Origin of the sequence: Caulobacter sp. BP25 (genome assembly GCF_002737755.1) — a bacterium.
GTDB lineage: Bacteria > Pseudomonadota > Alphaproteobacteria > Caulobacterales > Caulobacteraceae > Caulobacter.
In genome coordinates, this window is sequence record NZ_PEGH01000020.1 from 284415 (window position 1) to 334486 (window position 50072).

The 50072-nt window shown below is 67.2% G+C and carries 50 protein-coding genes and 7 pseudogenes (1 of these 57 only partly in view); 31 read left to right on the plus strand and 26 right to left on the minus strand.

What is annotated here, in order from left to right:
• Positions 1-1039, plus strand: the 3' portion of a protein-coding gene (locus tag CSW59_RS20210) for an acyl-CoA dehydrogenase family protein (protein ID WP_099445751.1). Its footprint begins 656 nt before the window's first position; only the last 1039 of its 1695 coding nucleotides appear in the window; the start codon falls outside the window, past its left edge; the stop codon is at positions 1037-1039.
• Positions 1040-1110: 71 nt separating this feature from the next.
• Positions 1111-2718, plus strand: a complete 1608-nt coding sequence (locus tag CSW59_RS20215) for a serine hydrolase (RefSeq protein WP_099445752.1) — start codon at positions 1111-1113, stop codon at positions 2716-2718.
• Positions 2719-2725: 7 nt separating this feature from the next.
• Here CSW59_RS20215 and CSW59_RS20220 read toward each other — a convergent pair whose 3' ends face one another.
• The 3 genes from CSW59_RS20220 to CSW59_RS20230 all read right to left on the minus strand — a co-directional run bounded on the left by CSW59_RS20220 (position 2726) and on the right by CSW59_RS20230 (position 4365).
• Complete coding sequence (locus tag CSW59_RS20220; RefSeq protein WP_099445753.1) at positions 2726-3334, minus strand: TetR/AcrR family transcriptional regulator; 609 nt, start codon at positions 3332-3334, stop codon at positions 2726-2728.
• Between the two features lie 165 nt (positions 3335-3499).
• Positions 3500-4147, minus strand: a complete 648-nt coding sequence (locus CSW59_RS20225) for a TetR/AcrR family transcriptional regulator (RefSeq protein WP_099445754.1) — start codon at positions 4145-4147, stop codon at positions 3500-3502.
• Complete coding sequence (locus tag CSW59_RS20230) at positions 4144-4365, minus strand: hypothetical protein (protein WP_099445755.1); 222 nt, start codon at positions 4363-4365, stop codon at positions 4144-4146. The genes CSW59_RS20225 and CSW59_RS20230 overlap by 4 nt, the downstream gene beginning before the upstream one ends.
• Positions 4366-4682: 317 nt before the next feature.
• Between CSW59_RS20230 and CSW59_RS20235 the strand changes: the two genes are divergently transcribed.
• Both CSW59_RS20235 and CSW59_RS20240 read left to right on the plus strand, forming a co-directional pair.
• Entirely contained in the window at positions 4683-4886 is a 204-nt protein-coding gene (locus CSW59_RS20235) for a twin transmembrane helix small protein (protein ID WP_082769664.1), read from the plus strand.
• A gap of 48 nt (positions 4887-4934) precedes the next feature.
• On the plus strand, positions 4935-5513 hold the full coding sequence (locus CSW59_RS20240; protein ID WP_099445756.1) for a cob(I)yrinic acid a,c-diamide adenosyltransferase: 579 nt from the start codon (positions 4935-4937) through the stop codon (positions 5511-5513).
• Positions 5514-5521: 8 nt separating this feature from the next.
• Here the strand turns inward: CSW59_RS20240 and CSW59_RS20245 are convergent, their stop codons facing one another.
• Complete coding sequence (locus CSW59_RS20245; protein ID WP_099445757.1) at positions 5522-5791, minus strand: hypothetical protein; 270 nt, start codon at positions 5789-5791, stop codon at positions 5522-5524.
• Positions 5792-6001: 210 nt separating this feature from the next.
• Between CSW59_RS20245 and CSW59_RS20250 the strand changes: the two genes are divergently transcribed.
• From CSW59_RS20250 to CSW59_RS21565, 6 genes and pseudogenes are all read left to right on the plus strand, one after another.
• Positions 6002-6748 carry an electron transfer flavoprotein subunit beta/FixA family protein gene (locus CSW59_RS20250; protein WP_099445758.1) on the plus strand — a complete coding sequence of 249 codons (747 nt, stop codon included), beginning with the start codon at positions 6002-6004 and terminating at the stop codon, positions 6746-6748.
• Complete coding sequence (locus CSW59_RS20255; protein WP_099445759.1) at positions 6748-7689, plus strand: electron transfer flavoprotein subunit alpha/FixB family protein; 942 nt, start codon at positions 6748-6750, stop codon at positions 7687-7689. Before CSW59_RS20250 ends, CSW59_RS20255 begins: the two co-directional genes overlap by 1 nt.
• A 124-nt stretch (positions 7690-7813) precedes the next feature.
• On the plus strand, positions 7814-8866 hold the full coding sequence (locus tag CSW59_RS20260) for a lysine-2,3-aminomutase-like protein (RefSeq protein WP_099445760.1): 1053 nt from the start codon (positions 7814-7816) through the stop codon (positions 8864-8866).
• Between the two features lie 125 nt (positions 8867-8991).
• Positions 8992-9870 carry a 3-hydroxybutyryl-CoA dehydrogenase gene (locus CSW59_RS20265; protein ID WP_099445761.1) on the plus strand — a complete coding sequence of 293 codons (879 nt, stop codon included), beginning with the start codon at positions 8992-8994 and terminating at the stop codon, positions 9868-9870.
• A gap of 278 nt (positions 9871-10148) precedes the next feature.
• Positions 10149-11174, plus strand: a complete 1026-nt coding sequence (locus CSW59_RS20270) for a helix-turn-helix domain-containing protein (RefSeq protein WP_099445762.1) — start codon at positions 10149-10151, stop codon at positions 11172-11174.
• Positions 11175-11224: 50 nt separating this feature from the next.
• Positions 11225-11321: pseudogene (locus CSW59_RS21565) on the plus strand (hypothetical protein); the annotation flags it as partial.
• Positions 11322-11407: 86 nt separating this feature from the next.
• Here the strand turns inward: CSW59_RS21565 and feoB are convergent.
• Positions 11408-13327, minus strand: coding sequence for a ferrous iron transport protein B (gene feoB, locus CSW59_RS20280; protein WP_369825801.1), 1920 nt, complete (start codon positions 13325-13327; stop codon positions 11408-11410).
• 4 nt (positions 13328-13331) lie between these two features.
• Positions 13332-13655 carry a FeoA family protein gene (locus CSW59_RS20285; protein WP_099445763.1) on the minus strand — a complete coding sequence of 108 codons (324 nt, stop codon included), beginning with the start codon at positions 13653-13655 and terminating at the stop codon, positions 13332-13334.
• A 189-nt stretch (positions 13656-13844) separates the two neighbouring features.
• Here CSW59_RS20285 and CSW59_RS20290 point away from each other — a divergent pair, with 189 nt between their 5' ends.
• The 3 genes from CSW59_RS20290 to CSW59_RS20300 all read left to right on the plus strand — a co-directional run bounded on the left by CSW59_RS20290 (position 13845) and on the right by CSW59_RS20300 (position 16107).
• Positions 13845-15119, plus strand: a complete 1275-nt coding sequence (locus CSW59_RS20290; protein ID WP_099445810.1) for an EAL domain-containing protein — start codon at positions 13845-13847, stop codon at positions 15117-15119.
• Positions 15120-15196: 77 nt separating this feature from the next.
• A complete protein-coding gene (locus tag CSW59_RS20295) occupies positions 15197-15424 on the plus strand; it encodes an Ada metal-binding domain-containing protein (RefSeq protein WP_099445764.1) in 228 nt (75 codons plus the stop codon).
• On the plus strand, positions 15421-16107 hold the full coding sequence (locus CSW59_RS20300; protein ID WP_099445765.1) for a 2OG-Fe(II) oxygenase: 687 nt from the start codon (positions 15421-15423) through the stop codon (positions 16105-16107). The genes CSW59_RS20295 and CSW59_RS20300 overlap by 4 nt, the downstream gene beginning before the upstream one ends.
• Positions 16108-16158: 51 nt before the next feature.
• Here the strand turns inward: CSW59_RS20300 and CSW59_RS20305 are convergent, their stop codons facing one another.
• Positions 16159-16725 (minus strand): NnrU family protein, encoded by a 567-nt coding sequence (locus tag CSW59_RS20305; RefSeq protein ID WP_099445766.1) that lies wholly within the window; start codon positions 16723-16725, stop codon positions 16159-16161.
• A gap of 146 nt (positions 16726-16871) precedes the next feature.
• Here CSW59_RS20305 and CSW59_RS20310 point away from each other — a divergent pair, with 146 nt between their 5' ends.
• From CSW59_RS20310 to CSW59_RS20320, 3 genes are read left to right on the plus strand one after another with little or no spacing between them, the layout of a single operon-like run.
• Positions 16872-17732: a TIGR01459 family HAD-type hydrolase gene (locus CSW59_RS20310; RefSeq protein WP_099445767.1), complete on the plus strand. Its 861-nt coding sequence runs from the start codon at positions 16872-16874 to the stop codon at positions 17730-17732.
• A 36-nt stretch (positions 17733-17768) separates the two neighbouring features.
• Positions 17769-18215 (plus strand): MaoC family dehydratase, encoded by a 447-nt coding sequence (locus CSW59_RS20315; RefSeq protein WP_201722878.1) that lies wholly within the window; start codon positions 17769-17771, stop codon positions 18213-18215.
• A complete protein-coding gene (locus CSW59_RS20320) occupies positions 18215-19168 on the plus strand; it encodes a bifunctional riboflavin kinase/FAD synthetase (protein ID WP_099445769.1) in 954 nt (317 codons plus the stop codon). Before CSW59_RS20315 ends, CSW59_RS20320 begins: the two co-directional genes overlap by 1 nt.
• A gap of 4 nt (positions 19169-19172) precedes the next feature.
• Here the strand turns inward: CSW59_RS20320 and CSW59_RS21570 are convergent.
• Positions 19173-19274 (minus strand): annotated as a pseudogene (locus tag CSW59_RS21570) (hypothetical protein); the annotation flags it as partial.
• A gap of 55 nt (positions 19275-19329) precedes the next feature.
• On the opposite strand from CSW59_RS21570, the gene CSW59_RS21040 reads away from it, so the two are divergent.
• From CSW59_RS21040 to CSW59_RS20335, 4 genes are all read left to right on the plus strand, one after another.
• Positions 19330-19374: a hypothetical protein gene (locus CSW59_RS21040; protein ID WP_181242883.1), complete on the plus strand. Its 45-nt coding sequence runs from the start codon at positions 19330-19332 to the stop codon at positions 19372-19374.
• Positions 19375-19452: 78 nt separating this feature from the next.
• On the plus strand, positions 19453-22398 hold the full coding sequence (gene ileS, locus CSW59_RS20325) for an isoleucine--tRNA ligase (RefSeq protein WP_099445770.1): 2946 nt from the start codon (positions 19453-19455) through the stop codon (positions 22396-22398).
• A gap of 116 nt (positions 22399-22514) precedes the next feature.
• Positions 22515-23036, plus strand: coding sequence for a signal peptidase II (gene lspA, locus CSW59_RS20330; protein ID WP_201722879.1), 522 nt, complete (start codon positions 22515-22517; stop codon positions 23034-23036).
• Positions 23037-23148: 112 nt separating this feature from the next.
• Complete coding sequence (locus CSW59_RS20335; RefSeq protein WP_099445772.1) at positions 23149-23718, plus strand: DUF3035 domain-containing protein; 570 nt, start codon at positions 23149-23151, stop codon at positions 23716-23718.
• 62 nt (positions 23719-23780) lie between these two features.
• On the opposite strand, the gene CSW59_RS20340 is transcribed toward CSW59_RS20335, so the two are convergent.
• Genes CSW59_RS20340 through CSW59_RS20350 form a run of 3 tightly spaced genes read right to left on the minus strand, consistent with a single transcriptional unit; the run spans position 23781 to position 26752 of the window.
• Positions 23781-24683: a TraB/GumN family protein gene (locus CSW59_RS20340; RefSeq protein ID WP_099445773.1), complete on the minus strand. Its 903-nt coding sequence runs from the start codon at positions 24681-24683 to the stop codon at positions 23781-23783.
• A 56-nt stretch (positions 24684-24739) separates the two neighbouring features.
• On the minus strand, positions 24740-25681 hold the full coding sequence (locus CSW59_RS20345; protein ID WP_099445774.1) for a TraB/GumN family protein: 942 nt from the start codon (positions 25679-25681) through the stop codon (positions 24740-24742).
• A 57-nt stretch (positions 25682-25738) separates the two neighbouring features.
• Positions 25739-26752, minus strand: coding sequence for a TraB/GumN family protein (locus tag CSW59_RS20350; RefSeq protein WP_369825805.1), 1014 nt, complete (start codon positions 26750-26752; stop codon positions 25739-25741).
• A gap of 137 nt (positions 26753-26889) precedes the next feature.
• Here CSW59_RS20350 and mutL point away from each other — a divergent pair, with 137 nt between their 5' ends.
• Positions 26890-28803 (plus strand): DNA mismatch repair endonuclease MutL, encoded by a 1914-nt coding sequence (gene mutL / locus CSW59_RS20355; RefSeq protein ID WP_099445811.1) that lies wholly within the window; start codon positions 26890-26892, stop codon positions 28801-28803.
• A gap of 9 nt (positions 28804-28812) precedes the next feature.
• Here mutL and CSW59_RS20360 read toward each other — a convergent pair whose 3' ends face one another.
• The 3 genes from CSW59_RS20360 to CSW59_RS20370 all read right to left on the minus strand — a co-directional run bounded on the left by CSW59_RS20360 (position 28813) and on the right by CSW59_RS20370 (position 31923).
• Positions 28813-30021 (minus strand): hypothetical protein, encoded by a 1209-nt coding sequence (locus CSW59_RS20360; protein WP_099445776.1) that lies wholly within the window; start codon positions 30019-30021, stop codon positions 28813-28815.
• Between the two features lie 71 nt (positions 30022-30092).
• Positions 30093-31190, minus strand: a complete 1098-nt coding sequence (locus tag CSW59_RS20365; RefSeq protein WP_236632284.1) for a hypothetical protein — start codon at positions 31188-31190, stop codon at positions 30093-30095.
• 139 nt (positions 31191-31329) lie between these two features.
• Entirely contained in the window at positions 31330-31923 is a 594-nt protein-coding gene (locus CSW59_RS20370; protein WP_099445777.1) for a GNAT family N-acetyltransferase, read from the minus strand.
• Positions 31924-32079: 156 nt separating this feature from the next.
• Here CSW59_RS20370 and CSW59_RS20375 point away from each other — a divergent pair, with 156 nt between their 5' ends.
• Positions 32080-33384: an acyl-CoA dehydrogenase family protein gene (locus CSW59_RS20375; RefSeq protein WP_099445778.1), complete on the plus strand. Its 1305-nt coding sequence runs from the start codon at positions 32080-32082 to the stop codon at positions 33382-33384.
• 7 nt (positions 33385-33391) lie between these two features.
• On the opposite strand, the gene dgcA is transcribed toward CSW59_RS20375, so the two are convergent.
• Both dgcA and didA read right to left on the minus strand, forming a co-directional pair.
• A complete protein-coding gene (dgcA, locus tag CSW59_RS20380) occupies positions 33392-34393 on the minus strand; it encodes an N-acetyl-D-Glu racemase DgcA (protein WP_099445779.1) in 1002 nt (333 codons plus the stop codon).
• A gap of 30 nt (positions 34394-34423) precedes the next feature.
• Positions 34424-34645, minus strand: coding sequence for a DNA damage-induced SOS-independent cell division inhibitor A (gene didA / locus CSW59_RS20385; RefSeq protein ID WP_099445813.1), 222 nt, complete (start codon positions 34643-34645; stop codon positions 34424-34426).
• A 129-nt stretch (positions 34646-34774) separates the two neighbouring features.
• Between didA and CSW59_RS20390 the strand changes: the two genes are divergently transcribed.
• Positions 34775-35083 carry a polyhydroxyalkanoic acid system family protein gene (locus tag CSW59_RS20390; protein ID WP_099445780.1) on the plus strand — a complete coding sequence of 103 codons (309 nt, stop codon included), beginning with the start codon at positions 34775-34777 and terminating at the stop codon, positions 35081-35083.
• A 3-nt stretch (positions 35084-35086) separates the two neighbouring features.
• On the opposite strand, the gene CSW59_RS20395 is transcribed toward CSW59_RS20390, so the two are convergent.
• On the minus strand, positions 35087-35941 hold the full coding sequence (locus CSW59_RS20395; protein ID WP_099445781.1) for a sigma-70 family RNA polymerase sigma factor: 855 nt from the start codon (positions 35939-35941) through the stop codon (positions 35087-35089).
• Positions 35942-36035: 94 nt separating this feature from the next.
• Between CSW59_RS20395 and CSW59_RS20400 the strand changes: the two genes are divergently transcribed.
• Positions 36036-36509 (plus strand): carboxymuconolactone decarboxylase family protein, encoded by a 474-nt coding sequence (locus CSW59_RS20400; RefSeq protein ID WP_201722872.1) that lies wholly within the window; start codon positions 36036-36038, stop codon positions 36507-36509.
• 114 nt (positions 36510-36623) lie between these two features.
• On the opposite strand, the gene CSW59_RS20405 is transcribed toward CSW59_RS20400, so the two are convergent.
• On the minus strand, positions 36624-37034 hold the full coding sequence (locus CSW59_RS20405; RefSeq protein ID WP_099445783.1) for a DUF983 domain-containing protein: 411 nt from the start codon (positions 37032-37034) through the stop codon (positions 36624-36626).
• A 50-nt stretch (positions 37035-37084) separates the two neighbouring features.
• On the opposite strand from CSW59_RS20405, the gene CSW59_RS20410 reads away from it, so the two are divergent.
• Complete coding sequence (locus tag CSW59_RS20410; protein ID WP_201722873.1) at positions 37085-38449, plus strand: PLP-dependent aminotransferase family protein; 1365 nt, start codon at positions 37085-37087, stop codon at positions 38447-38449.
• Positions 38450-38737: 288 nt separating this feature from the next.
• On the opposite strand, the gene CSW59_RS20415 is transcribed toward CSW59_RS20410, so the two are convergent.
• From CSW59_RS20415 to CSW59_RS20420, 3 genes and pseudogenes are all read right to left on the minus strand, one after another.
• Positions 38738-39913, minus strand: coding sequence for an IS481 family transposase (locus CSW59_RS20415; RefSeq protein WP_099442224.1), 1176 nt, complete (start codon positions 39911-39913; stop codon positions 38738-38740).
• An 89-nt stretch (positions 39914-40002) separates the two neighbouring features.
• Positions 40003-40141, minus strand: a pseudogene (locus CSW59_RS21575) (hypothetical protein); the annotation flags it as partial.
• The gene (locus tag CSW59_RS20420) at positions 40138-40338 is read right to left on the minus strand and encodes a hypothetical protein (RefSeq protein WP_099445785.1); all 201 of its coding nucleotides are present in this window, start codon (positions 40336-40338) and stop codon (positions 40138-40140) included. The pseudogene CSW59_RS21575 and the gene CSW59_RS20420, both read right to left, overlap by 4 nt.
• Before the next feature lie 157 nt (positions 40339-40495).
• Here CSW59_RS20420 and CSW59_RS20425 point away from each other — a divergent pair, with 157 nt between their 5' ends.
• Entirely contained in the window at positions 40496-42127 is a 1632-nt protein-coding gene (locus tag CSW59_RS20425; protein WP_099445786.1) for an NAD(P)/FAD-dependent oxidoreductase, read from the plus strand.
• 139 nt (positions 42128-42266) lie between these two features.
• Positions 42267-43406 (plus strand): aromatic ring-hydroxylating dioxygenase subunit alpha, encoded by a 1140-nt coding sequence (locus CSW59_RS20430; RefSeq protein ID WP_099445787.1) that lies wholly within the window; start codon positions 42267-42269, stop codon positions 43404-43406.
• Here the strand turns inward: CSW59_RS20430 and CSW59_RS21580 are convergent.
• Positions 43389-43467: pseudogene (locus CSW59_RS21580) on the minus strand (hypothetical protein); the annotation flags it as partial. The gene CSW59_RS20430 and the pseudogene CSW59_RS21580 sit on opposite strands and share 18 nt — an antisense overlap.
• Before the next feature lie 57 nt (positions 43468-43524).
• Between CSW59_RS21580 and CSW59_RS20435 the strand changes: the two are divergent.
• Positions 43525-44136: a TetR/AcrR family transcriptional regulator gene (locus CSW59_RS20435; RefSeq protein ID WP_369825802.1), complete on the plus strand. Its 612-nt coding sequence runs from the start codon at positions 43525-43527 to the stop codon at positions 44134-44136.
• A gap of 290 nt (positions 44137-44426) precedes the next feature.
• Here the strand turns inward: CSW59_RS20435 and CSW59_RS20440 are convergent, their stop codons facing one another.
• Positions 44427-44663, minus strand: a complete 237-nt coding sequence (locus tag CSW59_RS20440; RefSeq protein ID WP_099442266.1) for a hypothetical protein — start codon at positions 44661-44663, stop codon at positions 44427-44429.
• 311 nt (positions 44664-44974) lie between these two features.
• Entirely contained in the window at positions 44975-46435 is a 1461-nt protein-coding gene (locus CSW59_RS20445; RefSeq protein ID WP_099445788.1) for a TonB-dependent receptor domain-containing protein, read from the minus strand.
• A gap of 73 nt (positions 46436-46508) precedes the next feature.
• On the opposite strand from CSW59_RS20445, the gene CSW59_RS20450 reads away from it, so the two are divergent.
• Positions 46509-47978 (plus strand): TonB-dependent receptor domain-containing protein, encoded by a 1470-nt coding sequence (locus CSW59_RS20450; protein WP_236632285.1) that lies wholly within the window; start codon positions 46509-46511, stop codon positions 47976-47978.
• A gap of 311 nt (positions 47979-48289) precedes the next feature.
• The gene (locus tag CSW59_RS20455) at positions 48290-48526 is read left to right on the plus strand and encodes a hypothetical protein (RefSeq protein WP_099442266.1); all 237 of its coding nucleotides are present in this window, start codon (positions 48290-48292) and stop codon (positions 48524-48526) included.
• Between the two features lie 290 nt (positions 48527-48816).
• On the opposite strand, the pseudogene CSW59_RS20460 reads toward CSW59_RS20455, so the two are convergent.
• Positions 48817-49427 (minus strand): annotated as a pseudogene (locus CSW59_RS20460) (TetR/AcrR family transcriptional regulator).
• Positions 49428-49485: 58 nt separating this feature from the next.
• Here CSW59_RS20460 and CSW59_RS21975 point away from each other — a divergent pair.
• Positions 49486-49564: pseudogene (locus CSW59_RS21975) on the plus strand (hypothetical protein); the annotation flags it as partial.
• On the opposite strand, the pseudogene CSW59_RS20465 reads toward CSW59_RS21975, so the two are convergent.
• Positions 49547-50072 (minus strand): annotated as a pseudogene (locus CSW59_RS20465) (RHO alpha subunit C-terminal catalytic domain-containing protein); the annotation flags it as partial. The pseudogenes CSW59_RS21975 and CSW59_RS20465 sit on opposite strands and share 18 nt — an antisense overlap.

Consider the following 50072-nt stretch of genomic DNA (forward strand, 5'->3'; position numbering starts at 1 on the left):
CGAACTGGGCGTCTTTGGCCTGACCATCCCCGAGGAATATGGTGGCAGCGGCATGGGCAAGCTGGCCATGTGCGTGGTCTCCGAAGAGCTGTCGCGCGCCTGGATCGGTGTCGGCTCGCTGGCCACCCGCTCGGAGATCGCCGGCGAGCTGATCCTGACCGGCGGCACGGAAGACCAGAAGCAATACTGGCTGCCCAGGATCGCCAGCGCCGAGATCCTGCCGACCGCCGTCTTCACCGAGCCGAACACGGGCTCGGACCTCGGCGCCTTACGCACCCGCGCCGAGCTGAAGGGCGACAGCTACGTCGTGACCGGGAACAAGACCTGGATCACCCACGCCGCCCGCGCCGACGTGATGACACTGCTGGTCCGCACCGAGCCGGGCACCACCGACTATCGCGGCCTTTCGATGCTGCTGGCGCCCAAGCCGCGTGGGACGAACGAGGCCCCCTTCCCGGCGGAAGGCATGAGCGGCGGCGAGATCGAGGTGATCGGCTATCGCGGCATGAAGGAATACGAGCTGGCCTTCGACGGCTTTACCGTGCCGACCGAGAACCTCTTGGGCGGCGTTCCGGGCCAGGGCTTCAAGCAGCTGATGGCCACCTTCGAGAGCGCCCGCATCCAGACCGCCGCCCGCGCGGTCGGCGTGGCCCAGGCCGCGCTGGAGACTGGCCTTGGCTATGCGCTGGACCGCAAGCAGTTCGGCCAGGCGATCTTCGAGTTCCCGCGCGTTGCCAACAAGCTGGCCATGATGGCCGCCGAGATCATGGGCGTGCGCCAACTGACCTATTTCGCCGCCCGCCAGAAGGACGAGGGCAAGCGCTGCGATCTTGAAGCCGGCATGGCCAAGCTGATCGCCGCCCGCGTCGCCTGGGCCGCCGCCGACAACGCCCTGCAGATCCACGGCGGCAACGGCTTTGCGATGGAGTACGCCGCTAGTCGCCTGCTGGCCGACGCGCGGATCTTGAACATCTTCGAGGGGGCGGGCGAGATTCAGGCGCAGGTTATCGCGCGGCGCCTGCTGGACGGCGGGAACTAGCAGCGCCCCCCTTGTCCGCCGCCGGAGCATCGGCATAGCCTCGCGCCCTTTCCCCTTCCAAGGACGCGTCCATGCTGACCACGACCCGCCGCTCCGCCCTCGTCTCGGCCCTGGCGACCACGGGCCTGGCGGCGTTCGGGAGCCGGGCGTTCGCGCAGGAAACCGGGGCCGTCGCCGCCGCCGTCGACCAGTTCGCCCAGCAGGTGATGGCCGCCTTCCCCGACCAGCCGGGCCTGGGGATCACCGTGGTCGAGCGCGGCAAGACCACCCTGGCCAAGGGCTACGGCGTCAAGACGCTGGGAACCCAGGACCGCTGCGACGAGAACACGATCTTTGGCATCGCCTCGAACACCAAGGCCATGACCGCCGCCCTACTGGGCATGCTGATCGAGGAAGGTCGCCTGGCCTGGGACGATCCGGTCACCAAGCACCTGCCCGATTTCGTGATGAGCGATCCGACCGTCACCAAGCTGATGACGGTCCGCGACCTGCTGGTCCATCGCAGCGGCCTGACGCTGGGGGCAGGCGACCTGATGCTCTGGCCCGCGCCCACCCACACCCGGGCCGAGATCGTGGCGGGGCTTAAATACCTGCCGATCGGCGGCCAGTTCAGGGGCGGGTACGCCTATGACAACGTCCTCTATGTCGTCGCCGGCGCGGTGATCGAAGCGGTCACCGGCCAGACCTGGGAAGCGGTGATCAAGAGCCGGATCTTCGATCCCTTGGGCATGACCAGCACGGTCGCCAGCCCCGCCCTGGTCGACAGGTCCCGCCGCGCCTCGCCGCACGCGCGCCTGGGTCCGCCAACGCGGGGGCTGGGGCCCCAGACGGCGCTGCCCTTCGACGCCAGCTTCGACGCCGCAGCGCCGGCGGGCGGAACCAATTCGACGCCCAAGGACATCGCCCGCTGGATGCAGGTGCAGCTGGGCCTGGGAATGCTGCCAAACGGCAAGCGCTTATGGAGCGAGCCCACCGCCCGCGAGATGTGGCGGCCGCACACGATCACCAGCTGGTCGGAAGGACCGACGGACGACAATCCCGCTCGCCCCTCGATGCAGGCCTATGGCCTAGGCTGGTTCGTCCAGGATCATCGCGGCGAGCGGATTGTTTGGCACACCGGAGGCCTGGCCGGCTTCATCTCCTATACGGCCCTGCTCCCCGGCCGGAAGTCGGGGATCATGATCATGACCAACGCCGAGGAGACGCCGGTGCTGCGGTCGCTGCGCTATGGCGGCGCCGACCGCCTGCAGGGCCGCGCCGATTACGACTGGATCGCTTCCAGCAAGCGGCTCCAGGCCGAGAGCGACGCCCAGGCGCTGAAGGATCTGGCCAGGGCCACCGCCCCCTCGTCCGGCGCCAAGCCCAGCCTGCCTCTGGAGGCCTATGCGGGCGTCTATCGCGACCCCTGGTACGGCACGGTGACGATCACGCTCGTCGGCAAGGGAAAGGCCAAGGCTCTGCGGGTCTCGTTCGACAAGACACCCGCCCTGCGCGGCAAGCTGGAACCGTTCGACGGCGAGACCTTCAAGACCACCTTCGACGACCGCACACAGGAGGACGCCTTCTTTACCTTCGACCTCAAGGACGGACACGCGGTCTCGGCCTTGGTCAAGGCGGTCTCGCCGCTGGCGGACTTCAGCTACGACTATCAGGACCTGCGGCTGAGCCGGGTGTCCTGACACCCCCTCAGCGAGGCTTCCAGCCCTCCGCGATCATCGCGATCTGCTTGTCCATCACCGCCGACATCTGGGCGGCGGGAAGCACCCCGCCCGCCGTGGCCGCCATCCGGTAGTTCCAGGCATAGGCGGCCTTCAGGGTGTCGGCGATCAGCGGCAGGTCGAGATCCTCGCGCACCTCGCCCTTGCTGACCCCATCCCGCAGAACGTCGAGCAGCATCTGCGTCAGGCGCGGATTGCGGCCATAGGGCTTCACCCCTGGGTCGTTGCTGGGATTGTACGAGGCGGCGATGTGGGCCAGGAACAGCTTCACCCGCCGCGTCTCGAACGCATAGTGGATGGCGAAGATCGAGCAAAGCTTGTCAGCCGTGCTCCCCCGCAGGAACGGAACCACCCGATCGAACTCGGCGTAGAGTTCGCTCAGTCGATGGTCCATCACATGGCTCAGCACCTCCGCCTTGGAGGCGAAGGTCGTGAACACGCTGCCGACCGAGACCCCCGCCCGCTCCGCGATGGCGCGGATGGTGGTCTCGTCGTATCCGATCTCATTGAACAGGTCGCGCGCGGCTTCGAGAACCTTCTCGCGCGTCGCGGCCTTCTGTTCGTTCCTTACGCCCACGCACGTCCCCCTCGAACACGCCAGCGTCACGATTGACTTCAAAGACGCACCATCCCCCCCCCGGGGAATGGTCGCGCCGATCGTTAGAGGCTGCCTGTTTGTGATAGAAAGATCAAAAACAGATAAACGGGATCTATCTCAAACACTTAGAGCACCTGCCACGCTCTAGGCGGCGGCGCCCGCGAGAATGATCTTCAGTTGATTCGAGAGATGCTCGAGCAGAGCCTCCACCGACCAGCCGTCGTAAACGACCCGACGATAGTTGGCGAGATACACATCCCAGATGATCTCCGCCAACAGCTTGGCGTCGACATCGCTCTTCAGCTGCTTTTGCTCGACGCCGCGCTGTAGCGCCTCGTCGATCAACTGGAAGACACGCTTGAGCTCCGTGCGAGCGCGGCGCTCGGCCGCTTCCGACCGGGTCCAGGAGACCGCGATGTTGGCGCGTAGCAGCGGCAGCTGCTCGACGTGGAAGCTGTAGGCGACGCCGAACAGACCCAGCAGCGCCTCGTCCACCGTCTTGGCGTTGCGGGCGGCCTGGATCATCTGAGCGTAGATGACCTCGTAGTCGGCGGTCAGGATTTCCTCGAACAACTCCGACTTGTCGGCGAAGCTGGCGAAGACCGCGCCAGTCGACATGCCGGCAGCCTGGGCGATATCACGGATGGTCGCGCCCTCGTAGCCGCGCTCGCTGAACAGGCGGCGGGCGGCGGCCAGCACGCGCTCACGCGTGCGCTGCTTGGCCAGCGCCCGGCGGGTCAGCTTCACCGGGGTTTCGTCACCCTGGTCGATATTGACGGAAACGAAGCTCATGCGGCGGCCTCCAGGCGGGCGAGAGCGGCTTCAGCGCGCTTCTCGAACTCGGTGCAATATTCATCGACGACATTCTGAAGAACGTCGGCGTAACGACGGGCCAACTGGCGGCCGTCCTGCGCGGCGTCGCGCAGATCGGTGATCAGCTGGCGGACTTCGGCGAGGGCCTCTTCACGCTCTAGCGCGGAGGGGTCCACAGAGCGGGCGCTCTGAGCCATGCGGCAGTCTCCTACCCCCCGCTGGGGCCAGTGAAAGCGTTGAACGATCTCGATGGGGGAGGTTGATCGTGTTCAACGAACGCAGACTACTAAACAAGACGCGGGGGCCTTAACGCCAGGGAAGCGCGTTGGCAACCGCGAAAACTCACTCGAAATGCGTAAGTGATCACGCTCAACCTAGATATGCGAGCGCTACCTAGGCGTCACTGCGTCATTTTGCCCATCGAACCAGTTCGTCGAACATGCTCAATGAATATGGATTGACATGGCGTAGCGCTGCTCTGGCGCGTCGCCTCGCGAGCCCTTATCGTAGGGCCATGTCCCATCTGTTCGATTTCCTGGTCCCGGCCGCTCTTCTGGCGGTCCTGATCGCCTTGGGCGCGGGTCTTTACGCGCTGTTCCGTGGAGGCGACTTCGGGCGTTCCTATTCCAACAAGCTGATGCGGCTGCGGGTGCTCCTGCAATTCATCGCCATCATCGTCCTGGTCGCCGCCGCCTTCTGGTGGCGTAAGGGCGCTTAAGGCTCGCTCTTTAGATAGCGCCACTCAGGGAACGAGAGTCCGCGACGCATGGTCACGCTGAACCGCATCTATACCCGCACCGGCGACGCCGGCTCGACACGCCTGGCGACCGGAGCGCCGGTAAGCAAGGCCTCGCAACGGGTCGAGGCGTATGGAGGGGTCGACGAGACCAACGCCGCCATTGGTCAGGCGCGACAGCATACCGCAGGCGATCCGGCGCTCGACGCCATACTGGAGCGCATCCAGAACGACCTCTTCGACCTGGGCGCCGACCTCGCCACGCCGGAGCAGCACGGCAAGCCCGAGTGGGAACCGCTGCGTATTCTCGACAGCCAGGTCGAGCGGCTGGAGCGCGAGATCGACCAGCTGAACGCCGAACTTGAGCCGCTGACCTCGTTCGTGCTGCCAGCCGGATCGCCCGCCGCCGCAGCCCTGCACGTGGCGCGGACCGTCTGCCGGCGCGCCGAGCGCGGCTGCGTGGCCCTGATGACGGTGGAGGGCGAGATCGTGGGCGCGCCCGCCATAAAGTACCTGAACCGCCTGTCGGACCTGTTGTTCGTCGCCGCCCGCTGGACCAACGACAAGGGCAAGGCCGACGTGCTGTGGAAGCCCGGCGCGACGCGCTAGGGCGGAGACTACTTCTTCGGCTGAACCGCGCTCTGCGCAGCCGCCGGCGGGGCGTCAGTCTCGCCATTGATCGGCGGCACGTTCGCGGGACGGCGGGTCAGGGTCTCGATCGGATAGACCGTGGCGCACTTCAGCCACTTGCCGGCCCAGGCGCCCCCACGCGCCTCGCAGCGCTCCTTTGGCCAGACCCACATCGCATGATAGGCCAGCACGCCCCCGCTGCTGAGCAGGAACAGGCCGATGAAGACATACTTCAGGCGGGTGATGGTCTTGTTCATGCGCGGCCCCTTAGCGCCTTTCCGTCCTTAAGGGAATGAGCCGCGCATCGCCTCGCGATCTCTTCCCGCGCGGAGAGACCTACGATCGTTTGAACCCGCACAGCGATAACGCATTACGCTTACGCCAAGGGAAACTTGCATTGCGGCGCGCAAGCGCTAAGTCGATTGGCAAGCAGGAGAAAACGCAAAACCTGGAGGCGGTGAAAACCGATGAAGGTCCTAGTCCCGGTCAAGCGGGTGATCGACTACAACGTAAAGGCCCGCGTCAAGGCGGATCAGACGGGTGTCGACCTCGCCAACGTCAAGATGTCCATGAACCCCTTCTGTGAGATCGCGGTCGAGGAAGCCGTGCGTCTCAAGGAAAAAGGCGTGGCGACCGAGGTCGTCATTGTCAGCATCGGCCCCGCCCAAGCCCAGGAGACGATCCGCACGGCGCTCGCCATGGGCGGCGATCGCGGGATCCTGATCACCTCGGACGCCGACCTCGAGCCCCTGGCCGTGGCCAAGCTGCTGGCCGCCGTGGTCGCCGAGGAGAACCCGAACCTCGTCGTCATGGGCAAGCAGGCGATCGACGGCGACAACAACGCCGTCGGCCAGATGCTGTCGGCCCTGCTGGGCTGGCCGCAAGCCACCTACGCCTCGGCCATCGAGGTGTCAGGTTCGACCGCCAAGGTGACCCGTGAAGTCGACGGCGGCCTCCAGACCCTGGACGTCGACCTGCCGGCCGTGATCACCGCCGACCTACGCCTGAACGAGCCGCGCTATGCGTCTCTGCCCAACATCATGAAGGCCAAGAAGAAGGAAATCGCGAGCAAGACGGTCGCCGACTACGGCGTCGACGTCGCGCCGCGCCTGAAGGTCATCAAGGTCACCGAGCCCGCCAAGCGCTCGGCTGGCATCAAGGTCGAGACGGCCGCTGACCTCGTGTCCAAGCTCAACACCGCGGGGGTGCTGTAATGGGTGTTCTCGTCGTCGCCGATAACGACAACGCGCACCTGCGCGACGCGACCCACAAGACCGTCACCGCCGCCCTGAAGATCTCGGGCGACGTCGACGTGCTGGTCCTGGGCAAGGGCGCCAAGGCCGTGGCTGACGCGGCCGCCAAGATCGCTGGCGTCCGCAAGGTGCTGCTGGCCGAATCCGACGCCCTGGGCCACGGCATCGCCGAAGCCCAGGCCGACGCGGTGCTGGCTCTGGCCGGCGCCTACGACGCGATCCTGGTTCCGGCCACCTCGGGCGGCAAGAACTTCGCGCCGCGCGTCGCCGCCAAGCTGGACGTCGCCCCGATCTCCGAGATCGTCGAGGTCGTGAGCGCCGACACCTTCGTGCGTCCGATCTACGCCGGCAACGCCCTGGAGACGATCCAGTCCAGCGACGCCAAGAAGGTGATCACCGTCCGCCCGACCGCCTTCCCGGCGGCGGCGGAAGGCGGCTCCGCCTCGGTCGAAACCGTGGGCGGCGCTGATGCTGGCAAGACCCGCTTCGTCAGCGAAGAGATGGTCAAGTCCGACCGTCCGGAACTGGCCGCGGCCAAGATCGTCGTCTCGGGCGGTCGCGCCATGGGCTCGGCCGAGGAGTTCCAGCGCGTGATCGAGCCGCTGGCCGACAAGCTGGGCGCCGCCGTCGGCGCCAGCCGCGCGGCCGTCGACGCTGGCTATGCTCCGAACGACTACCAAGTCGGTCAGACGGGCAAGGTCGTGGCGCCGCAGCTCTATGTCGCCATCGGCATCTCGGGCGCGATCCAGCACCTGGCCGGCATGAAGGACTCCAAGGTGATCGTCGCGATCAACAAGGACGCCGACGCGCCGATCTTCCAGGTCGCCGACTTTGGCCTGGTCGCCGACTACAAGTCGGCCGTGCCGGAGCTGATGGACGCCCTGAGCGCGGCCGGGAAGTAACGCGGACCCTCCCCTTCTCCCCTTGCTGGAGAAGGAAAAATCACGAAAGGCCCGGAGGCGACTCCGGGCCTTTTTGCTTGCCGATTTGCCTCCCAGGCGGAAATCCCGCATATCCCCGCGCCTCATGCCCCCCGCCGCCAAGACCCTTCGCGACGCCAAGTCTCTAGCCGAGGCCGGCCTGATTGCGTCCGAGCACCTGTCGGCGCTGGAAGCGGTGGCGGCGCGCTATGCGGTGGCGATCACGCCGGCTATCGCCGAGCTGATCGACACGGCTGATCCTCACGACCCGATCGCCCGCCAGTTCGTCCCCGGGCCCGAAGAGCTGGTCGCCAGCCCCGGCGAGGACGGCGACCCGATCGGCGATGCTATCCACAGCCCTGTGGATGGAATCGTGCATCGCTATCCCGACCGCGTACTGCTCAAACCCACCCACACCTGCGCGGTCTATTGCCGGTTCTGCTTCCGCCGCGAGATGGTCGGGCCCGAGGGGCTGTCGAACCTGACGCCCGCCCAACTGGACGCGGCTTTCGCCTATATCGCCGGCCGACCGGAGATCTGGGAGGTAATCGTCACCGGCGGCGACCCGCTGGTGCTGTCGCCTCGGCGCCTGGCCGAGCTGATCGAGCGGCTGGAGGCGATCGACCACGTCAAGGTCGTGCGCTTCCACACCCGTGTCCCGGCCGTCGATCCCGCCGCGATCACCGACGACCTGGTGGCGGCGCTGAAGCGCTCGACTAAGGCCGTCTATGTCGCCCTACACGCCAACCACGCACGAGAGCTGACCCCGGCCGCTCGGACCGCCTGCGCGCGCCTCGTCGACGCCGGGATCGCCATGGTCAGCCAGACCGTGCTGCTGAAGGGAGTCAACGACGATCCGACGACCCTGGCGGCCCTGATGCGAGCCTTCGTCGAGATGCGGATCAAGCCCTACTACCTGCACCACGGGGATCTCGCCCCCGGCACCGCCCACCTGCGCACGACGATCGAGGAAGGGCAGGCGATCATGCGGTCCCTGCGCGGGAGCCTCTCGGGCCTGGCCCAGCCCACCTACGTGCTCGATATCCCCGGCGGCCACGGCAAGGCGCCGGTGGGACCTAGCTACCTCTCGCCGGGCGCGGTGGAGGATCCGAACGGCCGCCAACACGCCTATCCACCTAGCGGCGATCGAGGCGAATAGCCGCCCCTCGGTTGCGACGCAGCAAAGCCTTGGCGGCGTCGTGGTTTCTCGTGCTAGAAAAGTCGGCATAGTCGAAGAGCGTGGGCGCGGAAGCCCGGCGCGAGATCGAGCGAAGGCTTGCGTTCATGAGTGAGATCAAGACGGTCGGCGTGATCGGCGCTGGCCAGATGGGGGCCGGCATCGCGCATGTCGTCGCCCTGGCCGGTTACGGCGTGAAGCTGCACGACGTTTCGCGCGAGCGGATCGACGCCGGCATCGCCATCATCGAGAAGAACATGGCCCGCCAGGTTGGCCGGGGCATCATCGACGACGCCGCGATGAAGGCGGCCCTGGCCCGCATCTCGCCCGCCGAAGGGCTGGAGGCCGTCGGCGCGACGGACCTGGCCATCGAGGCGGCCACCGAGAACGAGGAGGTCAAGAAGTCGATCTTCCGCAGCCTGCAGCCGCACCTGAAGCCCGATACGCTGCTGGCCTCGAACACCTCGTCGATCTCGATCACCCGCCTGGCCTCGGCGACCGATCGTCCCGAGCGCTTCATTGGCCTGCACTTCATGAATCCGGTGCCGTTGATGAAGCTGGTGGAGATCATCCGCGGCATCGCCACGGACGTCCCGACCTATGAGACCGCCGTGAACTTCGCCAAGTCGCTGGGCAAGATCACCAGCAACGCCGAGGACTTCCCCGCCTTCATCGTCAACCGCGTGCTGGTGCCGATGATCAACGAGGCGATCTACACGCTGTACGAAGGGGTCGGCACGGTCGACGCCATAGACACGGCGATGAAGCTAGGCGCCAACCATCCGATGGGCCCCCTGGAACTGGGCGACTTCATCGGCCTGGACACTGTGCTGAGCATCATGAACGTTCTGCACGAGGGCCTAGCCGACAGCAAGTACCGCCCCTGCCCGCTGCTGGTGAAGTATGTCGAGGCTGGCTGGCTGGGCAAGAAGACCGGGCGCGGCTTCTACGACTACCGCGGCGAGGTTCCGGTTCCGACCCGGTAGCGCTGAAAGAAGAGCGGAACCGTCGCGAATCCAAGATTCAAGACCGTTCCGCTCCCCCGAAGCCAACGGGATGGGGTCCCGTCAGCCAGGTCGCCCGAGCCCTGGCGGGGGGACCGGCGACCAGTTCCGCAGCTCGCCAATTTCCCCCACCGGCGCGCCACGAAAGTGCGCTTGTTCTGGCGCGCCAAAGTCAGGTTGTCATTGACCCGCGATCCACGTTCTCTTGCCTTGCCGTCCCTTCGCGCAGCGCTTTGCAATCGTTTCCCGCTTAGCGCGAAATGAGTGGGTCCGCGCGGAGCGATCTCTGGATTCTGGACGCCCGCGAGCGCGCTGACGCGGCCGAGCAGTACCGCCAGGCCTGCGCCCACCTGTTCGACGTCACCCTGCTGGCCCCGGACGAGGCTTTCTACAATCGGATGGAGGGCTACAACCTCGCCGGCGTGGTCCTGGCGCGCTGCTCTGGCGTGCCCCAGCGCTTCCATCGCAAGCTCTCGCACATCGCCGCTGACGCGTCGGACTCGATCATGGCCGTCCTGGAGCTCAAGTCCGACGGCTGGCGGGGCGACTATGACGGCCGGTCGGCCAGCAGCGAGATGGGCGCGATCCGCCTGATCGACATGTCACGCCCCTTCGACATGGTCACCCAGGCCTACGAGACCATGCACCTGATCTTGTCGCGCGCCGCCCTGGAGCCCCAAGCCGCCGAACTGGACTTTCACGGATGCGTGGCCAGCGAGGACAGCCCCAGCGGCCGCCTGCTGGGCTCGCACCTGCGGGCGATCTGGGCCGGAGCGGGAGCGATGTCGGCGACCGACATGGCCTTGGCGGGCAAGGCGGCAGCGGTGCTGGTCAGCGCCGCGATCCTGGCCCACGCCGCGCCGGCCGGCGATGACATCCGTCCCGTGGAAAAGATGCTTCTGGCCACCGCCCAGCGGTTCGTCGTGCAGAACCTGGCCGGGCCCGACCTGTCGCCCGAGACGGTGCGGCGTCACCTCGGCGTCTCGCGCAGCCTGCTCTACAGGGTGTTCGAGCCAATCGGCGGGGTCAGCGCCTTCATCCAGGCCCGGCGCCTGGATCAGGCCTTCGACGACATCCTGAGCGATGGAGGCGAGCAGCACACCGTGGCCGAGATCGGCTATCGCCTCGGCTTCCGCTCCGACGCCCACTTCAGCCGCGCCTTCCGCGCCCGGTTCGGCATGACGCCCGGCCGCCTGCGGACGCTGGGCGAACCCGCGCGCCGCGAGGGCCTGTCGGCGATCGAGCGGCCCGACGACGTGTTCGCCTGGCTGCGGGGGCTATTGTGAGGGGCGAATAACGCCTTAGCGCCGCATTCAAAATCTTCCCGTCATTTCCCCCCTGTGGCGGGAACACCTCTATCCGCCGCAAGGGCGGGAGGGGCGGACTGCCGAGCAGTCCGCTTGCGTCTCACGTGTCAGCTGAACCAGGGGTTCCCGCTACTCGGCTTGCCCTCGGGCCGGCGAAGCCGGTCCCGTGGGGCGGGAAAGACGGAAGAGAAAGGTGAGAGACGACCTGTCTCCTACCCCGCCCCCAGCGCCACGGCGACGCGGTAGGTCACGAAGGCGGCCAGATAGGCCAGGCCGACCATGTAGAAGAACATCACCGTCGGCCAAACCCAGCTGTTGGTCTCGCGCTTGACCACGCCCAGGGTGGGCAGGCACTGCGGCGCAAAGACGTACCAAGCCAGGAACGACAGGGCGCTGGCCAGGGACCACTGGTTCTTTAGCAGGGTCGACAGCGCGCCCGTCTCGCCGTCCTCGCCGCTCACCGCATAGACGGTGCCCAGCACGGCCACGGCGACCTCGCGGGCGGCCATGCCCGGGATCAGAGCCACGGTCATCTGCCAGTTGAAGCCGATCGGCGCCATTAGCGGGGCCAGGAACTGCCCCAGGCGGCCGGCGATGCTGTAGTCGATGGCCGGACCCGTCGCGCCCTCCGGCGGATAGGGGAAGGTCGACAGCACCCAGACCAGCACCATCAGCGGCAGGATGATGCGACCAGCGCGGGCCATGAAGATGCGAGCGCGCGTCCACAGGTTCATCAAGACGTTGCGCGGCTCGGGCCAGCGATAGGTCGGCAGCTCCATCATGAAGGGCTCGACCGCGCCGCGCCAGAAGAGGCGCCGGATCACGAACGAGACCAGCAGCGCGCTGACGATGCCGCTGGCGTAGAGGCCGAACATCACAAGGCCCTGCAGCGACAGGAAGCCGGCCACGGTCTGCTGGGGAATAAAGGCCCCAATGATCAGGGTGTAGACCGGAATCCGGGCCGAACAGGTCATCAGCGGAGCGACCAGGATCGTGGTCAGCCGGTCCTCGCGGTTGTCGATGACCCGCGTCGACATGATGCCGGGAATGGCGCAGGCGAAGCTGGACAGCAGCGGGATAAAGGCCCGCCCGTGCAGGCCCGCGCCGCCCATGATGCGATCCATCAGGAATGCCGCGCGCGCCATGTAGCCGCTGTCTTCCAGCATCAGGATGAAGAAGAACAGGATCAGGATCTGCGGCAGGAACACCAGCACGCTGCCGACGCCCGCGATCAGGCCATCGGCGACGAAGCTGGTCAGAAGGCCGTGCGGCAGGTGGGCGTTGGTGAACTCAATGAGCGCCGCGAAGCCCGCGTCGATGCCGTCCATGGCGGGCGTAGCCCAGGTGAACACGGCCTGGAACATCACAAACAGCAGGGTCAGCAGGATCACCAGACCCGCCACCGGGTGCAGCAGCACGCCGTCGATCTTGCCGGTCACGGTGTCGGGCCGCTCGGGCGGCTTCACGCAGGCCTTGAAGATGCGCTGGGCCTCGGCGTGGGCGGCGCGGATCTCGGTGGCGGTCGGCTCGCGCCAGACGTTCTCGGCCTCCGGACGACGCGTTGCGACGATGGCCTCGACCTTTTCCAGCAGCTCGGGCAGGCCGCGCTTGCGGGTGGCCACGGTGGTGACGATCGGCGCGCCCAGTTCCTGTGACAGGCGTTCGAGGTCGATGCGCAGGCCCTGGCGCTGGGCGATGTCGAACATGTTGAGGGCCAGCACGAACGGCCGCCCCACCTGCTTCAGCTCCAGCACCAGCCGCAGCACCAGCCGCAGGTTGGTGGCGTCGGCGACGCAGATCAGCGCCTCGGGCGCGGCCTCGCCGGCCAGCCGGCCCAGCACCGCGTCGCGGGTCACCGCCTCGTCGGGGCTGCGAGCGCGCAAGGAATAGGTGCCCGGCAGGTCGAGCACGCGCATCGGACGGCCGCTGGGCGCGGTCAGCACCCCTTCTTTCCGCTCGACCGTGACGCCAGCGTAGTTGGCGACCTTCTGGCGGCTGCCGGTCAGGGCGTTGAACAGGGCGGTCTTGCCGGAATTGGGGTTGCCGACCAGGGCGACGCGGGCTGGCTCCAGCGGCGCGGACTTGCGGGGCGTGTCGGTGGCGGTGGCGGCGACGCCGATGTCAGGGGTCAAGGTCTTAGAGTCCGTGGAACTTCACAGAAACCGCACCGGCCTCCCGCCGGCGCAGCGCCACCCGGGTGTCGTCCACCCGCACGGCGATGGGGTCGCGGCCAAATAGGCCCTGGTGCAGCACCTCGATCGTCGCGCCCTCGACAAAGCCCATTTCCAGAAGGCGCCGCTCGAGCTCCTCGGCGGCCACGGCTTCGGCGGCCCCAGAGACGCCGGTGACCTTGACGATCACGCCCCGATCTCCCGGCCCGGCCACGGCCAGGGGGCGCACGCCCGCCTCGTCGACGACGGCGGGCTTGAATTCGGACGACAGGACGAACGCTTCGGACATAATGGCTCCGACAAGAATGCGAACGATTATCAGCCAAGCGCGCGGATGTCGATTCAGCGATCTCGCCAGAGATGGCGTATAGTGACCGCTAAATCTCCTTGGGACCGTTTGGCGCAGGGGCGTTAATCTATTCGACTCTCGGCGCCCGGACCGGTCTGATGGTTCGTATTGATTCGTGTAGGCGAAATGATGCGTAAGCTGATGCTGGCGCTCCTGACGGGGGCCTATCTTTGTCTGGCCTTGATCGTCTCCCTCTTCCTCTGGAGGATGGGCGCGACCCCGGCTGTCGGCGTCTCGGCCTTCATCGGCATGCTGGGCCTGTGCTTTGCGTTCCACGGCCTCCTGGCCCAGACCTTCCTGGGCGCGGCCCTGCGCATGGACATCGACACCGTCCGCGAGGCTCACTCTATCCTGCTGGATCAGGTCGAGAAGGTGGACGCCCGCGTCACCGACCTGATGGAGGTCGTCGCCGCCGACGCCCAGCGTCGCACCGAGGCCCTGTCCAATGAGGTCAGTCACCTCGAGGACATCGTCCACAAGATGAACGACCGGCTGGAGCGCCAGCTTAGCCAGATGAGCCAGCCGGCCTCCGCCGCCTCGCGCGGTCCGCTGTCCGATCGCGCGCCGCAGGGCGACCGCCTGCTGCGCATGGTGCAAGAGGCCCTGGCCGACAACCGCGTCGACCTCTACCTGCAGCCGATCGTCAGCCTGCCCCAGCGCCGCACGGTCTATTACGAGAGCTTCTCGCGCCTGCGCGACGAAAGCGGCCGCGTGATGATGCCGGCCGAGTTCCTGGCCGTCGCCGAGCCCGAAGGCCTGATGGCCAATATCGACAACCTGCTGCTGTTCCGCTGCGTGCAGATTGTCCGGCGCCTGGCCAAGCAGGACCGCAAGGTCGGCATCTTCTGCAATATCTCGCTGGCCAGCCTGGGCGACGAGGCCTTCTTCCCGCAGTTCCTGGAGTTCATGCAGGAGAACAAGGACCTGGCCGGCGCGGTGATCTTCGAGCTGGGTCAGGACGCCTTCGAGCGCCGCGGCCCGGTCGAGGCTCGCCACATGGCTCGCCTGGCCAGCCTGGGCTTCAGCTTCAGCCTCGATAAGGTCGTGGACCTGGACATCGACTTCCAGGACCTGGCGCGCGCCGACGTGCGCTACCTGAAGGTCGCCGCCCTGATGATGATGAACGAGCTGGAAGAGCAGGACGGCAAGCTGGTCATCGCCTCCCTGCCCGACCTGAACGCCGCCGACTTCGCCTCACTGACCCGCCGCTACGGCATCGAGGTCATCGTCGAGAAGGTCGAGGCCGAGAAGCAGGTCGCCGAGATCCTCGATCTCGACATCGGCTATGGCCAGGGCAATCTGTTCGGCGAACCGCGCGCCATCCGCGACGCGATCCTGTCCGAGGCGGAGCCGCCTTCGGACTTCATGCGCGGCGCTCCGCGTCGTCGGGCCGTGGGCTGGTAGGCTAGCCGAGGCGCCGCAAGCATCGGAATGACGCCGCCCCGCGTTGGCGGCAGGGTCTCCCGCGAAAGGAGCCCCTCATGTCCTACGAGACCGAAGACACCCGCTGGGCCGCCTGGGAGGCGCGCGACCGCGCCGCCGATGGGGCCTTCTTCGTCGCCGTCCGCACCACCGGCGTCTATTGCATCGCCAGCTGCGCCGGTCGGCCACTACGCAAGAACGTCGAGTTCCACGACAGCCGAGAGGCCGCCCGCACCGCCGGCTTCCGCGCCTGCCTGCGCTGCAAGCCCGACCGCGAGGCCGCGTGAGTCTGGACTGGACCCGTACCAGCGCCGAGCTGGACGCGCGCGGCTGGGCCCTGACCGGCCCGCTGCTGAAGCCCGAAACCTGCGCGGGCGTGGCCGGCCTCTATCCGCAAGATACGCCGTTCCGTAGCCGGGTGATCATGGCCCGCCATGGCTTCGGGCGCGGCGAGTACAAGTACTTCGCCTATCCGCTGCCGGAGATTGTTCAGCGCCTGCGGCAGAGCCTCTACGGCCCACTGGCGCAAATCGCCAACCGCTGGGCCGAGCGCCTGAGCCAGGACCACCGCTTTCCCGAGACCCTGGATGAGATGCTGGCCCGCTGCCACGCGGCGGGACAGGTCCGGCCAACGCCGCTGCTGCTGACCTATGGCCCCGGCGACTACAATTGTCTGCACCAGGACCTCTATGGCGAACACGTCTTTCCGCTGCAGGCGGCGTTCCTGCTGGACGAGCCGGGCCGCGACTTTACCGGCGGCGAGTTCGTCATCGTCGAGCAGCGCCCGCGCCAGCAGTCGGCGCCTCAGGTCGTGCCGCTACGCCAAGGCGAGGGCGTTATCTTCGCCGTGCGCGAGCGGCCAGCGGAAGGGACGCGCGGCGTGCACCGGCGGGTGCTGCGGCATGGGGTCAGCGAAGTGCGGTCAGGGCGGCGACGGACGCTGGGGGTGATCTTTCATGATGCGACGTAGGGCGCTGGGGCCGTTCCTCCCCCGCGATGCGGGGGAGCATCCACCTTCCCCTCACCCCATCGGCGAGACGCCGAACAACAGCCGGTGCAGCCCCAACACAAACACCGCATAGAGCGCCGTGCCCGCCACAACCGCGATCACGTCGGCGCGCGGCTTCACCACCACCGGCGGCGGTTCCTTGCGGCTGACGGCGGAGACGAGATCGACCACCGCCCAGGCCAGGAACGCTCCGAACAGGGCCGCCGAGGCCAGATCGCCATTGGCCAGCAGGTGCGCCGCCGACCACAGGATCACACCCAGCAGCATCGGATGGCGCACGGTCGCCTTGATCCGCCCCGTGGGGGCGTTGGCGGTCGGCAGCAGGATAAACGCGATCCAGACGAGACCCATCGCCGCATGCCGCCCCCAGGCCGGCGGGTCATAAACCTGCGGCGCCAGCGGCCGGGCCAGGATCCAGCCCCAGATGATCAGGCCAAACCCGACCAGGGCGATCAGCGAATAGAGCCCCTTCCAGCGCTTTTCGTTGGCGGCGATCTGGGCGTTCCGGAACGGCGCGGCCACGATCCGCACCGAGTGGACGCCCAGGAACAGCGCAAGGCCCAGGATCAATATTGTCATCGGCCCCTCCCAAGGTTGAGGGGGAGGATAGTCATGGAACGCGACGGTTCGGAAGCATCGCCGCGCGGCCTTGAATTCCGCCGGACGCGAGAACAGCTAAGGCCCCTGACATTGACGCCCCGCCTTCCGACCGGTACCGCCCCAGCATGATGGATTTCCCACCTGGCCTTAGCGCCCTTTCCGACCGCTACGACGTGGTGCTGTGCGACGTCTGGGGCGTGATCCACAACGGCGTTGCCAGCTTCCCCGAGGCTTGCGAGGCCCTGACGAAATGGGGCCAGGAGAAGGGCCCGGTGGTGCTGATCTCCAACTCGCCGCGCCCGTCGGCCGACGTGGTGGCGCAGCTGGATAGCCTGTCCGTGCCGCGCTCGGCCTGGAGCGGCTTCGTCACCTCGGGCGACGCGACCCGGGCGCTGCTGAAGGGCCAAAGCCCCGGCAAGGTCTGGAAGATCGGCCCCGCCCGCGATGATGTCCTCTATGACGGCATCGACTTGATCCCCGCCGGTTGCGAGGACGCCGATTTCATCTCGTGCACCGGCCTCTACGAGGACGAAAAGGAAGTCCCCGAGGACTATCGCGACCGCCTGAAGGTCGCCGCCGACCGGGGCCTCTTGTTCATCTGCGCCAATCCCGACCGCGTCGTGCAGCGCGGCGACAGGCTGATCTTCTGCGCCGGCGCCCTGGCCGACCTTTATGAAAGCCTGGGCGGCAAGGTCGTGATGGCCGGCAAGCCCTATGGCGCGATCTACGACCTGGCCCTGGCCGAGGCCGAGCGCCTGCTTGGCCGCCCCGTCGATCGCGACCGCGTGCTGTGCGTCGGCGACGGCGTCATCACCGACGTCAAAGGCGCCCACGACCAGAAGCTGGCCTGCCTGTTCATCGCCAAGGGCATCCACGGCGAGACGGCGATCGGCCCGGACGGGAAGCTGAACCCGGACGCCGTGCGCGCCCTGCTCGACGCCGAACAGGTCGGGGCGACCCATGCCGTCGGCGATCTGGTCTGGTGATCGGGTCTTGCGGCGCTATGCTGCGTGCAACGCACAATAAGAACCCGAGGGGAAAGCGTCGTGCAGGGTAAGTTTCTGGAAGAGCTGAGCGTTGGCCAGACGGCCGAGCTGGTCCGCGTCGTCGGCGAGGCCGATATCGAAGCCTTCGCCGAGGTGACCGGCGACAACAATCCTGTCCACCTGGACGCCGACTACGCCGCCAAGACCGCCTTCGGCGAGCGGATCGCTCACGGCATGCTGTCGGCCGGCTACATCTCCGCGGTGCTGGGCACCACCCTGCCCGGTCCCGGCGCGATCTATCTGTCCCAGGCGCTGCGCTTCAAGCGGCCGGTCAAGATCGGCGACAGCGTCACCGCCCGCGCCACCGTCACCGAGATCGACGCCGCCAAGGCCCGCGTCACCCTCGCCACCGTCTGCCTGGTCAACGGCAAGCCCGTCGTCGACGGCGAGGCCGTGGTCATGGTCCCCCGCAAGGCCGCCTGATGCCCCTGAAGACGATCCAAGCCTGGAAGGACCTGCCCTCCGAAGCGCGCGGCGCGTCGGTGGCGCTGGGCAATTTCGACGGCGTCCATCGCGGCCACCAGCAGGTGATCGCCCAGGCCGCGAAAGCCGCCCTGGCCGGCAAGACCTCGCTGGGCGTGGTCAGCTTCGACCCGCACCCGCGCCGCCTGTTCCGCCCGACCGAGCCGGCCTTCAAGCTGATGACCCACGCCCAGCAGGCCCGCGCCCTGGCCGGCCTGGGCGTCGGTGTCTTCTACCTGCTGCCGTTCGACTTCGAGATGGCCAGCTACGGCGACCGCGAGTTCGTCGAGAAGGTGCTGGTCCAGGGCCTGGGCGTGAAGCATGTGGCCGTCGGCTTCGACATCTCATTCGGCCGGGGCCGCAGCGGCAGCGCCGAGCTGATGAAGGCCTATGGCGAGGAATACGGCTTCACCGTTTCGGTGGCCGAGCCGGTGGGTGGCGCCTCGACCGACGGGGGCGACGAGAAGTTTTCCTCGACCGGCGTCCGCGACGCCCTGCGCGACGGCCATCCCGAGCAGGCCGCGCATATCCTGGGTCGCCCCTTCGCGATCGAGGGCGTGGTGCGGCGGGGGCAGCAGCTGGGCCGGCAGCTCGGCTTCCCGACCGCCAATGTCGAGGTCGAGGACTACGTCGTCCCCAAGCTCGGCGTCTACGCCACCCGCACCCGCCTGCCCGACGGCCGCGAGGTCCCGGGCGTGGCCAATCTGGGCAACAACCCGACGACAGGCATCGTCGAGACGCGGCTGGAGACCTGGCTGTTCGACTTCGACGAGGACCTCTACGGCCAGATCATCGAGACGGATCTCGTGGCCTTCCTGCGCCCGGAGCTGAAGTTCGACAGCCTGGAGCTGATGATCGCGCAGATCCGGCGCGATGAGCAGCAGGCGCGGGCGATCGTCGCGCCGGCGTTTTAGGCGGCTACAGGCCCCCTCCGGGCCTGCGGCCCTCCTCCCCCGGAGGGGGAAGAAGGATCGCGATGGCCTTCCGCCCCCTCTGGGGGCGGACGACCTGCGAAGCAGGTCAGGTGGGGGCAAGTACTGGCTTTGCCGCCGCCCCTCTGCTATCCCGCTGCCCCATGAGTTCCGTTCGGAAGATTTCGCGAATTATCCGCCCGGCGTGACGCCGCCGGACGATCCTCCAGCGCGCGCCGGGTTTTCCCGCCCCCTTCCGACACCCCGCTAAAGCCGGACACCTATCCATGGCCGACGACGCCACGCCCGCCCGCGACTATCGCGAGACCGTCTTCCTTCCCGACACCCCGTTCCCGATGCGCGCGGGCCTGCCCAAGAAGGAGCCCGAGATCCTGGAGGGCTGGGCCGCCCTGTCCGACAAGGGCCTGTACGGCGCGGTGCGCGCCAAGCGCCAGGCTGACGGCGCGCCGATGTATGTGCTGCACGACGGCCCGCCCTACGCCAATGGCGCGATCCATATCGGCCACGCGCTGAACAAGATCCTGAAGGACTTCGTGGTCCGCTCGCGCTTCGCGCTGGGCTACGACGTCGACTACGTGCCGGGCTGGGACTGCCACGGCCTGCCGATCGAGTGGAAGATCGAGGAGAAGTTCCGCAGCCAAGGCCGCCGCAAGGACGAGGTCCCGGCCGAGGAGTTCCGCCGCGAATGCCGCGCCTATGCCGGCGGCTGGATCGAGGCCCAGAAGACCGAATTCCAGCGCCTGGGCGTGCTGGGCGACTGGTGGAACCGCTACGCCACCATGGACTTCAGCTCGGAAGCGACCATCGTCGCCGAGTTCCATAAGTTCCTGGCCAGCGGCCAGCTCTATCGCGGCTCCAAGCCGGTGATGTGGAGCCCGGTCGAGCGCACGGCCCTGGCCGACGCCGAGATCGAGTACCACGACCACGTCTCGCCCACGATCTGGGTGAAGTTCCCGGTTCGTGGAATCACGACGGGATCGGAGGAGGCGGCTGACGCTCTTCTGCCACTCCACAAGGCCTCAGTAGTGATCTGGACCACTACGCCTTGGACGATCCCTGCGAACAGAGCTGTCTCGTACAACCCTGAAATCACATATCGGCTCTATGAAGTCGTGGCTCTTGAAGAGGGGTTAGACTTCGCGCCGTGGACGCATCCCGGCGATCAGCTGATCATCGCCGAAAAGCTGGCCGAAGACGTGATGAAGGCGGCAAAAGTCTCAAGCTTCAAAAAGCTTCAAGAGGTCAACTGCCAAGGCCTGAGACTTAATCATCCGCTGAGCAATCTAGACACCTACTACCGGTTCCCCGTCCCCATGCTGGCCGGCGACCACGTCACCGACGACGCCGGGACCGGCTTCGTCCACACCGCGCCGGGCCATGGCGCCGACGACTATCTGGTGTGGCTGAAGAGCGGCTACAGCCTGGACGCCATCCCCGACACCGTCGACGCCGACGGCGCCTACTATCCGCACGTGCCGCTGTTCTCGGGCCTGAAGGTCATCGAGACCGAGGGCAAGAAGGTCGGCAAGTTCGGTCCCGCCAATGGCGCGGTCATGGACAAGCTGATCGAAGCCGGCAACCTGTTGGCGCGTGGCCGCGTCGAGCACAGCTATCCGCACAGCTGGCGGTCCAAGGCGCCGGTGATCTTCCGCAACACCCCGCAGTGGTTCATCCGCATGGACCAGGCCGTGGCCTCGCTGGACGGCAAGACCCTGCGCGAGGTCGCGGTCCAGTCGCTGGCCGACACCGCTTTCCACCCCGACGCCGGCCGCAACCGCATCGGCGCCATGGTCGAGACCCGTCCCGACTGGCTGATCAGCCGCCAGCGCAACTGGGGCACGCCGCTGGCCATGTTCGTGGACAAGCACACCGGCCAGCCGCTGAACGATCCCGAGGTCAACGCCCGCATCCTGACGGCCATCCGCGAGGGCGGCGCCGACGCCTGGTTCACGCGTCCGGACGCCGATTTCCTGGGCCATCACGACCCGGCCCAGTACGAGAAGATCACCGACATCCTCGATGTCTGGTTCGACAGCGGCTGCACCCACGCCTTCACGATCGAGGGCCGGGCCGACAGCCACTGGCCGGCGGACCTTTATCTGGAAGGCTCGGACCAGCACCGCGGCTGGTTCCAGTCCAGCTTGCTCGAAGGCTCCGGCACCCGTGGCCGCGCGCCCTACAAGGCCGTCCTGACCCATGGCTTCACCATGGACGAGAACGGCGAGAAGATGTCCAAGTCCAAGGGCAACACGGTCGAGCCGCAGTCGATCACCAAGGAGTCCGGCGCGGAAATCCTGCGCCTGTGGGCGGCCATGGTCGACTATTCGGAGGACCAGCGGATCGGCAAGACGATCCTGGCCACCACGACCGACGCCTATCGCAAGCTGCGCAACACCATGCGCTACCTGCTGGGGGCTCTGGCCGGCTTTGATGAGGCCGAGCGCGTCACCGACTACGCCGACTTCCCGCCGCTGGAGAAGTACATCCTGCACCGCCTGTGGGAGCTGGATGGCCAGGTCCGCGAGGCCTACGAGAGCTACCGCTTCTCGGACGTGATCCGGCCGCTGATCGAGTTCTGCCAGGGCGACCTGTCGACCCTGTTCTTCGACATCCGCAAGGACAGCCTCTACTGCGACGCGCCCACGGCCCTGCGCCGCCGCGCCTATCGCACGGTGCTGGATTACGTCTTCGACCGCCTGACCATCTGGCTGGCCCCGCTGGCCAGCTTCACGATGGAAGAGGCCTGGACGACGCGCTTCCCCGAGGCTGGTCCGGTGACGCTGCGGGTCATGCCGCCGCGCGTCGACGCCTGGCGCAATGACGCCGAAGCCGCCCGCTGGGCCAAGGTCGAGACCGTCACCTCGGTGGTGACCGGCGCCCTGGAGGTCGAGCGCCGCGAAAAGCGCATTGGCTCGGCGCTGGAGGCCGCGCCGGTGGTGCATGTCGCCGACGCTGATCTGCTGGCCGCCTTCGAGGGCCTGGATGCGGCCGAAGTATTCCGCACGTCTTCCGCCACGCTGGTGGCCGGCGACGGCGGCGCCTTCCGCGTCGAGCAGGTCAAGGGCGTCTCGGTCGATCCCAAGCTGGCCGAAGGCAAGAAGTGCGCCCGCTCGTGGCGGATCCTGCCGGAGGTCGGAACCGATCCGCGCTATCCGGAGCTTAGCCTTCGCGACGCCGACGCCGTGGCCCATTGGGACGCGACGCACAGATGATAGTCTCCCTCTCCCATGGGGAGAGGGGTAGGGGTGAGGGGGTAAACCGTCAGCCGGTGTAACCCCTCACCTCCCGCCGCCTTCGCGGCGGGTCCCTCCTCTCCCTCTGGGAGAGGATTTCAGAACGGGGGACGACGAGCTTGAAAATCACCCGCCTCGGCTGGACCGCCTACGCCGTCGCCGCCGCCGTCCTGGTTCTGGACCAGATCAGCAAGCTCTGGATTCTTGGGGTCCTGGGGCGCGAACAGGGCGCCAGCGTGCCGCTGCTGGGCCCGCTGCACCTGACCATGGTCCATAACTACGGCATGAGCTTTGGCCTGCTGAAGAACAGCGACTGGGGCCGCTGGCTGCTGATCGGCTTTTCGATCGTGGTGGTGATCGGCCTGGCGATCTGGGTCCGCAAGGCGACGCGGCTGCTGCCCGTGATCGGCATCGGCATGATCATCGGCGGGGCCATCGGCAACAACCTGATCGACCGGGTGCTGTATGGCTATGTCGTCGACTTCATCGACGTCTCGCGGCTCTATTTCCCCTGGGTGTTCAACATCGCCGACTCAGGCATCTCGGTCGGGGTGGCGCTCTTGCTGCTGGACAGTTTCCTTTCCGAAGAGAGCAAACTGTCGCACCAGACCCAGTAGTTTTGGCCGATTGCCGCCGCAATCGCGTGAGACATTGGCGCCCGCGCGAGGATGTCGTATCGAGAGCGTCCGAATTTTGGGCCGGGGGTCGGCTCTGCTGGAGCATGGTTTGATGAGTTTCAACCGGGTCGCCGCTGTTAGCGCCCTGACCGTCGTGGCCGCCATCGGCCTGGCCGGCTGCACCTCGACCAAGAAGGCCCTGGGGATGGACAAGGTCGTCCCCGACGAATTCCGCGTGGTCAGCAAGGCCCCGCTGGTGGTGCCGCCCGACTATTCGCTGCGTCCGCCCGCGCCCGGTGAGCCGCGCCCGCAGGAGCTGCAACCCGAAAGCGCCGCCCGCGCCGCCCTGATCGGTCAGAGCAACGCCGCCGGCCGCTCGGAAGGCGAAAAGCTGCTGGTCGCCCGCGCCGGCTCGGACAAGGCCGATCCGCTGATCCGCTTCGTCGTCGACGACGAGAACGGCGACCTGGCCCACAAGGACGAGAGCTTCGCCAGCAAGGTGATGTTCTGGAAAAAGGATCAGACCAAGACCAACGTGACGACGGCCGCCGAAGCCGGCGCCAACGCCCCGATGGAAGTCGACGCCGCCGCCGAAGAGGCTCGCCTCAAGAAGCTGGTCGGCACGGGCGGCGTGGTCATCAGCCGCGAAAAGAAGGGCGGCATCAAGCTGCCGGGCCTCTAGAGGCCGGACTTCACCGAAATGCAGAACGGCCCGGATCCTCGCGGTTCCGGGCCGTTTTCGTTTCAGTCGTCCAACCGCGCCGGTGTCTCGATGACATAGCCGCGCCGACGCAGCTGATCGAGCACGCCGCCCTCGCGCAGCAGGGGCGTCATGCTGACGAAAGCCACCGCGCCCTCACGGCGCTCCAGCATGCCCGCGATCGCCTCCGCCATGCCGGTCTCGCCAGCCGCCAGCGAGTCCTGCAGACTCCTGATGGCTTGAAGACAGGGGTCGTAGGCGGCCGGACCGACCAGCAGCGCCCTCACGTCGCCGTTCATCCAGGCTTGCGCCCGCTGCTGGCGCTGCGCCGCCGGGTCACGCGGCCGGATCGCCCAGCGAACGCAGTTGAGGCTGTCGCCGCCGCCCGCCGCGAAACCGACCCTCATCGCCTGGGCCTGGTCGCCGGAGATAAACACCAGCTTCGCGCCCAGCCGACGCGCCTTCCCCTCGAGATCCAGCGCAATCCCCGGCACGGGCTTGGCGCGGCTTTCGAGGTCGGTCTTGATCAGGATGCCCGCGAAGTTGGGCCGAAACCTGCCATAGAGTTCGACCTTCTGCCCGGCTGCGGCGGCGATCTCTGTCAAGCGCGCGCGCTCGGACTCGGTCAGCTCGACCAGCCAGTCGCGGTCGGCTCGCACCAGCTCGCGCGAGAAGTTGGTCTGGCTGGAGCGAATGGCGATGACGCGTCGCGTCGCCTTCACCCGGCGATTGAAAGCCTTGTCGTCCCAATTCGCCGAGGCGGGTACGGACACGCCGACGCCCAATACCCAAACCTTGGCGTCGCCCTTGCTGACACTCCACCAGGCGGGGCCCGGAGTGCGGGCGTTGACCACCAGCGCCTCGACCAGGGCGGGTTGGTCCACGTCCTGAGCCCAGGCGGGCGCCGCGCCGAGCGCCAGCATCAGAGCGATCAAAACGGCCTTCACGAGCGTCCCCGCCTCAACCTTGAGACTGTGATCTCAGAGCCGAAGCGGGCGCGCCGTCAATCCCCCGGCGTCCGCACGGTGATCCCACGCGCCCGCAGCTTGTCCAGCACGCCGTTCTCGGCCACCAGACCGCGCATCTGGTAGTAGGCCACGGCGTGGCCGGGGGTCTTCAGCAGGTTCGCCAGCGCCTCGACCTCGTCGTCCACCGACTGGCGCTTGGCGTCAGAGACGCCGGGCAGGGCCAGCTCGCAGCGTTCGGCGCCGCGCGGTCCGGCCAAGGCGTCCTTCACCCGTCCTTGCGCCCAGGCGTCGGCCGCAGCACGCGCCGAGGCGGGGCCGACCTCTGTCAGGTCAAGGATTTCCGAAAGACAGGTCAGGCCCGCGTCCTCGTTATGCCCCCGGACCAGACCCTTGATCATCGGCATGGCCTTGTGGGTTCCGGCCGAACGAACCTTGACCCCTCGCCCGCGCGCGGCGCGCTCGATGGCCTTGTCCGGCTCGGCGGTGTCCATCCTGGCCTTTTTCGTGCTGGCGCCCGCCAGCTTCAGGCCGACGAACAGCGGCTTCCAGGTCTTCCAGCCCTCCGGCTTCTTGGGTTCAACCGCCGCCCACGCGCGGCCGGTGCGCGCGGCCAGCGCGGGTTCGCGCGCGGCCCATGCCCCGTCGCCCCGCAAGCTTCTGGCCAGCTTCAGCATGGCCGGGATGTCGGTCAGACCCGCCCGCCACTCGGGCGGCGTCAGCAGGGCGAAGGCACCGTCCAGGCGGCGGTCCAGCACGGACCTGTCCCAGGCCATGCCCTTGGGCAGGGCCGTCGGCGTGCCCAGGACGTAAATCGTGGTGTCGGCGTCGGAGACGCGCCACCAGGCCGGTCCCGGCAGCTTGGCGCTGACCACCAAGGCTTCCACCACATTGGCCTCGGGATCGTCGATCGCCTGCGCGTTCGCCGAAGACGCCAAGGCGGCTCCGGCCAAGGCCAGGCCGATTAGAACTGCTCGCATTTCCCCTCCCCGTGTCGAGGCTCAACCTTCGCGGGACCGTGTGGCGGAAGCTTGGCCTTATTCGGGCGCGGTCACGGTGAAGCCCTTGGCGCGCAGACGGTCAAGCACCCCGCCTTCGGTCAGCAGCGCGCGTAGCTCGATCACCGCCACCGCCTTGCCAGGCTTCTTCAGCGCCGAGGTGATCGCCCCGACCGCCTCGTCCTGGCCATCCTTGAACTGGCGCGCGATCCAGGGCGTCGAGGCCAGGCACCGCTGATAGCCGCGCTCGGCCGCGACCACCGCGCGTACCTGCCCCTCGGCCCACTGGTCGGCGGTCTCGCGCACGCCCGCCAGACCGTTCTCGACCTCCTTCAGGCCCGCGTCCAGGCACAACTCCTGCAGCGGCTGAGGGGCGTCGGCCAGAGACTTGACCATGCCGATCAGGTCGTAGTCGTCCAGCTTCTTGACGCGCGGTTGGACGGCGATGTCCTTGCTCTTGGCAAGGTCGCGGAAGCGATCCACGGACTTGCCCAGGCTGATCGAGACCCCATCGCCGCCACGGCTGTTGGCGACGATGAAGCCCGCCAGCGCGGGCTTGAGCTTGTCGTACTCGTCCGCCTTCTTGCCCCTCGCCTTCAACTGCCTCTCGAGCCGGGCGCGCAGATCAGGCGGCAGGGTGTCACGCATCGGACGCTCCACCATGAACTCCTTGCCGCGCCCGGGGATCAGACCCAGCAGGCTAAGAATTCTGACCTCGGGCTGCTGGCCGATGATCAGCACACTGGCGCCGTCCAGCCGACGGCGCAGCACCGAGTCGTCGAAGTCCAGCTTGTCCGGCATGAAGGCCGGAACGCCCATTACATAGACCGTGGTGTCGCCGTCGGCGACCTTCCACCAGGCTGGCCCTGGCAGGCGCGCGTTGACGATCAGTTCCTCGACCAGGTTGGCCTGGCTGTCGACGGGCGTCAGGTCCACGGGCTTGGTCTGATGGATCGAGACCTCGTTCTTGCCCTGAACCTGAGCGAAGGCGCAGCCGCCGCACAACAACGAAAACGCCAGGCCGGCGGCGGCGAAACGGGTCAGGGTCACTATCTGTCTTCCTCGAACGGCGGCGGAATCGAGCTAAGCTTCCCGATCTCCCTTCTGGTTGGCTGATCGGCTTTCGTTCGACAACTTAAGGAGTTGCAATGTCGGCGGGTCCGCCGGCCTGCTTCGTGAAAGTCCGCTTGATGCCCATCCGCCGCCTGCCGCCCGAGACCGTCAACCGCATCGCCGCCGGCGAGGTGGTCGAACGGCCCGCGAGCGCGATCAAGGAGCTGGTCGACAACGCCATCGACGCGGGCGCCACGCGGATCGAGGTCGAGGCCCATGGCGGCGGCCTGACCCGCATCCTGGTCGCCGACGACGGCTGCGGCCTGTCGGCCGAGGAGCTGCCGGTGGCCATCGAGCGCCACGCGACCTCGAAACTCGCGCCCGACGCCGACGGCCTGTGGGACCTCTTGCGCATCCACACCATGGGCTTCCGGGGCGAGGCCCTGCCGTCGATCGGCTCGGTGGCGCGGCTGCAGATCAGCTCGCGGGCCAAGGGCGAGAAGGACGCCTTCTCGATCCTGGTCGAGGGCGGTCAGGTGGGCGACGTCGCCCCCGCCGCCTTCCCCGGTCCGCACGGGGCGCGGATCGAGGTGCGGGATCTGTTCTACGCAACGCCAGCCCGCCTGAAGTTCATGAAGTCCGAACGCGCCGAGGCCCTGGCGATCACCGAGGAGATCAAGCGCCAGGCCATGGCCAATGAGAGCGTCGGCTTCTCGCTGGACATCGACGGCCGCCGGGTGCTGCGCCTGCCGCCCGAGCATCCGGGACCGCAGGGGCGCCTGGCGCGCCTGGCCGCCGTGCTGGGTCGCGAGTTCCAGGAGAACGCCCTGGAGATCGACCAGCTCCGCGACGGCGTGCGGCTGTCGGGGTTCGCGGGGCTACCGACCTACAACCGGGGCAACGCGGCCCACCAGTACCTGTTCGTCAACGGCCGTCCCGTGCGCGACCGCCTGCTACAAGGCGCCCTGCGCGCGGCCTATGCCGACTTTCTGGCGCGCGACCGTCACCCGACCGCGGCGCTCTATGTCACGCTCGACACCGCCGAGGTCGATGTGAACGTTCACCCGGCCAAGGCCGAGGTGCGCTTCCGCGATCCGGCTTTAGTGCGCGGCCTGATCGTCGGCGCGCTGCGCCACGCCCTGGCCGGCGCCGGCCACCGCGCCTCGACCACCGTGGCGGCCCAGGCCCTGGACAGCATCCGCGCCCAGCAAAGCCCGTTCCCGGGATATCAGCCGGGACCCTCGCCCGCCGGCTTCTCGGCCTGGCGCGAGGGCGGCTGGACGCCGCCGACGCAGAGACCGATGGATTTGCCAGGGCTGAACGAAGTGTCGGCGCGGGTAGAGCCCAGCTACTCGCCTGGTTTTGGGGGCGAACTGGCCGAGGTGGCGCGCGAGGCCTACGCGTCGGCCGCGTTTGAGGATCGTCCGATCACGGACTACACGTCAGGCGCCGCGCCCTTCGACCCCGTCGACTATCCCCTCGGCGCGGCCCGGGCCCAGGTGCACGAGACCTACATCGTCGCCCAGACCCGCGACGGCATGGTCATCGTCGACCAGCACGCGGCCCACGAGCGCCTCGTCTATGAGCGGATGAAGGGCGAGATGGCCGCCGGGGGCGTGGCCCGCCAGACCCTGCTGCTGCCCGAGGTCGTGGACCTCGATCCCGCCGAGGCCGAGCGCGTCGTGGCCCGCGCCGAGGAGCTGGCCAGCCTGGGGCTGGTGATCGAGAGCTTTGGTCCCGGCGCGGTGCTGGTCCGCGAGACGCCGGCCCTGTTGGGCAAGACCGACGCGGCGGGCCTGATCCGCGACATCGCCGATGATCTGGCCGAGAATGGCCAGGCCCTGGCCCTGAAGGAGCGCCTGGAGGAGGTCTGCTCGACCATGGCCTGCCACGGCAGCGTCCGCGCCGGCCGCCGCCTAAACGGGGCCGAGATGAACGCCCTGCTGCGCGAGATGGAGGCCACGCCCCATTCGGGCCAGTGCAACCACGGCCGTCCGACCTATGTCGAGCTGAAGCTGGCCGACATCGAGAAGCTGTTCGGGCGGCGGTAGGTCGCGGCGCTAGCCCAGAACCACCGGCGCGCCCTCGGCGGCGGCGAGCGGCCTGTCCAGCAGGTCGGTGATGGCGCGGCCTTGGACGCGAGTGATGCCGCCGGCCTTGCACGCCTCCAGCTCCGCGCGCGAGCCAACGCCGGCCACGCCCTGGAGCACCATCTTGCCCTCGTAGAGACTCTTGCGCTCAGCGAACTTCTGAATCGCGCTCAGACGGTCGAACTCGGTTTCGCCGGTCAGCAGCAGGGTGACGCTGTCGATCAGCTCGGGCGGTAGACCGTGGATCGGGAAGGTGCCGTCATCGACCCGCAGATCCAGCAGGGCGAAGCTGCCCTTCAGGAAGGCGCGGATCTGCTGCAGCATGCCCAGCGACGCCTCGCGCGGGGTGCCGTAGACCGTCGCGGCCAGGCGCGGCTGCTGGTCCAGCGGATAGCGCGACAGACGGCTCTTATAGGACTCCTGGGCTGACGGCGTGGTCAGGTTCCAGAAGCCGAACGGCACGTGGATTTCGCCAAAGGTCGCCGTCTTCAGCGCCGCCTGGGCGTCGGTCAGGCAGATCAGGTCGCGCTTGAGGAGCTTGTCGTCGTCCTCCGGCGGAGGCTGGACGAGGTCAGCGCGCATGCCGATCAGCGAGCCGGCGAAAGCGTTGGCGGAAAGATCAAAGACGCCCCACCAACCGGTCTGTGGCGGCGGCGGTGGGGCCTTCACCGGGGGAGCGGACTGGGCGGCCTTGTTGGATTTCTCGGTCGGCGGAGCCTCGGCCTTTTCGGCGGCCAGGGCCTTGGCTTCGGCGCGGGTGCTGGGCACCGACTCCACGGCCTCGGCGGTGATCACGTGGACCCGACCAGCCGCGCCGCCATAGCCCTTGCCAGCGACGAGGCCCGCCAGGTCCTGCTGCGACAGGCTGGCGAACTTCAGCACCGCCGTCTCGTCGCCTTCGAAGGTCATCAAGCAAACCTGGCCGCCCTGGCGACCGGGGAACAGCACCGTCTCAAGCTCGCCGGCCAGCGCCTGCATTTCCGTGGGATCGAACGTCTCGACACGGTTATCGGCCAGGACGAAGGCCAGCGGCGCCACGGCGCCGCACTTGCGAGGCGCGCGCCAGCGGGCCTTGAGGAAAGCGTCGGCCACGGCCTGCGCTTTCGACTTGGGCACCTCGCCAGGCTGGCTCTCGCCGCCGGGATTGAACAGGATTCGGAGGCAGGCGATGGCCGTCATGTTTGCAACACTAGGTAGGAATCCTCGCCAATTCGTTGAGGGCTCCAGCGAAACGCAGGCGGCCGCGTTTCTTACACGGCCAGCGGAAGTTCATCGATCGGCGTTTCCTGCTCGGCGACGGGCGTCGCGAATAGACCGCTGATGAAAGGTCCCTTGACGGTATTGGCCCCCATTCGCCGCGCCAGCTCCAGCTCACGCGCGTTGCGGACCCCCGCCAGACCCTGCCGCAGGCGACGCCCGGCATAGACCTTCCGGTCGTTCAGGAAGCGATGGATTTTCAACAGGCGCGACTTTTCGTCGTCGCCCTCGAGCTGCAGGACGATGCCGTACGCCAGCCCTTCAGGCACAGCCTGGCAGTAGAAGCCGGGGTCGTGGACCTTGAGAAAGACACGGGCGAAGTTGGGCTGGACCAGATCGCGAAGCGGAGCGATCGCCGAGAACGGAAGATCGCGCGGCACCTCGTAGACGACCGCCGCCAGGCGTTCGCGGACGTTGGGCGACAGCGCCGTCAGGCGCGCCTGGTAGCCGTCGCGGATGCCCGCGCGAACCACGCTCCACATCCGCACCCCGACCCACGCCTTCAGGGTCGGATCAGCCTCCAGCGCCGCGACGGCGCGGTCGAAGGCCAGGAGATCGTGCTCGGCGAACTCGGAATCATCCTGCGGCTCCGGCGCGCCGGGCTTGCGCACGACCATGATCTCGGAGCTCTCGAACTTCTGGTTTGCCAGGTTGTAGACGCCCCGCCAGCCCAGATGGATCGGTGTAGGCGCCTCGACCTTGGGCTTGGCCGCGACCTTGCGGGGCGTCGAGCCCCAGCTCGCCAGCTCCTGCACGCTGTCGCCACGGATCACGCGCGTGCGGCCCTCGGGCGGCGGCGGCTTGCCCCCGCGCATGGCCAACAATTCTTCCTCGGTCAGGGTGGAGAACTTGAGGACCTGCTCCTCGTCGCCCTCGAAGGTGAGCATGCAGAGGTCGTCGCGCCCTTGCGTGCCAAACAGCCGCAGCTGCAGCTCGGACGCCATGTGACGCAACTCCTCGCCATCCAGGTATTCGGCATTGGGATCGACCAGCACATAGGCGCCAGGCGCCACGCGGCCATAGCGCCTGGGGGGCGGCCAATGAGCGTCGATATAGGCGGACGAGGTCTTGTCGATCTTCGCCGGAGTCACGCCCTCGACGGCCGATTCACGCGCGCCGTGTTCAATGCAAATTCGAAGACATGCCATCCCGCCCATGCGACGGAACTTATAGCGCCGAGTATTGCGAATTGCTTCTGGTAACTAATGCCGCGACAACGCGCCACAGACCTTAAACAAATGCCTCGGACAACCTGAAGTCTAAGCGCTGGCGAACGCCGGGCCAATCGTAGTCGGTGATCGAGAAGACGGCCGTGTCGCGGACGTGGCCGGTCCAGGTGATCTTGTGGTTGCGCAGCACGCCTTCCTTGGTCGCGCCCAGCTTCTGGATAGCGGCCTGGCTGCGGGCGTTACGCACGTCCGTGACCAGCTCGACCCGGATCGCGCCGCAGTCGAAGGCGTGGCCCAGCATGAGGCGCTTGCTCTCTGGATTGATCGGGCCCGACCGCGCCTCGGGATTGAGGAAGGTGGCGCCGATCTCGAGGCCGCAGTGGACACGGCGGATATTCAGGTAGCTGGAAGTGCCGATGACCTTGCCGTCCGACAGGCGGCGGATGGCGAAGCCGATCCGCTCGCCGCGATCGGTCTCGCCCTGCAGCGCGCCCCAGAAGTCGTCGAAACCTTCACCACAGCCATTGACCGACATGATCTCCCAGCTCTGGGGATCGCAGTCGACGGCGGCCTTCAGCTCGTCGCGGTGGTCGACAGTGACGGGTTCGAGCCGGACATGGCGGCCCTGCAGGATCTCAGCGGTCAGGTTCAGCATGTCGTCGTTGTCCGACAGGCGCGCGCCGATGACAAGTCGGCGGCCCGCAACTTACGCAAACGAACGCCGCCCTGCACGCTTGCCGCGCGCGGCATGGCGGTCTACAAATGCTTCAAACAAGTGTTTGAGATAAGCCCAGCGGGCAGAGGGAACGCCATGGACTTCGACATCTCCCCCAAGCAACGGGTCTTCCTGGACCGCGTCAACGCGTTCATGGACGAGCACGTCTATCCGGCGATCCCGGCCTACGAGGCCGAGATGAACGTCCTGGGCGCCGAGCGCTGGAAGGTCGTCCAGGTGGTCGAGGATCTGAAGAAGAAGGCCAAGGCTGCAGGTCTGTGGAACTTCTTCATGCCCCCGCACAGCGGCCAGACCCATGTCGACGACACCTTCGAATTCGAAGGCGAAGGACTGACCAACCTCGAGTACAGCCTGATCGCCGAACAGATGGGCAAGGTCGGCTTCGCATCCGAGGTCTTCAACTGCTCGGCCCCCGACACGGGCAATATGGAAGTGCTGATGCGCTACGGCACGCTGGCGCAGAAGGAGCGCTGGCTGCGGCCGCTGATGAACGGCGAGATCCGTTCGGCCTTCCTGATGACCGAGCCGGCGGTGGCCAGCTCGGACGCCACCAATATCGAGACCCGCATCGAGCGCGACGGCGACCACTATGTGATCAACGGCCGCAAGTGGTGGTCGTCCGGCGTGGGCGATCCGCGCTGCAAGGTGGCGATCGTGATGGGCAAGACCGATCCGACCGCCTCGTCGCACAGCCAGCAAAGCCAGGTCCTGGTGCCGCTGGACGCGCCAGGCATCGAGGTCGTCCGCATGCTACCGGTGTTCGGCTATGACGACGCCCCGCACGGCCACGCCGACGTGATCCTCAAGGACGTCCGCATCCCGGTCGAGGAGGCCCTCCTCCTGGGCGAAGGCCGCGGCTTCGAGATCGCGCAGGGCCGCCTTGGCCCCGGCCGCATCCACCACTGCATGCGCACGATCGGCGCGGCCGAGGTGGCGCTGGAGAAGATGGTCAAGCGCCTGATGACCCGCAAGGCGTTCGGCAAGTACATCTCCGACCACTCGGTCTGGGAGCAGCGCATCGCCGAGGCCCGTATCGACATCGAGATGTGCCGCCTGCTGTGCCTGAAGGCCGCCGACATGATGGACAAGGCCGGCAACAAGTCGGCCCGCCTCGAGATCGCGATGATCAAGGTCGCCGCCCCGCGCATCGCGCTCAAGGTGATCGACGACGCCATCCAGGCCCACGGCGGCGGCGGCGTCACCACCGACTTTGGCCTGGCCAAGCTCTATGCCGGCATCCGCACCCTGCGCTTGGCAGACGGTCCAGACGAGGTCCACTGCCGCACCATCGCCCGCATGGAAATGTCCAAGTACGGCGACCTCGCCTACAAGCAGAAGGCCGAACGCGACGCGGCCCTGCATGTGCCGGGGATTCGTTAGAGCGGGCCTAGAGACACAGGCCTTCGGCGCGCTTCCCATCTCCCCAGAACCCCGGCGCGGGCGGCGTGATCCGTCCGCGCCGCACCCGCAGTCCGCCGGGGTGATCCACCGCCAGCCACCAGGGGCCGTCGAGATCGGCGAAGTCGCTGGCGCCGCCCAGGTGCAGGGCTGGCGCGACGCCCAGGGACGAAGCGACCATGCAGCCGGTCATGACCTGGAAGTCCAGGGCTCGCGCGGCCTTCAGCAAGGCGAGCGCCTCGGTCAGGCCGCCGGTCTTGTCGAGCTTAAGATTGACCGCCTGATAGCGGCCGCGCAAAGCGGCCAGATCACCGCCCACGTGGACGCTCTCGTCGGCGCAGACGGTGAATGGCGGGTCCCAGCCTTCCAGCGCCTGATCCTGCCCGGCCGGCAGCGGCTGCTCGATCAAGGCGATCGGCAGGTCAGCCAGGAGAGGCTTCAGCTCCCGCAGGATGTCGAAGGTCCAGCCCTCGTTGGGATCGACGATGAAGCGCGAGTTCGGCGCGGCGGCCGCCACGGCGCGCAGGCGGGCGGCGGGGTCCTGCGCCGACAGCTTGATCTTGATCAGCGGCGCGTCGGCGACGGCGCGGGCAGCGGCCTCCATGGCCTCGGGCGTGTCCAGACTGATCGTGACGGCGGTGACGAGGTCGGTTGGGATCGGCAGGCTCGTGGCCTCCGCGACGCTGATCCCCGTGCGCCGCGCGCTTAGGTCCCAGAGGGCCAGATCGAGCGCATTGCGGGCCGCACCGGGCGGCAGGGCGGCGCGGCCGGCTTCCGGATCGGCGGCGGAGAGCGCCGGCGCCAGTTGGGCCAACACGCTGTCGACGCTCTCGCCATAGCGGGCATAGGGCACGCTCTCGCCGCGTCCGACATGGCCGTCAGCCTCGGCGATCACCTCGACCACATCGGCGGCGGTCTTGACCCCGCGCGAGATGCGGAACGGGGCCTTCAGCGGATGCGAGACCGGGCGGGCGGAAACGGCGATCGACATGACCGCAGGGATGGCGCCGTTCGGCCGCGATCACCAGCCCCAGCGACGGGGAATGGGCGAGTCCGCGCGGCGCTCGGCCATCACCTTCAGCGCCAGGGGCCGGTCGACGACGAACAGCGCCGCCCAGACCAGCAGCACGCCGGCATAGTGGATCGCGCCCAGCAGGCCGCTCGGGCGGCCCGGCCTGACGAAGCGAGGGCGGGTGAAGCGGCGCGGCGCGGCGAACGGCGGGGTGATGGCGAAATCGGTCATGTCGTCGCTCTTCTTGTCGAGGGGCCTCATTTGCGAGGATCACCTTGGTCTTCGCCTGCGCCAGAAACGGACGTATAGAACCGGGGTGTCCGGTTCGCGTTTCACCGGGCGAGCTTTCAGAGGATCGTCATGGCCAAGACCGTCAGCATCAACATCCCCCACCAACTGGGCGCGGCCGAGGCCAAGCGCCGCCTGGAAGACGGCCTATCGCAAATGGCCGGCCAGATCCCCGGCGGCGATCCCAGCCGCTTCAGCCAGAACTGGTCCGGCGACACCCTGAACTTCACGGCCGCCGCCATGGGCCAGACGATCACCGGCGTCGTCCAGGTGCTGGAGGACCACGCCCGCCTCGACGTCAGCCTGCCAGGCCTGTTGGGCATGGCCGCCGGCAAGATCAAGGACGAGCTCAACCGGCGAGGTCAGGCGTTGCTGAAGTAGCCGCTAGACCAGCGATACTTCCACCCGCTCCAACCGCTCCGGATCCCCTGCCACGAAGATTTCGACGATCCGGCCGTTCTCGACGCGGATGTCGAGCACGCGGTTCATCTGGCCAAGCGGGGCCACGACCGCGCCGATGGCGCCGTCGATGAGGGCCGTGCGGGCGGTCTGGGCCAGGCCGTTGTAGAAGTTGGCGACCTTTTCCGCCCCGCGCAGCTCGCGCACCTGGCCGCCGCCGCCCAGCACGTCGGAGCGGACCACAACGTCCGGCGCCAGCACCGCCATCAGGCCTGCCAGGTCCCCGGTGCGCGAGGCCAGCAGGAAGGCGTCGACAACGCTCTTCTGGGCCGTCTGGGTCGCGTCCAAGGCCTCACCGCCGCGCACCCGGCGACGGGCGCGGCTGGCCAGCTGGCGGGCGGCCTCGGGCGTGCGCTCGACGATCGGCGCGATCTCTTCGAACGGCAGGTCGAACAGGTCGTGTAGCACGAAGGCGATGCGTTCGGCGGGTGACAGGGCGCGCAACACCACCAAGAGCGCCAGCCCCACGGAGTCGGCCAGGATCGTCTCGCGCTCGATGGCGTCCTCGCCGCTGACCGAGGGCTCCGGACCGCCGTCCAGCGCGTCCTCGCGCCGCGCTTTGCGGCCGCGCAGCATGTCCAGGCAGACGCGCGAGGTCACGGTGGTCAGCCAGGCCGACAGGTTGTCGACGCCGTCTGCGCCGTTCCTTGACAGGCGCAGCCAGGCCTCCTGCACCGCGTCCTCGGCCTCGGGCAGCGAGCCCAGCATGCGGTAGGCGACGCCCCGCAGGCGAGCGCGGTCGGCTTCGAAACGCTCGGCGAGAAAGTTTTCTGGCGGCATCCGTCACATCGCTCCGTCGGGCTTCGTCACCTCTTCGACGAAACGAAATCGCCGGATGTGACCGGCGGCGTCAGCAAAGCTCAAGGAGACTTCTATGCAAGCTCGCCAAATGAACGCCAGGATGACCCAACCCGCCCACCTGCTGCCAGACGCCATGAAGGCGATGATGGCGCTATCCAAGTCCGCCTATGTCGAGGGCGTGCCCGACACCCTGCACGAACTGCTGCACCTGCGCGTCAGCCAGATCAACGGCTGCGGCGTCTGCCTGGAGATGCACGCCCGCGGGGCCCTGAAGTCCGGGCAAAGCCCCGAGCGCGTGGCCACGGTCGCCGGCTGGCGCGACACGCCCTACTTCACGGACGCCGAACGCGCCGCCCTAGCCCTGGCCGAGGCCGTGACCCGCGTCGCCGACAAGGCCGATCCGGTCTCGGACGAGGTCTGGAACGAGGCCGCCCGGCACTATGACGAGAAGGCTTTGGCCGGCCTTCTGATCAGCATCTGCGCGATCAACGTCTGGAACCGGCTCAATGCGGCGACGCGGCAGGTGGCGGGGACGCTGGGGGTGTAGCCTTCAAAACTGTCATCCCGGCCGCAGCGAAGCGGAGAGCCGGGACCTCGGAAAGCTCGGCATTTTCGGCGGTCCCGGCTCGGCGCGCGATGCGCTTGGCCGGGATGGCAGTTTCTAAAGCCGTCGCTCGTCGAACTCGTGCTTGCCCAGGCTCTCGAAGCGGCCTTCCTCGGCCTTGTTGATGTATTGCGCGGCGACCAGCCATGACTTCACGGGTCGCAAGGTCGCCAGGCAGCCCACGATCAGGGCCGGGAAGGTCGTGACCAGGTGCACCCAGATCGGCGGCTGCCAGACGACCTCCGCCCAGGCGAAGAAGGCCGTCACCACGATGCCGACGCCGCTCATCACGAAGAAAGCCGGGCCGTCGGCCGGGTCGGCGAAGCTGTAGTCCAGCCCGCACGCTTCGCACTTGGGCGCCAGCTTTAGGAAGCCCTGGAACAGCTTGCCCTGGCCGCAGCGAGGGCAGCAGCACTTGAGACCGGCCTCGACCGGGGTCGGAGAGTCGTAGAACACGTCGTCGGCCATCGAAGACCCCTTCCTACAATCGCAGGATTGATCCATACATTCTAGGCATAATGTATGGACGCAAGCTAATGGGCGCAACTAAGGGGTCACCGAATCTCGCCGCCGCGTGGTTACGCCACACTCAGGCGCTGGAGGGGCCCGCCTACCGCCGGATCGCCCAGGCCCTGGAAAACGCGGTGACCGACGGCGAGCTGCAGCCGGGCGATCAAATCCCGCCTCAGCGGGAGATCGCCCGACGGCTGGGCATCGACTTCACCACCGTCACCCGCGCCTACGCCCTGGCGCGCGAGCGCGGGCTCATCGAAGGGACGACCGGGCGCGGCACTTTCATCCGCTCACGGACGGAAGCGGACGAGGCCGGCCTCGTGGATCTGTCGATGAACCTGCCGCCGCCGCCCGCAGGCCTGAACCTGGCGACCCTGCTGCACGAGACCACGACGGCGATCCTGGCCCGCACCGATCCGGCGACGCTGATGGCCTATCACCCGGGCGCGGGCTCGTTGGCGCAGAGGACAGCCGGCGCGGCCTGGCTGGCGCTAAGTCTCGGGCAGGTCGATCCAACCCGCGTCGTCGTGGCCAGCGGCGCCCAGACCGCGCTCTCGGCCTTGCTCGACCACCTGACCACGCCCGGCGATACGATCCTGGCCGAAGCCTTCGCCTATCCGGGGCTGCTGGCGACAGCGGCGCGGCGGGGGCTGACGGTGGTCGGCTGCGCCCTCGACGAGCAAGGGCTGGAGCCGGAGGCCCTGGCGCGACTGATCGCCGAGCACCGCCCTCGCCTCCTCTGCTGCACCCCGACCTTCCAGAATCCGACGGCGGCGACCATGAGCCTCTCTCGCCGAGAGGCGGTCGTGGCGCTCGCCCGCGCGGCTGGGGTGATGATCATCGAGGACGACGCCTACGGCCTGCTGCCCGCCGCGCCTCCGCCTGCCCTGGCCAGCCTTTGGCCAGAGGGCGTGTTCCATGTCGCCACCACCGCCAAGACGCTCTCGCCCGGGCTACGCGTGGCCTATGTCGTGACGCCGCCCGGACGGGCCGAGAGCTTCGCGGGCGCCCTGCACGCGATCGCCCAGATGCCGCCGCCGCTGATGGCGGCCGTGGCGACCAGCTGGATTCGCGAGGGCGTGGCCGCGCGGGTGCTCGCCGGCGTGCGCGAAGAGGCCGTGGCGCGGCGGGCGCTGGCGGCCGAGCTTTTGCCGGCCGCCGTGGGCGGAGCCGAGAGCCTGCATGTCTGGCTTACGGACGCCCGGGCCGACTGGGCGGCGAAGGAACGTGGCCTGGCGCTGGTGGGCGCGGAGGCGTTCAGAGCGCCGGGCGTCTCGGGCGAAGGGCTGAGAATCTCGCTGGGCGCGGCGGGTAAGCGCGCGACCCTGGCGCGGGGGCTGCGCGAAGTCTCAAATATCAAAGCAATATGAAAAACAGCTTCGGGATTTGCGAAATTTCCGACAAGCTTTTATTCAATATTGCGATTCTGGATATTGACTATGGCTGATCGTGGAAACCAACCTTACGGCCGTATTTGCCTCTTCGGGACAACCATGGACTACGAATTCCAGGGGAACGATGTTTTCTTGACTACCGATGATGGAAATCGGCGCGTGGGAACGATAGACGGCCTCACCGTCACCTTGGACGATGGCCGTGCTCTATCGTTACAAGCGGTCTAATTTTTCAATTCCACCCGTCATTCCCGCCCTTGTTGTTCAGACCGGGTAGATAGCGGACACCTGTTCGGAGACATGGCGGACACTTTTGGGAAGGGTCAAGTCGATGGTTGCGATCTGGTGTGAGGCGAAGAAGACGCCGTAGAGGCCGTCGCGTTCCAGGGGGCGCAGAGCGAGGGTTTCGCCTTGGAAGGCCTTAGGGACCCGCCAGAAGCGGCCCTTGAACTGGACGTAGGCCTTGGTGGTGGAGACGGTGCGGAGGATATCGGCGCTGTCGTACTGGGGCTGGGGGGCTTGGCGGGGCATGGATCTTGGGCTGGTCCGATAGCGACTGGCGGGACAAGCCTGGTCGAGCGCTTCGTGGGGACGCTCGTGATTGTAGAGTTCGCGCCAGCGATCCAGGGCGCGCTGGACCTGAGCGAAACTGTCGAAGGGCTGCAGGTCGAAGACCTCGGCGGCCAGGGAGCGGTGGAAGCGCTCGATCTTGCCCCGGCTCTGAGGATGGTAGGGGCGGCTGTAGAGCACCTGGACGCCCAGCTTGAGCAGCCAGACAGCCAGTCGCGTCCAACGCTCGCCACTGGCCTCGCCCCAGGGCGGTCCATTGTCGACGAAGAAGGCCTGAGGCAGGCCGTGATGGCGGAAAGCCCGCTCCAGGTGAGCCTTGACGGTGGCGCCGCGCTGGTCGGCGCAAGCCTGCAGGCCAAGCGAAAAGCGCGAATGGTCGTCCAGGATCGTCAGCGGATGGCAGCGCTCGCCGTTGGTCAGCTTGATCCAGCCCTTGAAGTCCATCTGCCAAAGCTCGTTGGGATGGCTCTTCTCGAACCGGTTCCAGGCCTTGCCCGGTGAGGGCGGGAAAGCCTCGATCAACCCATGCCGGCGCAGGATCGCGTGCACCGTCGACACCGCGGGCGCGGCCGTTCCGCGCGCCTCCAGCCAGGCCTTCAGCTTGCGCGCCCCCCAGGCCGGATGCGCCTCCCGCGCCGTCAGCACCGCAGCCTCGATCTCCGATGAGCTGCGTCCTGGGCTCTCACGCGGTCGACGCGAGCGGTCCGCCAGCCCCTCATCCCCCGCCGCCGCCCGCGCCAGCCACTTGTAGCCCACGTCCGGACTTATCCCGAACCGACGGCATAGCTCCCGCCGGTTGGCTCCCTCCAGCAGCGCAAGCCTGACAAACGCCCGCCGCTCTTCCATCGCCGACACCTCGCGCCAAGGCATGGACCGCACTCCTCAAGAGCCTCATCCAGCCGATGATGTGTCAGCTATCTCCCCGAACAACCGTCAGGCATGTCCCCGGTCTGAACACTTGTGGCGGGAACCCCTGGTTCAGCTGATACGTGAGATGCAAGCGGACTGCTCAGCAGTCCGCCCCTCCCGCACCTGCGGCCGATAGAGAGGTTCCCGCCACAAGGGCGGGAATGACGGGAGATAATGGTGTCGGCTCAGTACTCTCCGTCATCCTCTTCGCCCTCGCCGCCTTCCTCGCCGCCCATGGCGTTCTCAAGGCTGTCGATGATGTCGTCCATCTGGTCGGCCGTGATCGAGACGTAAAGCGACTCCCCGCCGATGGCCGAGACCAGCAGACGGTAGCCGTCCTCGGTCTCCTGCAGGCTGAACGACTGGAGCGGCAGAAGCTTGGCCATGAGGTGGGATCCTTCCCGGAAAGAGAAGGCGCTGATCTAGAGGCGCAGACGCGCGGATTCAACGCACATTGGCGCCACGACGTGGCGTGGGTCGCCGCCCCTTGCCTATTGTACGATCGTACAGCAACACTCCTCCATCACTCCGGAGAGAACAACCATGGCCGCGACCCAGACCCGCGACGCCGTCATCATCGGCGGGGGGCATAACGGCCTCGTCTGCGCCTTCTACCTGGCCAAGGCGGGATTGAAGGTCACTGTCTGCGAGGCGCGGGGCGTGGTCGGCGGGGCGGCGGTGACCGAGGAATTCCACCCGGGCTTTCGCAACTCGGTGGCCAGTTACACGGTCAGCCTGCTGAACCCGCGCGTGATCGCCGACATGGGCCTGCGCGAACTGGGCCTAACCTTCCTGGAGCGGCCGATCTCGAACTTCCTGCCGATCAGCGACGACAAGTACATCAAGCTGGGCGGGGGCCTGGAGCGCACCCAGGAGGAATTCCGCAAGTACAGCCGCCGCGACGCCGAGGTGCTGCCGGCCTACTATGCCATGCTGGACGAGATCGGTGACGTGCTGCGCGCCTTCGCCCAGGAGACGCCACCGAACCTGGGCGACGGCCTGCCCGGGTTCCTGCGCGCCCTGCGCCAGGGCGGGCGTCTGGCGATGCTGCCGCGCGAGCGCAAGCGTGACCTGCTGGATCTTTTCACCAAGAGCGCCCGCGACGTGCTGGACGGCTGGTTCGAGAGCGATCCGGTCAAGGCCGCCTTCGGCTTCGACGCCGTGGTCGGCAACTTCGCCAGCCCCGACACACCGGGCTCGGCCTATGTGCTGCTGCACCACACCTTCGGCGAGGTGAACGGCAAGAAGGGCGCCTGGGGCCACGCGGTCGGCGGCATGGGCTCGATCACCCAGGCCATGGCCAAGGCCTGCGAGGCGGCTGGGGTCGAGATCCTGCTCGACGCGCCAGTCGAGGCGGTTCACGTGGATGGAAAAAAGGCCGTCGGCGTGCAGCTAGTCGATGGCCGCCAGATCATGGCCCCGATCGTCAGCGCCAACGTCAATCCGGCCCTGCTGTACAAAAAGCTGGTCCCGCCCTCGGCCCTCGCGCCCGACTTCCGCAAGACGGTGGACGGCTACAAGAACGGGTCGGGCACGTTCAGGATGAACGTGGCCTTGTCCGAGCTGCCCAGCTTCACCTGCCTGCCGGGCAAGGACGCGGCCGAGCATCACCAGTCGGGCATCGTGATCGCGCCCAGCCTGGACTACATGGACGCGGCCTATCGCGACGCCAAGGCGGGCGGGATCAGCAAGGCGCCGATCGTTGAAATCCTGATCCCCTCGACCATCGACCCGTCCCTGGCCCCGCCCGGCCAGCACGTGGCCAGCCTGTTCTGTCAGCAGTTCGCTCCCACCCTGCCAGACGGCCGGTCGTGGGACGACGAGCGCGAGGCAGCGGCCGACCTGATCATCAACACGGTCGAACGCTGGGCGCCGGGCTTCAAGGCTTCCGTTCTGGGGCGGATGATCCTGTCGCCGCTGGATCTGGAGCGAAAGTTCGGCCTGATCGGCGGCGACATCATGCACGGCCACATGTCGCTGGATCAGCTGTGGGCCACCCGCCCCTTCCTCGGCCACGCCAGCCACCGCGCGCCGATCGCCGGGCTCTACATGTGCGGAGCTGGGACCCATCCGGGCGGCGGAGTCTCGGGCAATCCGGGGCGGAACGCGGCGCGCGAGATCCTGCGCGACAAGGACTTCACGATGGCGGTGAAGCTGTCGGTGGAGGGGCGGTGATGGCTCGCGATCAAACTCTGTCATCCCGGGCGAAGCGAAGCGCGGACCCGGGACCGCGACAAGCGCCAGCGCTTTGGGTGGTCCCGGCTCTCCGCGCTCCGCGCTCCGGTCGGGATGACAGTGAAGGGAGCGGAAACTCATGACCGCTATCCCCAACGACGATCCCTTGGCAAACTGGGGCCTGCCGGGCTGGACCTACCACTCCGAGCGGTTCTTTCGCGAAGAGCAGGAGAAGATCTTCCGGCCCTCGTGGCAGATCGTCTGCCATCTGAACGACATCCCCAAACCCGGCGACTTCCACACCTTCGACTTCGTCGGCGAGAGCCTGGTCGTGGTGCGCGGCAAGGACGGCGGCGCGCGGGCCTTCGCCAATGTCTGCCGGCACCGGGGCGCGCGGCTGCTGGACGGGCCGGTGGGCCACTGCGGCCGGATCGTCTGCCCCTATCACGCCTGGACCTACGACCTGGAAGGCCGACTGATCGGCGTGCCGATGCGCGAGGACTATCCGGCGCTCGACATGGCCAAGGAGGGGCTGGCCAAGGTCGAGGTCGAGATTTGGCGCGGGTTCGTCTTCGTGCGCCTGGAAGGGGAAGGCCCCAGCGTCGCCACGATGATGGCGCCCTACGAGCACGAGGTCGCCCACTACCGCTTCGAGGACCTGCAGCCGTTCGGCCGGGTGACGCTTCGCCCCCGCCCGGTGAACTGGAAAAACATCAGCGACAACTATTCCGACGGCCTGCACATCCCCGTCGCCCATCCCGGCCTGACGCGGCTGTTCGGCAAGGGCTATGGCGTCGAGGCCCACACCTTCGTCGACAAGATGTGGGGCCAGCTGATCGACGAGCCGTCGCGCAATCCGTCCGAGCGCCTCTACCAGGACATCCTGCCCGACGTCCCGCACCTGCCGGCCGACCGCAAGCGGCTGTGGACCTATTTCAAGCTGTGGCCGAACTTCGCCTTCGACATCTATCCAGACCAGGTGGACTTCATGCAGTTCATCCCGGTCTCGGCGACCCAGACGATGATCCGCGAGATCGCCTACGCCCTGCCCGACGAGCGGCGCGAGATGAAGGCAGCGCGCTATCTGAACTGGCGCATCAACCGGCAGGTCAACGCCGAGGACACAGAGCTGGTCGCCCGCGTGCAGCAGGGCATGGCCTCGCGGACGTTCACGGCGGGGCCGCTGGCGACCAGCGAGGTGAGCTTGCGCAGCTTTGGCCGGAAATTGCGGGCGCTGGTTCCGGAGGCGCGGATGCCGAGGCCGCCGGAGGGGTGGTGAGGCTGCTGAGCGCCCCCTCCACCGCTTCGCGGTCCCCCTCCCCCGTTTCACGGGGGAGGATGACGCGGTTCCTCCTCACCCGCGAAGCGGGGGAGGTGGCGCGGCGCGAATACGCGCCGTGACGGAGGGGGCGCAAAAGCGCGCCGCCTTCACCCGCGCCGCCCCCGACGTCCGCCGCCAGGACTTGGTCGCCGCCGCCGAGAGCGTGCTGGCGCGCGAAGGCGTGGGCGGAGCCTCGGTGCGGGCGATCTGCGCCGAGGCGGGGGTCTCGCCGGGCCTGCTGCGTCATTATTTCGAGGGCGTCGACGAGTTAATCGCCTGCGCTTATGAGACCGTCGGCCAGCGGATCGACGGGGCGCTGGAGGCCGCCCTCGCCGCCGCGCCGCCCACGCCACGCGCACGGCTCCTGGCCTATCTGACCGCCAGCTTCGCGCCGCCGGTGCTGGACCCCAACCTGCTGGCCGCCTGGATCGGCTTCTGGAGTCTCGTGAAGACCAAGCAGCGCATGGCCGCCATCCACGCCGCTTCCTACGCCGATTTCCGGGCGCGGCTTGAGCGGCTGCTCGCCGAGGCGGGCGCGCGAGACACGCGCCCAGCAGCGATCGCCCTGACCGCGACCGTGGACGGACTATGGCTGGAGCTGTGCCTGGATCCGACGACCTTCGGCCCGGGCGAAGCGGCGGGAATCATCGCCCGCGCCCTGGGAGCTTGGCTCCCGGAAGAGACTTAAAGTTTCCAGTCTTCCCAGCGAAAACCGGGAATGGAAGACGCTGGGGCTCGCTGTCGTTGCAGCGCCAATCCCACCACCCCTGCGCTTCAGTTTCGGCTTTCGCCGGGAAGACCGGGCGCCCCCTTCTCTTGGACCGTAATGTCCGCCCTCGGCTTTTTTGGGGCGGCGCTACGCTCGATCCTTATTGGGCATGTCCGCCGACCCGTTACGCGGTCGCGGAGATCACACTCTGAACACTTGGCCGAAGACCTTCCGCACGTCTTGCACGACTTCGCGCAAGCGCGAAAGGCCTAGGCCGCCGCTTGGTGGGCGGCGCGGTTGCGCCCCCAGGCCGGGGTGCGGATTTCCGGCTCGAACACGTGAACCTCGGCCTTGCGGCCCTGCTCACGCATGTGGCGCGCCAGCAATTGGGCCAGGGCTTCGGCTTCGTGTTGCGAGGAATAGCAGCCGATCTTTTCGGCCGAGTCGTTCCAAGACACATGCCACACACCAGCGACGGGGCGGACGTAGTAGTGATTCTCGGTCATAGCGACCTCCTGGGACGACTTAACGTGGTGATAACCACGTTTACATGACAGTTGTTTCGCGACTGCACAATCAAATTGCGCTGCAATGCACAATGCATGATCCGGGCCAGTCGGAGATGTGCGGTTTTTCACCGTCGACGAGTAATCGCCATTTCGTCCAATCCCTTGTGCGGCTTGGGCTTTAGCCGATTTCGCGTGGCGAACCGTGGAGCCATGAATGTCCCTATCCGAGCCAGGAGGCAGGCCCTGCCCCGGATAGGGGTCTCAAATCAGGACGTGGCGACCCAAGAGCCGCCTCATCCGTTGGGGGCTTAGAAGGCGGCCGAGAGGGTGATCTGCGCCGTGCGATGCGGGCCGGGGCGGTAGTTGGCCGCGCCGGTCACGACGGTGGAGATCGTGCCCAGATAGTCCTTGTCGAAGATGTTATCGACGTTGATCCGGGCCTTGATGTCCTTCAGGGCGCCGTAGTTGAAGCCTTCCCCAAGGTCCACGTACATGTTGAACAGCGTATAGCCCTTGGTCTTCTCGTTGTTCATGAAGTTGCTGTAGCGATCGCTGATGTGGCGGGTGGACAGGTTGATCACCGCCCACTCGACCGGCTCGAACGTCACGCCAGCCTGGATGGCGATCTCGGGGAAGTCCGGAACGCTCTTGCCCTCCAAGTCGTAGTTCGTGACCGCCGTAGCGCTACGAACCGAGAAGCCGTCCTCGAACACCGATTTGTTATACGAGGCGTTGGTGTTGAAGTAGATCTTGCCGCCCAGCGCTTCCGGCTTCCACTGGCCGCTGAACTCCAAGCCATAGGCGTGTACGCCGCCGACGTTCTGATAGTAGGTCTCCAGGCTTGTGGTGCCCGGCAGGTATTCGCTGAACGACTGCAGGCGGTTTTTAAAGCTGGTGTAGTAGGTCACGATCGACGCGTTAAACGTCGGGTGGTTGGCGCGGTAGCCCAGCTCGATATTCTTCGAGGTCTCAGCCTTCGGCGTGGGCACATTCGTGGTCGCCGGCGTATAGTAGACCGCGTCGGCGCCGCGCGGCAGCGACATGTTCTCGGAATACGACGTGAACACCTGGCCGCGGCCGATCGTGTAGACCGCGCCCACCTGCGGCAGGAAGAGGTCCTCCCAGGTGGTCCGCAGATTAGCGGTCTGGCTGAAGCGGAAGTCCTCGCGGTTGCGCTTGCCCAGCATCTGGTAGTCGACACTCAGCATGCGGAAGCCCGCGTCGACCTTCAGCTTGCCGTCCGCCAGCACGATGGTGTCCTTCAGGAAGCCTTCCCAGGTGTCGCGCTTAGAGGTGTAGTTGCGCGTGCGATAGACGGGCTGGCTGAAGTTCGGCGCGCCTTCCGGCGAGCCGTCGGCGACGTTGTAGGTGTTCGACAGCTGGTGGTAGTCGTCGTCCTCATACCAGACGCCGCCCTCGATCTTGTGATCGCCGAAAGTCCAGCTCAGCTTACCGGTCGCGCCCTTGCGGATGCCGTCGATCTGCGAGATGCCAAATTGCAGGCCCAGCGGGGCGTTTAGGCCCGTCACCACGGCTCTCTGCTGGTTGTAGTAGGTCAGCGCCGTGTCATAGCCCACGCCGCTGGAGCCCCAGCCGTCCTTCTTTTCGTAATAGACCGTGCCGGTGAAGCGCAGGTTGTCGCCGAGGTCCTTGTCCAGGTTCACGCCATAGAGGTGGTCGCTCCGGGCGTTCAGACCGAACTTGTAGTACTGGGCATAGGCGGCGTTCGAGTACTTCAGGCCGCTCGATGTCGGCGGCAGGTTGGCGATATAGCCACATAGCCGAAGTCACGCCCCTTGCGGCCAAGACATCTATGGCCGCAAGGGGCGTGACTTCGGCTATGTGGGCTATATCGCCAACCTGCCGCCGACATCGAGCGGCCTGAAGTACTCGAACGCCGCCTATGCCCAGTACTACAAGTTCGGTCTGAACGCCCGGAGCGACCACCTCTATGGCGTGAACCTGGACAAGGACCTCGGCGACAACCTGCGCTTCACCGGCACGGTCTATTACGAAAAGAAGGACGGCTGGGGCTCCAGCGGCGTGGGCTATGACACGGCGCTGACCTACTACAACCAGCAGAGAGCCGTGGTGACGGGCCTAAACGCCCCGCTGGGCCTGCAATTTGGCATCTCGCAGATCGACGGCATCCGCAAGGGCGCGACCGGTAAGCTGAGCTGGACTTTCGGCGATCACAAGATCGAGGGCGGCGTCTGGTATGAGGACGACGACTACCACCAGCTGTCGAACACCTACAACGTCGCCGACGGCTCGCCGGAAGGCGCGCCGAACTTCAGCCAGCCCGTCTATCGCACGCGCAACTACACCTCTAAGCGCGACACCTGGGAAGGCTTCCTGAAGGACACCATCGTGCTGGCGGACGGCAAGCTGAAGGTCGACGCGGGCTTCCGCATGCTGAGTGTCGACTACCAGATGCTGGGCAAGCGCAACCGCGAGGACTTCCGCTTCAGCCAGACCGCTAATCTGCGGACCACCTGGGAGGACCTCTTCCTGCCGCAGGTGGGCGCGGTCTACACGATCGGCCGCGGCCAGGTGTTCACGTCGTATTCCGAGAACATGTCGCTGCCGCGCGGCGCCGACGCGGTCTACTATACGCCGGCGACCACGAATGTGCCCACGCCGAAGGCTGAGACCTCGAAGAATATCGAGCTGGGCTACCGCGCCAACCACCCGACGTTTAACGCGTCGATCGTGACCTACTACACCAGCTTTAAAAACCGCCTGCAGTCGTTCAGCGAATACCTGCCGGGCACCACAAGCCTGGAGACCTACTATCAGAACGTCGGCGGCGTACACGCCTATGGCTTGGAGTTCAGCGGCCAGTGGAAGCCGGAAGCGCTGGGCGGCAAGATCTACTTCAACACCAACGCCTCGTATAACAAATCGGTGTTCGAGGACGGCTTCTCGGTTCGTAGCGCTACGGCGGTCACGAACTACGACTTGGAGGGCAAGAGCGTTCCGGACTTCCCCGAGATCGCCATCCAGGCTGGCGTGACGTTCGAGCCGGTCGAGTGGGCGGTGATCAACCTGTCCACCCGCCACATCAGCGATCGCTACAGCAACTTCATGAACAACGAGAAGACCAAGGGCTATACGCTGTTCAACATGTACGTGGACCTTGGGGAAGGCTTCAACTACGGCGCCCTGAAGGACATCAAGGCCCGGATCAACGTCGATAACATCTTCGACAAGGACTATCTGGGCACGATCTCCACCGTCGTGACCGGCGCGGCCAACTACCGCCCCGGCCCGCATCGCACGGCGCAGATCACCCTCTCGGCCGCCTTCTAAGCCCCCAACGGATGAGGCGGCTCTTGGGTCGCCACGTCCTGATTTGAGACCCCTATCCGGGGCAGGGCCTGCCTCCTGGCTCGGATAGGGACATTCATGGCTCCACGGTTCGCCACGCGAAATCGGCTAAAGCCCAAGCCGCACAAGGGATTGGACGAAATGGCGATTACTCGTCGACGGTGAAAAACCGCACATCTCCGACTGGCCCGGATCATGCATTGTGCATTGCAGCGCAATTTGATTGTGCAGTCGCGAAACAACTGTCATGTAAACGTGGTTATCACCACGTTAAGTCGTCCCAGGAGGTCGCTATGACCGAGAATCACTACTACGTCCGCCCCGTCGCTGGTGTGTGGCATGTGTCTTGGAACGACTCGGCCGAAAAGATCGGCTGCTATTCCTCGCAACACGAAGCCGAAGCCCTGGCCCAATTGCTGGCGCGCCACATGCGTGAGCAGGGCCGCAAGGCCGAGGTTCACGTGTTCGAGCCGGAAATCCGCACCCCGGCCTGGGGGCGCAACCGCGCCGCCCACCAAGCGGCGGCCTAGGCCTTTCGCGCTTGCGCGAAGTCGTGCAAGACGTGCGGAAGGTCTTCGGCCAAGTGTTCAGAGTGTGATCTCCGCGACCGCGTAACGGGTCGGCGGACATGCCCAATAAGGATCGAGCGTAGCGCCGCCCCAAAAAAGCCGAGGGCGGACATTACGGTCCAAGAGAAGGGGGCGCCCGGTCTTCCCGGCGAAAGCCGAAACTGAAGCGCAGGGGTGGTGGGATTGGCGCTGCAACGACAGCGAGCCCCAGCGTCTTCCATTCCCGGTTTTCGCTGGGAAGACTGGAAACTTTAAGTCTCTTCCGGGAGCCAAGCTCCCAGGGCGCGGGCGATGATTCCCGCCGCTTCGCCCGGGCCGAAGGTCGTCGGATCCAGGCACAGCTCCAGCCATAGTCCGTCCACGGTCGCGGTCAGGGCGATCGCTGCTGGGCGCGTGTCTCGCGCGCCCGCCTCGGCGAGCAGCCGCTCAAGCCGCGCCCGGAAATCGGCGTAGGAAGCGGCGTGGATGGCGGCCATGCGCTGCTTGGTCTTCACGAGACTCCAGAAGCCGATCCAGGCGGCCAGCAGGTTGGGGTCCAGCACCGGCGGCGCGAAGCTGGCGGTCAGATAGGCCAGGAGCCGTGCGCGTGGCGTGGGCGGCGCGGCGGCGAGGGCGGCCTCCAGCGCCCCGTCGATCCGCTGGCCGACGGTCTCATAAGCGCAGGCGATTAACTCGTCGACGCCCTCGAAATAATGACGCAGCAGGCCGGCGAGACCCCCGCCTCGGCGCAGATCGCCCGCACCGAGGCTCCGCCCACGCCTTCGCGCGCCAGCACGCTCTCGGCGGCGGCGACCAAGTCCTGGCGGCGGACGTCGGGGGCGGCGCGGGTGAAGGCGGCGCGCTTTTGCGCCCCCTCCGTCACGGCGCGTATTCGCGCCGCGCCACCTCCCCCCGCTTCGCGGGTGAGGAGGAACCGCGTCATCCTCCCCCGTGAAACGGGGGAGGGGGACCGCGAAGCGGTGGAGGGGGCGCTCAGCAGCCTCACCACCCCTCCGGCGGCCTCGGCATCCGCGCCTCCGGAACCAGCGCCCGCAATTTCCGGCCAAAGCTGCGCAAGCTCACCTCGCTGGTCGCCAGCGGCCCCGCCGTGAACGTCCGCGAGGCCATGCCCTGCTGCACGCGGGCGACCAGCTCTGTGTCCTCGGCGTTGACCTGCCGGTTGATGCGCCAGTTCAGATAGCGCGCTGCCTTCATCTCGCGCCGCTCGTCGGGCAGGGCGTAGGCGATCTCGCGGATCATCGTCTGGGTCGCCGAGACCGGGATGAACTGCATGAAGTCCACCTGGTCTGGATAGATGTCGAAGGCGAAGTTCGGCCACAGCTTGAAATAGGTCCACAGCCGCTTGCGGTCGGCCGGCAGGTGCGGGACGTCGGGCAGGATGTCCTGGTAGAGGCGCTCGGACGGATTGCGCGACGGCTCGTCGATCAGCTGGCCCACATCTTGTCGACGAAGGTGTGGGCCTCGACGCCATAGCCCTTGCCGAACAGCCGCGTCAGGCCGGGATGGG

Excerpts from the sequence above, each read along its gene's own strand:
- CSW59_RS20235 (WP_082769664.1), top strand. The coding sequence starts at position 4,683 with ATGTCCCATCTGTTCGATTTCCTGGTCCCGGCCGCTCTTCTGGCGGTC.
- CSW59_RS20225 (WP_099445754.1), bottom strand. The coding sequence starts at position 4,147 with ATGAGCTTCGTTTCCGTCAATATCGACCAGGGTGACGAAACCCCGGTG.
- CSW59_RS20285 (WP_099445763.1), bottom strand. The coding sequence starts at position 13,655 with ATGTCCGAAGCGTTCGTCCTGTCGTCCGAATTCAAGCCCGCCGTCGTC.
- ileS (WP_099445770.1), top strand. The coding sequence starts at position 19,453 with ATGGCCGACGACGCCACGCCCGCCCGCGACTATCGCGAGACCGTCTTC.
- CSW59_RS20410 (WP_201722873.1), top strand. The coding sequence starts at position 37,085 with ATGTATGGACGCAAGCTAATGGGCGCAACTAAGGGGTCACCGAATCTC.
- CSW59_RS20455 (WP_099442266.1), top strand. The coding sequence starts at position 48,290 with ATGACCGAGAATCACTACTACGTCCGCCCCGTCGCTGGTGTGTGGCAT.
- CSW59_RS20440 (WP_099442266.1), bottom strand. The coding sequence starts at position 44,663 with ATGACCGAGAATCACTACTACGTCCGCCCCGTCGCTGGTGTGTGGCAT.
- CSW59_RS20305 (WP_099445766.1), bottom strand. The coding sequence starts at position 16,725 with ATGACAATATTGATCCTGGGCCTTGCGCTGTTCCTGGGCGTCCACTCG.
- CSW59_RS20230 (WP_099445755.1), bottom strand. The coding sequence starts at position 4,365 with ATGGCTCAGAGCGCCCGCTCTGTGGACCCCTCCGCGCTAGAGCGTGAA.
- CSW59_RS20270 (WP_099445762.1), top strand. The coding sequence starts at position 10,149 with ATGAGTGGGTCCGCGCGGAGCGATCTCTGGATTCTGGACGCCCGCGAG.
- dgcA (WP_099445779.1), bottom strand. The coding sequence starts at position 34,393 with ATGTCGATCGCCGTTTCCGCCCGCCCGGTCTCGCATCCGCTGAAGGCC.
- CSW59_RS20290 (WP_099445810.1), top strand. The coding sequence starts at position 13,845 with ATGCGTAAGCTGATGCTGGCGCTCCTGACGGGGGCCTATCTTTGTCTG.
- CSW59_RS20415 (WP_099442224.1), bottom strand. The coding sequence starts at position 39,913 with ATGCCTTGGCGCGAGGTGTCGGCGATGGAAGAGCGGCGGGCGTTTGTC.
- CSW59_RS20345 (WP_099445774.1), bottom strand. The coding sequence starts at position 25,681 with ATGCGAGCAGTTCTAATCGGCCTGGCCTTGGCCGGAGCCGCCTTGGCG.
- CSW59_RS20430 (WP_099445787.1), top strand. The coding sequence starts at position 42,267 with ATGACCGCTATCCCCAACGACGATCCCTTGGCAAACTGGGGCCTGCCG.
- CSW59_RS20405 (WP_099445783.1), bottom strand. The coding sequence starts at position 37,034 with ATGGCCGACGACGTGTTCTACGACTCTCCGACCCCGGTCGAGGCCGGT.
- CSW59_RS20265 (WP_099445761.1), top strand. The coding sequence starts at position 8,992 with ATGAGTGAGATCAAGACGGTCGGCGTGATCGGCGCTGGCCAGATGGGG.
- CSW59_RS20260 (WP_099445760.1), top strand. The coding sequence starts at position 7,814 with ATGCCCCCCGCCGCCAAGACCCTTCGCGACGCCAAGTCTCTAGCCGAG.
- CSW59_RS20375 (WP_099445778.1), top strand. The coding sequence starts at position 32,080 with ATGGACTTCGACATCTCCCCCAAGCAACGGGTCTTCCTGGACCGCGTC.
- CSW59_RS20245 (WP_099445757.1), bottom strand. The coding sequence starts at position 5,791 with ATGAACAAGACCATCACCCGCCTGAAGTATGTCTTCATCGGCCTGTTC.
- CSW59_RS20420 (WP_099445785.1), bottom strand. The coding sequence starts at position 40,338 with ATGGCCAAGCTTCTGCCGCTCCAGTCGTTCAGCCTGCAGGAGACCGAG.
- CSW59_RS20335 (WP_099445772.1), top strand. The coding sequence starts at position 23,149 with ATGAGTTTCAACCGGGTCGCCGCTGTTAGCGCCCTGACCGTCGTGGCC.
- CSW59_RS20425 (WP_099445786.1), top strand. The coding sequence starts at position 40,496 with ATGGCCGCGACCCAGACCCGCGACGCCGTCATCATCGGCGGGGGGCAT.
- CSW59_RS20320 (WP_099445769.1), top strand. The coding sequence starts at position 18,215 with ATGCCCCTGAAGACGATCCAAGCCTGGAAGGACCTGCCCTCCGAAGCG.
- didA (WP_099445813.1), bottom strand. The coding sequence starts at position 34,645 with ATGACCGATTTCGCCATCACCCCGCCGTTCGCCGCGCCGCGCCGCTTC.
- CSW59_RS20390 (WP_099445780.1), top strand. The coding sequence starts at position 34,775 with ATGGCCAAGACCGTCAGCATCAACATCCCCCACCAACTGGGCGCGGCC.
- CSW59_RS20295 (WP_099445764.1), top strand. The coding sequence starts at position 15,197 with ATGTCCTACGAGACCGAAGACACCCGCTGGGCCGCCTGGGAGGCGCGC.
- CSW59_RS20310 (WP_099445767.1), top strand. The coding sequence starts at position 16,872 with ATGATGGATTTCCCACCTGGCCTTAGCGCCCTTTCCGACCGCTACGAC.
- mutL (WP_099445811.1), top strand. The coding sequence starts at position 26,890 with ATGCCCATCCGCCGCCTGCCGCCCGAGACCGTCAACCGCATCGCCGCC.
- CSW59_RS20240 (WP_099445756.1), top strand. The coding sequence starts at position 4,935 with ATGGTCACGCTGAACCGCATCTATACCCGCACCGGCGACGCCGGCTCG.
- CSW59_RS20395 (WP_099445781.1), bottom strand. The coding sequence starts at position 35,941 with ATGCCGCCAGAAAACTTTCTCGCCGAGCGTTTCGAAGCCGACCGCGCT.
- CSW59_RS20360 (WP_099445776.1), bottom strand. The coding sequence starts at position 30,021 with ATGACGGCCATCGCCTGCCTCCGAATCCTGTTCAATCCCGGCGGCGAG.
- CSW59_RS20250 (WP_099445758.1), top strand. The coding sequence starts at position 6,002 with ATGAAGGTCCTAGTCCCGGTCAAGCGGGTGATCGACTACAACGTAAAG.
- CSW59_RS20400 (WP_201722872.1), top strand. The coding sequence starts at position 36,036 with ATGCAAGCTCGCCAAATGAACGCCAGGATGACCCAACCCGCCCACCTG.
- CSW59_RS20370 (WP_099445777.1), bottom strand. The coding sequence starts at position 31,923 with ATGCTGAACCTGACCGCTGAGATCCTGCAGGGCCGCCATGTCCGGCTC.
- CSW59_RS20255 (WP_099445759.1), top strand. The coding sequence starts at position 6,748 with ATGGGTGTTCTCGTCGTCGCCGATAACGACAACGCGCACCTGCGCGAC.
- CSW59_RS20215 (WP_099445752.1), top strand. The coding sequence starts at position 1,111 with ATGCTGACCACGACCCGCCGCTCCGCCCTCGTCTCGGCCCTGGCGACC.